We start from the raw sequence: 46,727 nt of genomic DNA, 5'->3' as shown, positions 1-46,727 counted from the left end.
TTGTCTTGTGGCGGGAGGGTCGGTGGCCTCCGGGCTCACCTCCTCACGGACGGCGGAAGTGAGGGTCTTGTCCGGGAGACCCGGTCTTTTCCGCCGTCCGTTGCGGGGGCGACCCTGCACCCCCCGACCACGCGCACTGGACATGCCACTCGGGGCTGGAGCCCGTCCCGGGGAGAGGGGTGGCTGCCACCTGATGTGGTCGATCCACCCGCCCCCCGGTGGCTGGTTGCCCGCGCAGTTCCCCGCGCCCCTGGTAGCCCCCTTCGCCGCCCTCCGAAAGGGCCCTGCCCCTCATCCCGGGGCCGGGACCTATAGGAAGGGGCCCACAGCTCCTTCTCCCGGGGCCGGGACCCTTTTCAGGTCCGGTGCGGGGGAGAGCATTAGGTGGCGCTGGGGGTCCCCCCATTGCCGAAGGCATAGGGGGCGGAACTGCGCGAACGGCCCACGACGGCCCGCAGCCGAAACACTTCCGGAGGAAGCACTATCCCCCGCCCGGAGGGCGCCCCCTTCGCAAGGGCGATGAGGAGGGCAACCAGGGGCGCGGGGAACTGCGCGACCGGCCACGACGGTGGTGCGGACCGCGAACAACATCAGGTCGCCGGGCGCGGCCCGGGTTGTGGGCCTCACCCGGAGGGCCAAGGCGCTGGGGGTCCCCCCATTGCCCAAGGCATAGGGGGCGGAACTGCGCGACCAGCCAGCCACGGTCCGCGGACCGCGAACAACACCAGGCCCCCCGGGCGCGGCCCGGTTAGTGAGGCGGCGACCTGGAAGCCTCCGCCGCCGAAGCCACCCGCGTCGCTGAAGGGACGATCCTGCATTTACTTCGCGTGTTTGGAGGGTGAAAACGTTTGGATCGCGCGGCGCGGCGTGATGGGGTTGCCGGGTGACCCCAACCGCTCCCGCCGCCTCGGCCGCCGAGGAGTACGCCACGCTGCTGAACCGGGTCCGCAGGGACCGCCGGGTGCTCGGCCTCGTTCTGACGGGGTCGCGGGCCGGGGAGGGGCTGGCGACCGAGTATTCGGATTACGACGTCTATCTCGTCGTCGCGGACGGCACGGAGGATCCCGAGCTGGGTGAGGGGCCGCTCGCGGCCCTGATCCGGCGGGATGACCGGCTGGATGTGATGGTGCTGCCGCTGGCCGAGTTCCGGGAGCACGCGCTGCCCGGTTCGGGGACGGAGTGGAACCGGTACGCCTTCACGCACGCCAAGGTGGAGATGGACACGGCCGACGGGCTGATCGGCGATCTCGTCACCGCGAAGGGCACTTTGGGCCGGGCGGAGGGCGCCGTGCTGGCGCCGGAGTATCTGGACGCGTTTCTGAACAGCGCCTACCGCTGTCTGAAGAGCGCGCGGGACGGTCAGCCGCTGGCCGCCGGGCTGGACGCGGCGGAGGCGGTGCCGTACTACCTGACGTATCTCTTCGCCGCCCACAACCGGGTCAGGCCGTACAACAAGTATCTGGCCTGGGAGCTGAGGCACCATCCGCTGAGCCGCCCCGAGTGGTCCCCGGAGCGGCTGCTGCCGCTGCTGGGCCGGGTGCTGGCGGCCGATGGCGCCCCGTCGGCGGTGCGGACCCTTTTCAACGACGTGGAGCCGCATGCCCGCGCCTGGGGCCATGGCCCGGTGCTGGACGCCTGGGGTGACGATCTGCTGCTGCTCCGGGGTGCCGGGGGCTGACCCGGCGGGAAGCCGCGCCGTGTGCCGTCACGCCGGGAATCTGCGGTCCACCACCCGCCACGCGAGCTCCAGCAGTACGCCCGCCGCCGCCGCGATGCCGACCGCCGCCCAGGGCATGGACGTGCCCACCAGCTTCAGTGCGAAGAACTCCTGGAGCCACGGCACCACCAGCACGATCAGGAACCCCAGTCCCATCGTGGCGACCAGGGCGATCCGCCACCAGGTGTAGGGGCGGGCGACGATCGCCAGGACCCAGAGGGCCACCAGGAAGAGCGTCAGGGTCGCGGCGCTGGTCTCCGCGTCGAGGGCGTCCGGTCCCGAGTAGTGGGAGCGGGCCAGCAGATAGCTGGTGAAGGTGGCGGCCGCCGCGATGACCCCGGAGGGGATCGCGTACCGCATCACGCGCCGTACGAAGTGCGGTCTGGCCCGTTCCTTGTTGGGCGCCAGGGCCAGGAAGAACGCGGGGACCCCGATGGTCAGGGTGGCCAGCAGGGTCAGGTGGCGCGGCAGGAACGGGTACTCGACCTGGCTGATGACGACGAGGATCGCCAGCAGTACCGAGTAGACCGTCTTGGTGAGGAAGAGCGTCGCGACCCGGGTGATGTTGCCGATCACCCGGCGGCCCTCGGCGACCACCGACGGCAGGGTGGCGAAGCTGTTGTTCAGCAGCACGATCTGGGCGACCGCGCGGGTCGCCTCGGAGCCGGAGCCCATGGAGACCCCGATGTCCGCGTCCTTGAGGGCGAGGACGTCGTTGACGCCGTCGCCGGTCATGGCGACCGTATGGCCCCGGGACTGGAGCGCGCCGACCATGTCCCGCTTCTGTTGCGGGGTGACCCGGCCGAAGACGGCACCCGCCTCCAGGGCCGCCGCCATCGCGTCGCGGTCGGTGGGGAGTGCGCGGGCGTCGACGGTGCTGCCGGGGCGTTCGGCGCCGGGGAGGCCGAGTTTGGCGGCGACCGCGCCGACGGAGACCGCGTTGTCGCCGGAGATCACCTTCGCGGTGACGTCCTGGTCGGCGAAGTAGGCGAGGGTCTCGGCGGCGTCGGGCCGGAGCCGCTGCTCCAGTACGACGAGGGCGGCCGGGTCGGCGCCCGCCGGGTCCTCCAGCGATGTGGACCGGGCCAGCAGCAGTACCCGCAGCCCCTGCTCGTTGAAGTGGTCGACATCGGTGAGTACCGGGTCACCGGGGGCCAGCAGCACATCGGGCGCGCCCAGCAGCCACGTGGAGGTCTCCCCGCCGCCCTCGTCGAACCGGGCGCCGCTGTACTTGCGGGCCGAGGAGAACGGCCGGGCCTCAGCGACCCGCCACCCGGACTCGTCGGGGTGGGCTTCGGCGATGGCCGCCAGGGACGCGTTGGGCCGGGGGTCCGAGCCGCCGACCGCGCCCAGGACCCGCCGGACGTACGCCGGATCCGCCCCGCCCAGCGGCCGTACCTCGGCGACGTCCATCCCGCCCTCGGTCAGCGTGCCGGTCTTGTCGAGACAGACCACGTCGACCCGGGCCAGGCCCTCGATCGCGGGCAGCTCCTGCACCAGGCACTGCTTACGGCCCAGCCGGATCACGCCGATCGCGAAGGCGACCGAGGTCAGCAGGACGAGGCCCTCCGGGATCATCGGCACGATCCCGCCGACCGTCCGGGCGATGGAGTCCTTCAGATCGGCGTCCTTCACCACGAGCTGGCTGATGATCAGACCGATCGCGGTGGGGACCATCATCCAGGTGACGTACTTCAGGATGGTGCTGATCCCGCTGCGCAGCTCCGAATGGACCAGGGTGAAGCGGGACGCCTCCTCGGCGAGCTGGGCCGCGTACGCCTCCCGGCCGACCTTGGTCGCGGTGAACGCGCCACCGCCCGCGACCACGAAACTGCCCGACATCACCGGGTCGCCGGGCCGCTTGAGCACGGGATCGGCCTCGCCGGTGAGCAGCGACTCGTCGATCTCCAGCGCGTCCGCCTCGGCGACCGTGCCGTCGACCACGACCTTGTCGCCCGGGCCCAGCTCGACCAGGTCCCCGAGGACGATCGCCGAGGTGGAGACCTCGACGGCCGTCCCGTCCCGCCGTACGGTCGGCTTCGCCTCCCCGATCACCGCGAGCCCGTCGAGGGTCTTCTTGGCGCGCAGCTCCTGGATGATCCCGATCCCGGTATTGGCGATGATCACAAAGCCGAAGAGGCTGTCCTGGATCGGGGCGACGACCAGCATGATCGCCCACAGCACGCCGATGATCGCGTTGAACCGGGTGAAGACATTGCCGCGGATGATGTCCGCGGTGGAGCGGGACGAGCGGACGGGAACGTCGTTGATCTCCCCGCGCGCGACGCGCTCGGCGACCTCGGCGGAGGTCAGCCCCCGCGCCCGCCCGGGCGCGGGTGGCGGCACCGGGTGCACGGGGTCCAGCTCGGCCCCCGCGTCGATGACGGGTCTCTCGCGGGGCCGGTCGCGGTTGTGGTCGTCCGGTTCGATCCTGGCCGACTGCGTCATGCTCGTACGGTACGACGCGACTTCCTCCACCGCCCGTGCGCGCGCCAAGTTGTGGATAACCACGCGCCGCGCCCGGTGTCCTCGTCGCGCAGGGGCCCGTCTCCTACGAAGGCGGCGCTGGGGAGAGCATTTAGGGGCGCGGGGAACTGCGCGACCAGCCACGACGTTGGTGCGGACCGCGAACAACAGCAGGCTGCCCGGCGCGGCCCGGTGTTGTGGGCCTCAGCCGGAGGGCCAAGGCGCTGGGGGTCCCCCCATTGCCGAAGGCATAGGGGGCGGAACTGCGCGACAAGCCACGACGGTGGCGCGGACCGCGAACTACACCAGGTTGCCGGGCGAGACCCGGGGTGTGGGCCTCACCCGGAGGGCCAAGGCGCCGGGGGTCCCCCCCCATTGCCGAAGGCACAGGGGGAGGAACTGCGCGACAAGCCACATACGGGCCGCAGGCCGCCGCGCGGCCCGGTAGTGGCGGGTCCTCCCCGGAGGGTCGCCGCGCGCTCCGGGGCGAGGGGCCTCAAGAGTCGCGGGTCTCCGCAGCGGAAGGCGACTCCGCGGAAGGCGACTCCGGCGACGGCGTCTCCGACGCCCTCCGCAGGGCCGCGTCGCGGCCGCGGACGTACCAGATGCCGATCAGGCCCAGACCCCCGCCCGCGAGGCAGGTCCAGACCCACCACATCAGATCGCGGTCGTCGAACCAGCTGTAGAAGGGGATCTGCACCAGGAAGAGGGCGAACCAGATGATCGTGCCGCCGGTGATGGTGGCGACGACCGGACCCTCCAGGGGCTCGGGCGCCTCGTGCCGGGGTGTCCACTTCGCCATGTGATCAGTGTAGGCGCGGGGCGCATGCGCCCGGGTGGGGCCCGGTCGGTGCCGGTCGGTGGGTGTCTACGCGCGGAGATGGCGCTCCCGCTTTTATGTGTTCATACTGAAACGGTTTGCCCATGGCCGGTTCTATTCGTATGAATGCACAAAAACGTCGCAGAGCCGCCACGCTCGACCATGCACCTGACTCCCCGATTCCGCTTGATGAGGACCGCATGACTCCCTCGGCCCCCGCCGTATCCCCCGGGACTCCCGAGTCCCCGTCGAAGGAGCCCTCCGGCGGCCTCGACCGGTACTTCCGGATCTCGGCGCGCGGTTCCACCGTCGCCCGCGAGGTCCGGGGCGGTTTCGCCACCTTCTTCGCGATGGCGTACATCATCGTGCTGAACCCGATCATCCTGGGCAGTGCGAAGGACATCCACCAGAACCAGCTGGACGGCGGTGAGCTGGTCACCGCCACCGTGCTGACGGCGGCGTTCTCCACCCTCCTCATGGGTGTGATCGGCAATGTGCCGATCGCGCTCGCGGCGGGCCTGGGCGTGAATACCGTCGTCGCCCTCCAGCTCGCGCCCAGGATGTCCTGGGCGGACGCGATGGGCATGGTGGTGCTCGCCGGTTTCGTGGTGATGCTGCTGGTCGCGACCGGGCTCCGGGAACGGGTGATGAGCGCGGTGCCACGCAGTCTGCGCAAGGGCATCGCGATCGGTATCGGTCTCTTCATCATGCTGATCGGCCTGGTGGACGCGGGCTTCGTGACCCGGATCCCGGACGTCGCGGACACGACCGTACCGCTGACCCTGGGCAGCGGCGGTCACCTCGCCGGCTGGCCGGTCCTGGTCTTCGTGCTGGGCGCGCTGCTCACCCTGATCCTGATCATCCGCAAGGTGCCGGGCGCGATCCTGCTCTCCATCGTGGTGATGACGATCGTCGCGATGATCATCGAGGCGGTGGCGAAGGTCCCGAGCTGGGGTCTGACCACCCCGGAGTGGCCCGGCAGCCCGGTCGCCACCCCGGACTTCGGCCTGGTCGGCGAGATGAGCCTGTTCGGCGGCTTCGAGAAGGTCGGCATCCTCACCGGCTCCCTCTTCGTCTTCACCGTGCTGCTCTCCTGCTTCTTCGACGCGATGGGCACGATCCTGGGCGTCGGCGACGAGGCCAAGCTGCTCGACAAGGACGGCAATCTGCCGGGGATCAACAAGGTCCTCTTCGTCGACGGCATCGCGGTCGCCTCCGGCGGCGCGACCTCGTCCTCCGCGACGACCTGTTTCGTGGAGTCCACGGCGGGCGTCGGCGAGGGCGCCCGTACCGGCCTGGCGTCGGTGGTCACCGGCGGTCTCTTCACCCTGGCGCTCTTCTTCACCCCGCTGGCCACGATGGTCCCGTCCCAGGCGGCCACTCCCGCCCTGCTGGCGGTGGGCTTCCTGATCCTGGCGGGCTCGATCCGCGACATCGACTGGAGCGACTACACCGTCTCGGTCCCCGCGTTCCTGGCGATGGTGATGATGCCCTTCACCTACTCCATCACCAACGGCATCGGCATCGGCTTCATCGCCTTCAGCGTGCTGCGGCTGGCGGCGGGGCGCGGCCGTGAGGTCCCGGTCGCGATGTACGTGGTCTCGGCGGTCTTCGTCTTCTACTACGCGATGCCCGCCCTCGGCCTCGCCAAGTAGCTGGGACTCCCGCCCGGACATCAGGGGCCGGTTCCGGACACTCCGTCCGGGACCGGCCCTTCGCCGTACCCGGCCGGGGATGGGCCCAAAGGCGCGGGCCCGGGATCCGGAAGCACGGGACCGGGGTACGTCAGCCCGGGGCCGGACCCCCTGCGCGCCGCCCCCCGCCCGTCACATCCGCCCGTAGAACTCGTCCGTCTCCTCGACCGCCGACTTGAACCGTTCGTCGAAGTCGTCGCGGACGAGCGTACGGACCACATAGTCCTGGACGCTCATCCCGCGTTTCGCGGCATGGCCCCTGAGGCGTTCCAGCAGGTCGGCGTCTACCCGGAGGCTGAGGACAGTCGATTTCATGCCGTCAGGGTCGCGCCGGGCGCGCGCCGAGTGGGTGATTTTTCGCCTCCGGATCACTCAAACGGGTGATGGGGGGTTTCGATGAGCGGTGGTAGACCCCTGCCCGGCTCATCGAAGGGCCCCCCGACTGGTATTTAGACAGAGTAATGAGTTATGCTAACGAACATGTCAGACCTGTCCCATGGCGACACCGACGGCCCGCACGGCGACGACGCCGACCAGGCCGCGGTGAACGCGCTGCGCTCGGCCGTGATGCGGCTGGGCCGCCGGCTCAAGCACCAGCGAGTCGACGAGTCGCTGAGCCCCACCGAGATGTCGGTGCTCGGCACCCTCGCCCGGTCCGGCTCGGCCACCCCCGGGGAGCTGGCGCGGCGGGAGCACGTACAGCCGCCGTCGATGACCCGGATCGTGGCGCTGCTGGAGGCGAAGGGACTGGTCCGGCTGGAGCCGCACCCCGACGACCGGAGGCAGAAGGTCGTCAGCCGGACCGAGCAGGCCGAGGCCATGCTCGAGGAGAGCCGCCGCAAGCGGAACGCCTGGCTGACCGAGCTGGCCGAGGGTCTCGACGAAGACGAGTGGGAGAAGCTGCGCGCCGCCGCCCCCGTCCTGGAGAAGCTCGCACACCTGTAACCGACGGCCGAGGAGGCGAACACTTTTGCGTACGGGACCCGGAGCAGACTCCGCACCCGCACCCTCTCCCACCACGATGTTCAGCTCGCTGAAGATCCGGAACTACCGGCTCTTCGCGATGGGGCAGGTCGTCTCCAACACTGGTACCTGGATGCAGCGGATCGCCCAGGACTGGCTGGTGCTCACCCTCACCGGCTCGGCGTCGGCGGTCGGTATCACCGTCGCGCTGCAGTTTCTGCCGATGCTGCTGTTCGGGCTGTACGGCGGAGTGCTCGCCGACCGGCTCCCCAAGCGGCCCCTGCTGCTGTTCACCCAGTCCGCGATGGCTTTCACCGGCCTCGCGCTCGCCGTCCTGACCCTCACCGGTGAGGTCCAGGTCTGGCATGTCTATCTGACCGCCTTCCTGCTCGGTCTGGTCACCGTGGTCGACAACCCGGCCCGGCAGACCTTCGTCTCCGAGATGGTCGGCCCGGACCAGCTCGCCAACGCGGTCAGCCTCAACGGCGCCAACTTCCAGTCCGCCCGGCTGGTCGGCCCGGCCGTCGCCGGTGTGCTGATCACCGCGGTCGGCAGCGGCTACGCCTTCCTCTTCAACGGCCTCTCCTTCCTCGCGACCATCGTCAGCCTGCTGCTGATGCGCCCCGCCGAACTGCACAAGTCCGTCCGCGCCCCGCGCGGCAAGGGCCAGCTCCGCGAGGGGCTGCGTTATGTCTCCGCCCATCCCGAGCTGATCTGGCCGATCGTCCTGGTCGGCTTCATCGGCACCTTCGGCTTCAACTTCCCGATCTGGCTCTCCGCCTTCGTCCACGACGTCTACGGTTCCGGCGCCGAGACCTACGGCCTGCTGAACACCCTGATGGCGGTCGGCTCCCTGGTCGGCGCGCTGCTGGCGGCCCGGCGCGGTACGTCGAGGCTGTCGATACTGGTGGGCGCCGCGGTCCTCTTCGGCGCCCTGGAGATCGTCGCGGCCTTCGCCCCCACCTTCTGGGTCTTCGCCGCGATCCTGGTCCCCATCGGGATGTTCGGCCTCACGGTCAACGTGACCGCGAACACCAGCATCCAGATGGCCACCGACCCGGCCGTCCGGGGCCGGGTGATGTCCCTCTTCATGATGGTCTTCGTCGGCGGTACGCCGGTGGGCGCGCCGATTGTCGGCTGGATCACCGACGTCTACGGCCCCCGGATCGGCTTCGCCGCGGGCGGCGCGGTCTCCCTGCTGGCCGCGATCGGGGTCGGGCTGATGCTCTCCCGCGCGGCGGGCGTCCGGCTCAAGCTCGATCTGCGGCCCGGCCGTCCGCATCTGGCGCTGGTGCCCCGGCAGCGGGACCGCCGGTCCGGCCCGGCCGAGAACGAGGCCGAGGCCGAATCCGGGCGGGTGACCGGTGCCGTCTGACCGGCCCGGTGCGGGCGCGGTCGTACGCCTCTTCACCGCCGTGGTGCCGCCGCCCGACCGGCTCGAAGAGCTGGAGGCGGCCGTACGGCGGCTGCGGGAGCTGCCCGGCTCCGACGGACTGCGCTGGACCGGGCGGGACGTCCGGCACTGCACCCTCGCCTTCTACGGCGATATCGCCGAGGGGCTGCTGCCCGAGCTGACGGAGCGCTGCGGCCGGGCCGCCCGGCGCTCCGTACCGTTCCGGATCGCCGCCGGTGGCGGCGGTCACTTCGGGCAGGGCGTGCTGTGGGCCGGGGTACTGGCCGAACCGGACGATCTCGCGGCCCTGCGCAGGCTCGCCGAACGGGCCGGGGCCGCCGCCCGCAGAACCGGGATCGCGATGGCGGAGCACCGGCGCTACACCCCGCATCTCACCCTCGCCAGGACCCGCCGGGGCATCGCCCCCAACCGGCTCGCGGGCTACGCCGCCGAGCTGGCCGGATTCGCGGGCACGCCCTGGGACGTCACGGAGTACGCCCTGATCCGCAGCCATCCCCCGGCCGGGGGCCGGGACTCCTGGTACGAGACCCTCGCCACCTGGCGGCTGGGCCGCTGAGATACCGGGTTAGTCTCAAGGGGTGAAGACCAAGACCAGGAACCGGATCATGGCCGGTGCGCTCGTACTGATGTTCGTGATTATCGCGATGGCCTCGGTCCTCGGGCTGTAGCCGCGGACGGCGGTACGACTCCGGCGGCGTACGGCTCAGGAGTCGTACCCGAACCGGCCCCGGGGCCGCCGCGCCCCGGTAGCAGCGGGTACGCCTCCGGAACCGGCGGTACGGAATCTTCAGGCGTGCCCGGCGCGCGGGCCCGGCCGCTCCGATCCGTGCCCGGAACAACGGGACGCCGGGAGGAGCGGTGCCGTACCCGGCTCCGGCCGCCGTACGACACCCCCCTCACCGGCCGCGTCCTACCAGGCGTACGCCTCCGGCGCCGGGCCCACCGGCGGGAAGATCTCGTCCAGCGCCGTCAGCAGCTCCTCGTCCAGCCGCAGCTCCGCCGCCCGCAGCGCGCCCGCCAACTGCTCCGCCGTCCGGGGGCCCACGATCGGCCCGGTGATCCCGGGGCGGGTCAGCAGCCAGGCAAGCGCCACCTCGCCCGGGTTCAGACCGTGTTTGTCCAGCAGGTCCTCGTAGGCCGTGATCCGGTCGCGGACGCCCGGCTCGCCGAGCAGCGGCGAACCCATATTGCCCAGCTGCCGCGTCGCCGCGCCCTCGCGCTGCTTGCGGAGCACCCCGCCGAGCAGCCCGCCGTGCAGCGGTGACCAGGGGATCACCCCGAGCCCGTACTCCCGCGCAGCCGGGATCACCTCCAGCTCCGAGCGGCGTTCGAAGAGGTTGTAGAGGCACTGCTCGCTCACCAGCCCGTACGAATTCCGGCGGCGGGCCTCCTCGTTCATCTGGGCGATCTTCCAGCCGGGGAAGTTGGAGCTGCCCGCGTAGAGGATCTTGCCCTGCTGGATCAGGGTGTCGACCGCCTGCCAGATCTCGTCCACGGGGGTCGCCCGGTCGATGTGGTGGAACTGGTAGACGTCGATCCGGTCGGTGCCGAGCCGCTTCAGGCTGGCCTCGACCGCGCGGCGGATGCCGTAGGCGGAGAGCTTGTCGTGGTTGGGCCAGACCGGTCCGTCCTCGTTGTGGACGGCTCCGTACCCCTTGGTCGCGAGGACGATCTTGTCGCGCCGGCCGCCGCCTCGCGCCAGCCAGTTGCCGATGATCGTCTCGGTCGTTCCGCGCTGCCCCGGCCCGCCGTAGGTGTTGGAGGTGTCGAAGAGGTTGACGCCCGCGGCGAGCGCCGTGTCCATGATCGCGTGGCTGTCGGCTTCGGAGGTGTAGGGCCCGAAGTTCATCGTCCCGAGGACGATCCTGCCGACTTTCAGTCCGGTACGTCCCAGCTGCGTGTACTCCATGGCCCTATACATAGACCCCCGTGGGGTGTTCGAAGCAAGAGGGCGCCGGGTGATCGGCCGGACCGGGCGTTGCCTCGTACGAGTGGTCCCCGGTTGACGGAAAAGGGTGGATATCGCCATCCTGGGCGCCCGAACCGTGCGTCTGTGGCCCCCGTCACAGCCGGCCGGGTTCGGGCGCGGCACCGCTGAAACGGTCCGACCGCCGGAAAGCCCACCGGGAAAGCCCACCGGGGAAGTCCACGAGGGAAGCCGTTCTCCCATGCCCAAGATCTCCATCGTCGTTCCGTGTTTCAACGAGAACGAGGTGATCGAGACCTTCCACGCCACGCTCGTCACCACCCTCGACGCCGCCCTCGTCGCGGGCGGCGGCCCGGCCGCCCGGGACGACTACGAGATCTGCTACGTCGACGACGGCAGTACCGACGGCACCCGCGACCGGCTCCGGCGGCTCTCCGACGGCGACCGGCGGGCCCGCTACGCCTCCTTCAGCCGGAACTTCGGCAAGGAGTCCGCGATGCTCGCCGGGCTGCGGATGGCCCGGGGCGAGGCCGTCGTCCTGATGGACGCCGACCTCCAGCACCCGCCGGAACTCGTGCCGCGGATACTGGCGTTGTACGGGCACGGCTACGACCAGGTCGTCGCCCGCCGCGACCGCAGCGGCGACGGAGTGCTCAGAACCCGGCTCAGCCGCCTCTACTACCGGCTGGTCCGCCGGGCGATGGACGTCGAGGTGGTGGACGGCGCCGGGGACTTCCGGCTGCTCTCCCGCCGCGCCGTCGAAGCCCTGCTGACCCTCCCCGAGAACAATCGCTTCTCCAAGGGCCTCTTCTCCTGGATCGGCTTCGACACCGTCACCTTCACCTACGAGAACGTGCAGCGGGCCGCCGGAACGTCCAAGTGGGGCGGGCGGCGGCTGGTCAACTACGGCATCGACGGGCTGCTCTCCTTCAACAGCCGCCCCCTGCGGCTTGCCATCCACACCGGTCTGTGGCTGGTGCTCTCCGCTCTCGGCTACGCCCTCTGGACCGTCGCCGGAGTCCTGGTCAGCGGCGTCGACACCCCCGGCTACGCGACCCTGATCGCGGTCATGGTCGGTCTCGGCGGAATCCAGATCGCCACCCTCGGGGTGATCGGCGAGTACGTGGGCCGGATCTACCACGAGACCAAACGGCGCCCGCACTACGTGATCCGGGAAACCGACGCTTCAGCCCCACCCGCACCCGCACCCGCCGCCACCGCGCCCAGGGCGCTGGCCGCGCCCGGGCCGCGCGAGAGCCGGGGCTGAGCCGTGACCGCACATACCGGCACACCGGCCCCGGCCGCCGCGCCCCGCACCGGGCCGGACTCCCCGCCCGACACCGCGCCCGACACCGGCCCCCCGCCGCCGGGCCGCCGCCCGTTCGCCGCCCGGTGGCCCCTCGCCCTCGCCGCGTTACCCCTCGGACTGCTCGCCCTCGCCTTCTGGTTCGGCCGGTACGTCCGCCCCGGCGCCGACGAGTGGTGCTTCCTGCCCCGGGTCCGCGACGACGGCATGTGGGGCCTGGTCCACACCTTCTGGGCCACCGACAACGGCCGGATCGCCAACGGTCTCCTCGTCGGCGCCTACGCCGAGTTCCCCGTCGCCGGACACCAGTGGTACGGGCCCGTCAGCGGCGCCCTGATCCTGCTGCTGCTGTGGGCGACGGCCGCCGCCGCGATCCGCCGGGCCGGACTCGTGGTCCCGCGCGGCATGCCCCTGCTGATCGCCGCGACGGCCGTCGCCGCCCTCCTGTTCGCCACCCCGAACACGTACAAGACGTTCTACTGGCCCGCCGCCTCCGTCTCGCACACCCTCGCGCCCGCCCTCGCCGCCGGGGCCGCCGTACCCCTGCTGCGGGCCCGCACCCGCCGGGGCCTGGCCGGGGCGCTCGCCGTCGCCGGACTCGCGGGCGCCTTCGTCGGCACGCTCTCCGAGGAGACCTCGGTCGTCGTCCTCGTCGTCCTCGGCGCCACCCTGCTCTGCGCCGGGCCGCTGCTGACGGAGCCGTACCGCCGCCCGGTCCGGCTCTGGGCACTCACCGGCGCCGCCGGGGTCGCCGCCGGAACGCTGATCCTCGTCACCTCGCCCGGCTCCCGCAACCGGCGCGGCCGGTACGACGCCGAGAGCGTGTCGATGCTCGCCCCCGAATCGCTGCTCGGCGCGGCGCGCGGCTTCGCGGAGATCCTCGGTACGACCCTGACGACCTGGCCGTATCTCGGCGTGATCGCCGCCGGGGTGCTGCTGGGCCTGACCGCCCGGCGCGCCGAGGGGGCGGCCCGGGTCTTCCGCCCGGTGCGCCCGGCGGCCGTACCGGGCCTCTGCGCGGGCGCGTTCCTGCTCTCCGGCTACCTCTGTACGGTGATCACGTACCCCGTCTTCGGCGCCGCCGTCACCACCACCGAACGCACCTGGAACGACTATCTGCCGCTCTGGGTCCTGCTGCTGACGGTCACGGGCGCGCTCCTCGGCCACCGGATCCGGACCACGGCGACGGGGTCGGCGCCGGTGCCGGGACGCTCCGGGCGCGCGGCCGTCGCCGCGGCCGTGATCTGCGCGGTCACCACCGGCGCGCTCGCCGCCGATCTGACGGACCTCGGCCACGACATGCGGATCCGGGCGGACCGCTGGGACCGCCAGGACACCTATCTCCGCGCGGGCGCCGCCCGGGGCGAGACGGTCATGCCGTACACCCCGACCCGGGTCTCCCGCATGCTGGAACCCTTCGCCCGCGACGGCCGCCGCCCCTGGCCCGCGACCTGCGTCGCCGACTACTACCACCTGGACCGGGTCACGTACGCGCGCACGTTCCAGGGGCCGTGACGCGGGGCAGAACCCTCCGGACAGGGCGCCCGGGGCGGGGTTCGGCCCGGCGCCGACGGCTGCGACGGCCTGAACGGTTCGGACGGCTCGGACGGAGGTTCCCATGCCCGAGGTCGTACCGCTCGATCTGGGGTACTTCGTCCGCCCGGCGGACGAGGCCGGACTGCCGTACCCCCGGGTCGAAGCCGTGACCGCCTATCTCGTCCGGCACCCGGGCGGGCTGCTCCTCTTCGACACCGGCATCGGTACCGGCGACGCCGCCGCCGACGCCCACTACCGGCCCCGGCGCCGCTCCCTGCCCGCCGCACTGGCCGCGACCGGGGTCCGTACCGGCGACATCGACACCGTCGTCAACTGCCATCTCCACTTCGACCACTGCGGCGGCAACCCCCTCTTCCCCGAGGTGCCGATCGTCGTCCAGCGCACCGAACTCGCCGCCGCCCGCGCGGGCGGCCACACCATCGACGCCCTGATCGACTTCCCCGGCGCGGTCTACGAGCAACTCGACGGCGAACGGCTCCTGGCGCCCGGCGTCCGGATCCTGCCCACCCCGGGCCACACAGCCGGACACCAATCCCTGCTGGTCGAGACGGACCGGGGCGGCCCGGTGCTGCTGGCGGGGCAGGCGTACGACTCGGCGTCCGAGTACGCGGCGGCGGTCCTGGCCGTCCGGGCCGCCGCCGACGGGGTGGAACAGCCGCTGCCGCCGACCCGCCCGTGGCTCGCGCGCGTCACGGCCCTCGCGCCCCGCCGGATCCTCTTCGCCCACGACCACGCGCTCTGGGAACCTCCCGACCACGGCTAGCGCCGGCCCGCGCCGGACAGCCTGACGTTGTTCGCGGCCCGCGCCCCGGTGGTGGGCTGGTCGCGCAGTTCCGCCCCCTATGCCTTCGGCAATGGGGGGACCCCCAGAGCCTCGGCCCTCCGGCTGAGCGCTTTACCCCGGAGCCTGTGGGTGGTCCCCGCCCGTCTTTGCCGACCGCGCGCCTTCGGTGGCTGGTCTCGCAGTTCCCCGAGCCCCTAAATGCTCTCCCGAGCACCGCCTCTGTAGGAGGGACCCGTTCTCTCTGCTGGGGCGGTGAGAAGGGCAACCAGGGGCGCGGGGAACTGCGCGAACAGCCACAGGCGGTCCGCAGATCGCGTACAAACGACTGGTCGCCGGGCGCGGTCCGGCAGTCGGCCGAGGCGGGGGCTTTGGATCACCCGGGCTTTACCCCGGGAATGGCAGGCTTGGGGGATGCGCCCGTCTTTGAAACTTCCCGCCGTCCGCCGCGTCGGCGGCGCCCTTGCCGCGTTGTCGTTGGCGCTGCCGGTGCTCGTGCTCGCGGCCGCTGGTCCGGCCGTCGCCGACGGGCCCGATTCGACGTTCTCGTTCCAGGACGACCGGATCACGGAGTCCAGTGGTCTCGCGGCCAGCCGGAAGCACCCGGGGATCTACTGGACCCACAACGACCAGGACGAGCCGAGGGTCTTCGCGGTCGATTCGCGGACCGGTGAGACGGTGGCGACGATCACGCTGAAGGGTGTCGGCAAGCCGCGCGACATGGAGGCGGTCTCCGTCGGTCCCGACGGCCGGGTCTATGTCGGCGATATCGGTGACAACCTCAACGGGACCTGGCCGCATGTCTGGATCTACGCCTTTCCCGAGCCCGCCGAGCTGCGGGACGCCACGGTGAAGGCGACGCAGTACACGGTGGTGTACGAGGACGGGGCGCGGGACGCGGAGGCGCTGATGGTGCACCCGAAGACCGGCCGGGTGTACATCGCGTCCAAGAGTCAGGACGGCAGCGGGCTCTACGAGGCCCCGAAGACCCTCAGCGCCTCCGGGAAGAACGTCTTCCGGCGGATCGCGGACGATCTGCCGTGGGTCACGGACGGCGCGTTCTCGCCGGACGGCACCCGGCTGGTGCTGCGGACGTATCTCTCCGCCCGGGGGTACGAGTGGAAGCCGGAGGGGCGGCTCGGTGGCGACGACCGGGTCAAGGCGCCCATCCAGCGGCAGTCGGAGGGGGTGTCGTACACCTTGGACGGTTCGGCCCTGATGTTCGGTTCGGAGGGGCAGGGCGCCGAGGTGGAGCGGGTCACCGTCAAGGACGCGGGGAAGGGCGCCCGGTCGGCTGGCGGTTCGTCGAAGGGCGGCGGTACGGCCTCCGGGGACTCCGGCGACTCCGGCGAGGGGTCCGGCGGGGACGGTTCCGTCGATCTGACCACGGCGGTGCTCGTCGGCGCCGGAGCGCTCGGGCTGCTGCTGGTCCTGAAGCGGCTGTTCCGGCGGAACTGACCTCTCGCCGCCGGTCGTTGCGCGGGGCGCAAAGCCATTGGCGTCCGGGCGGGTCCGCCCGGCACGCTGGAGGCGACGGAGCGGACCGATCACGGAGGCGATGGGCCGGTGGCGACCACGACACTGGGCGCGGGCTGGGGGCTGCGGCCGTACGCGGACGGCGACCGGGGGGCCGTACTGGCCCTGGTCAACGCCGACCGGGTACCGGGCCAGCCGGAGGCCACCCCGGCGATGCTGGGGGAGGCGCTGGCCGGGCGGTCGCCGCAGAACGGGGAGTGGTGGGAGGAGCTGTCGCCCCCGGCGACGGACGTCCTGCACGATCCGTCGGGCGCGGTGGCGGGGGTCGTGTCGTATGCCGTACGGCCTGGTGACGGCGAGGGGTTCATCCTCTGGCTGCACTGCGCGGACGACCGGCCGGAGCTGCTGGCCGCGCTGGTGGACCGGGCGCTGGCGGTACTGGAGGCCGAAGGGCCGCGTACGGTCCACGCGTTCGAGATCTCGTCGGCCCTGAACTACGGCCTGGAAGCGCTGCCGGTACGGCACCGGCCCGCGCCCCGCCGGGTGCTGGAGGCCGCCGGGTTCGCGGGCCGGGACGAGTGGCGGTATCTCCACGCGGAGCTGCCGCTGGCCGGGCTGCCGTGCGCGGCGGACGTGGTGGTCGTGCCGTCGGGTGCCCAGATCCGGCTGGAGATCGTGGAGGACGGCCGGGCGGTCGCCGAGGCGCTGGTGGAGCACGGGCCCGGGGTACTGGGCGCGGTCTGGTGGCTCGGGGTGCTGCCGTCGGCCCGCCGCCGGGGGCTCGGGCTGCGGCTGCTGGGGTCGGCGCTGGAGCTGCTGGCGGAGTCCGGCGTACGGGAGGTCGTGCTGTACGTGGACGACGACCGGTCGATGCCGTCCCCGGTGCCGCCGCAGGACGACCGTACGGCGGCCAACCGGCTCTACGACCGGGCGGGGCTGACGGAGCTGGACCGGCTGTACTGCTTCACCCGCCCCGCCTGAGCGGGAACCGCTCGAACCCGGCCGCTCGAACCGGGCCCGTTCGAACCAGTTCCGTCTGAACCGGGCCTGCCCGAGCCGGGCGCTGGTTACGGCACCGACGGCCCGACGGGTTTCCGCGCGTCCGTCCCGGCCGGATCGGTCGTGCCGTCCAGGTCCCCGAGCGCCCTGCCCTCCGACGGCGGTCCGTACGTCCAGCCCGCCACCTCCCGCTCCCGCATCAGCACCTCCAGGCCCGTGACGAGCCGGCGTATCCCGAAGTCGAGATGGGCGAACTCCACCGAGAACGTCTCCTCGGAGAGCTGCGCCGTCAGCGGGAAGTCGCCGCTCTCCATCGCGGCGTGCAGAAACGGCTGCTGCACGCCCCAGAAGTCCTCGTGGCTGAGTCCGGTCGCCTCCACCGCCTCCGCCGAGTCGGCCGTCATCCGGGCGACACCGGTGGCCAGGCTCTGGACGGCGATGATCACCGAGATCTTCTCCGGGTCGGTGAGCCGCAGCCCCCGGAGGACGTAGAGGGCGGCCTCCATGCTGCGGATCGTGCTGGGGCCCAGCACCGTACGCGCCTGGTTGATCCTGAGCAGCCACGGATGCTCGGTGTACAGCTCCACATAGCCGCGGGCCATGCCCTGGAGCGAGTCGATCAGCTCGGGCGGCGGCGTGTCCTCCCCGGGCTGCTCCCAGTCGCCGGGGCCGCTCACCTTGTCGAGCATCAGATCGAGCAGCTCGGCCTTGCCGGGGACGTACCGGTAGAGGGACATCGTGCCGGTGCCGAGTTCGGTGGCGAGCCGCCGCATGGAGACCGCGGCCAGCCCCTCCGCGTCGGCGACCTCGATGGCCTTGGTCACGATCGCGTCGAGGGTCAGCCCCGGCTTGGGACCCCGGGTGGGCCGCTCCCCGGTCCCCCACATGAGTTCCAGGGCGCGGGCGATGTCCCCGCTGCCGGCAGTCTCGGTCGTCATGCCCTTCACCTTATTCCTCCTGTTCCGGCCGGTGTGCCACCCGTAGGTGCGTTGGCTGCCGGACCGTCCCGATCCGTCCGGAACGGGGCGACGGGGGGCATCCGGAACCCCTCGGAAATAAAACTGGGTACGCTGTACCTTGATACGGGTACACTGTACGCGGTTGTGAGGGGCGGGGTCGTGAGGCCCGCTCCGGCAGGGCGGGGCCCGGCCCCGTGACGGTCGCGACCGCGCCGACGGAGGAGAAGTGAGAGAGCGTGAGCGGTGAGCGGGAGAGGTCCGGCGAGTACGCGGTCCGGGCCGAGTCCATCCATAAGAAGTACGGCGAGAAGCGGGCGCTCGACGGGCTGGATCTACGGGTCCGCCGGGGCACGGTCCACGGGGTGCTCGGCCCCAACGGCGCCGGGAAGACCACGGCGGTCCGGGTCCTGGCGACCCTGCTGAAGTTCGACTCGGGGCGGGCCGAGGTCGCCGGGATCGACGTGGTCCGCGATCCGCGCGGGGTGCGCCGCCGGATCGGGCTGACCGGCCAGTACGCGGCCGTGGACGAGATCATGACCGGCCGCCAGAATCTGGAGATGTTCGGCCGGCTCTTCCATCTCGGCGGCCGGCGGGCGGCCCTGCGGGCGACCGAGCTGCTGGAGCAGTTCGATCTCGCGGACGCGGCCGACAAGGGCGCGGGGGAGTACAGCGGCGGCATGCGCCGCAGGCTCGACCTGGCGGCGTCGATGATCCTGCGGCCCGAGGTCCTCTTCCTCGACGAGCCCACCACCGGACTCGACCCGCGCAGCCGGGGCGAGGTGTGGGAGGCGGTCCGCGCCCTGGTCGCCCAGGGCACCACGGTTCTGCTGACCACTCAGTATCTGGAGGAGGCCGACAAGCTGGCGGCCCGGATCACGGTCATCGACGGCGGCAAGGCGATCGCCGACGACACCCCCGACGGGCTGAAGAACACCGTCGGCGGCGACCGGATCGAGGTCGTCGTCGCCGACCGGGCCGATCTGCACGCCGCCGTCCAGGCCGTGGCCCGGGTCTCCTCCGGCGCCCCGGAGGCGGCCGACGACGAACTGCGGGTCCACGGGGCCGTCAGCGACCGGGTGGCGGCCCTCACCGAGGTCGCCCGCACCCTTCAGGACCAGGGCGTCACCGTCGAGGACATCGGACTGCGCAGGCCCAGTCTCGACGATGTGTTCCTCCGGCTGACCGGCCACCGCACCGACACCGCGACCGGCACCGACGGCGCTCACCAGGATGATCAGCACGACGACCGGAAGGCAGAGGTGGCGGCATGAGCGGCACCGCAGTGAAGACCGCGGGCGCCGCGTCCGGCGCCGCGCCGACCGCCCCCGCCCCGGCGGGCGGCGGAGTCGATCTGACCGTGCACGGCGACGGCCGGGAGCGGGTCGTCTACTGGGCCGTCGTGGACTGCTGGAACCTGGTCCGCCGGGGTCTCGTCCACTACCAGCGCCAGCCGGTGAACATCGTCTGGCAGCTCGGCTTCCCGATCCTCTCCGTACTGCTCTACGCCTATGTCTTCGGCGGGGCGATGAAGTCCCCCGGCGGCGACTACCGCGACTATCTGATGCCGGGCATGTTCGTGATGACGATGGCCTTCGGCTTCATGAACACCGCGATGAACGTGGTCGCCGACGCCCAGCACGGGGTGATCGACCGGTTCCGCTCGATGCCGATGGCGCCGTCGGCGGTGGTCTCCGGGCGGGGTGTCACGGACATCATCGTCGCGCTGGCCGAACTGCTGATCCTGGCCCTGACGGCACTGGCCATCGGCTGGCGTTCGGACGGCGGCTTCCTCGCCTCGGCGGGCGCCTTCGGCCTGCTGGTGCTGCTGCGGTTCGCCCTGATCTGGGTCGGCGTCTGGCTGGGGCTGATCGTCCCCAACCAGGAGGCGGCGGGCGGACTCTTCGCGGTGGCGTTCCCGCTGACGATGGTCTCCAGCATCTTCGTCCCCACCTCGTCGATGCCGGGCTGGCTGGGCACCGTAGCGGCCTGGAACCCGATCTCCTCCACGGCCGGGGCGACCCGGGAACTCTTCGGCAACCCGGTCGCGAGCGACGGGAGCTGGATCCAGGAGAACGCGCTGCTGATGGCGGTGGTCTGGCCGATCGTCCTGACGGCGGTCTTCCTGCCGCTGGCGGTCCGCCGCTTCCAGCGCCTCAGCAGGTGACGTACGGACTCGTACGACGGGGCGGCCGGAGTACGGCGAAGGGCCCGGAGGGAGAGATCTCCCGCCGGGCCCGCGCCGTTCCGAGCCGTCCCCCGAAGGGTCAGAGCTGCTCGATCACATAGTCCACACAGGCCGTCAGCGCCTGGACGTCCGCCGGGTCGATCGCCGGGAACATCGCCACCCGCAGCTGGTTGCGCCCCAGCTTCCGGTACGGCTCGGTGTCCACGATCCCGTTGGCCCGCAGCGCCTTGGCGACCGCGGCGGCGTCGATCTCGTCCGCGAAGTCGATGGTGCCGATCACCTGGGAGCGCTGCGCCGGGTCCGCCACGAACGGCTCGGCGTACTTGGACGCCTCCGCCCAGCCGTACAGCGCCCGCGCCGAAGCGGCGGTCCTGCCGGTCGCGAAGTCCAGCCCGCCCTGCCCGTTGAGCCACTTCAGCTGCTCGTTGAGGAGGAAGAGGGTGGAGAGGGCGGGGGTGTTGTACGTCTGGTTCTTCACCGAGTTGTCGATCGCGGTCGGCAGGCTGAAGAACTCCGGGACGTGCCGCCCCGAGGCGTGCACCCGGGCCGCGCGCTCCAGCGCCGCCGGGGAGAAGACCGCGATCCACAGGCCGCCGTCGGCGGCGAAGGACTTCTGCGGGGCGAAGTAGTAGACGTCGGACTCGGTGATGTCGACCGGGAGGCCGCCCGCGCCGGAGGTGGCGTCCACCAGGACCAGCGCGCCCTCGTCGGCGCCCGCGACCCGGCGGATCGGGGCGGCGACACCGGTGGAGGTCTCGTTGTGCGTCAGGGCGTAGACATCGGCACCGGCCTCGGCGACCGGCTCCGGGTGGGTGCCCGGGTCGGAGGCGACGATCGTCGGCTCCGCCAGCCACGGCGCGAGCTTGGCCGCCTTGGCGAACTTGGAGGAGAACTCGCCGAACGACAGGTGCTGGGACTTGTTCTCGATCAGTCCGTGGGTCGCGATGTCCCAGAAGGCGGTGGAGCCGCCGTTGCCCAGGATCACCTCATAGCCCTCGGGGAGCGAGAAGAGGTCGCTTACGCCCTGACGTACCTCGCCGACCAGGTTTTTCACCGGGGCCTGGCGGTGGGAGGTACCGAGCAGCGACGTGCCGGTGGCGGCGAGGGCGGTGACCGCCTCCGTACGCACCTTGGACGGGCCCGCGCCGAAACGGCCGTCGGCGGGCTTGATGTCAGCGGGAATCTGGATCTCAGCCACGTATCGGAGCGTATCGGGTGTCGCGGGGACGCCGTGCTCCGGTCCGGCGCTTGAGACGGCCGTCCCGGGTTCCGGGCGCCGCCGGTCGCGGGCCGCCGGGGCGGGCCCGGCTCAGCCCTGCCGGTGCAGGGAGAGGTCGTAGAGGTGCTCCACCAGGGCGATCAGCACGAACTTGCTGGACGAGTGGTCCCGGGCGTCGAACTCCACCATCGGCACGTCGGCGTCCAGCGCCAGCGCGTGCCGGATCTGGGCGTCGGTGTAGAACGGGCCGCCGAAGTCGTTGACGGCCACGATGTACGGCACCCCGTGGTGCTCCAGCCGGTCCAGCGCGTACCAGGCTTCCGGCAGCCGCCGGGTGTCGACCAGGACGACCGCGCCGATGGTCCCGGAGAGCATCCGCTCCCACAGGAACCAGAACCGTTCCTGGCCCGGGGCGCCGAAGAGATAGAGCACCGCGCGTTCGTCGATGGTGATCCGGCCGAAGTCGAAGGCGACGGTCGTGGCGCTCTTGCGGGACGAGATCCGGCTGGGGTCGTCGAGGGTGAGCCCGGCTGGGCTCATGGTCTCCTCCGTGTGCAGCGGGCGGATCTCGCTCACGGAACGCACCATCGTCGTCTTGCCCACGCCGAAGCCGCCCACGACGACGATCTTCAGCGCGTTCTCGGCGGCCCGCAGGGTGTCCGCCGTGGTCTTCTCCCCGGCCTCGGCGGCGGAGTCCGTGGCGGCGTCGGCGTCGGCCTCGGCCGCTGCCGTCTCCGAAGCCGCTTCCGTGGCGGTCTCCGGCGACTGGGGCCGGACCGTCCGCGTGGCGCGCGTCATCGGCGGTGTTCGGTGCCGGTCATCGAGTGTGCCTTCCGAGGGGTGGCGGGGGCAGAACTGGAGCCGTGGGTTCCTGATCAAGTGGTGGTCACTATAGGAGAGTTGGCGATCACTTTGGGCTCTCCGTCAAGGGTTTGCCAAGAGTCCAAGGGCCCTAATGGCCGTGGTACCGGCGTTTCCGCCGGGTTTTCGGCCGGTGTGACATGTGCGACGTACCCCTGTGACGGGGGCATGCTGAGACACATGGCTGACGATCGACGTACGGCGGGGGACGGCGAGGAGCGTACGGGGAACGAGGGGCGCACGGACGCGGACCGGGGTGCGCGGCGCCCCGTACGAGCGGGGGAGCGCGCGGACCGGCGCCGCCGGGCGCGGGCGGAAAGAGGCGGCGGGTCCGGGTCCGGTCGCGGCGGTCGCGGCGAGGGCCGTGGCGCTCCTCCCGGCGACCCCGGCGACCCCGGCGGCGATCAGGACGGTACGGAGCTGTACGCGGCCCTCCGCGCCGCCCTCCCGCCCGACGCCGTCGACTTCTCCGCCACCGCCCGCGCCCTCACCACCATGGACGCCTCCAACTACCGCCGGGTCCCCCTCGGGACCGTCACCCCCCGGCACGCCGACGACGTCGCTGCGGCCCTGGAGATCTGCCGCGCTCATGGCGTGCCCGTCGTCCCCCGGGGCGCCGGTACGTCCGTCGCCGGTCAGGCCACCGGAACCGGTGTCGTCCTCGACTTCACCCGCCGGATGAACCAGGTCCGCGAGCTGGACCCGGTGACCCGTACCGCCGTCGTCCAGCCCGGCACCGTACTCGACACCCTCCGCGCCGCCGCCCGCCCCCACGGCCTCACCTTCGGCCCCGACCCGTCCACCCACGCCCGCTGCACCCTCGGCGGAATGATCGGCAACAACGCCTGCGGGGCGCACTCGGTGGCCTGGGGCACCACCGCCGACAACGTCCGCGCCCTCTCCGTCCTCCGCTACGACGGCACCCCCCTCCGGCTCGACAAAGGCTGGCCGCCCGACACCCCCGGATCGCCGCTCGCCGCCGTCCGCGCCCTCGTCGACGCCCATCTCGCCCCGCTCAGAACCGGCTACCCCCGGGATCTGCCGCGCCGGATCTCCGGCTACGCCCTCGACGCGCTGCTCCCCGAGAACGGCGCCGATCTCGCCCGCGCCTTCTGCGGCTCCGAAGGCACCCTCGGCGTGATCACGGAAGCCGAGGTACGGCTGGTCGCGCCGCCCCCGGCCCGTGCCCTGGCCGTACTCGGCTACCCCGACGAGTCGGCCGCCGCCGACGCCGCGCCCGGCCTGCTGCCCCACCGGCCGCTCACCGTCGAGGGCATGGCCGACGACCTCGTACCCCCGGACACCCGTGGCGGGCTGCCGCGCGGCCGGGCCTGGCTCTTCGCCGAGACCGGCGGTACCGGCCCCGCCGAGGCCCGCGCCCGCGCCGACGCCCTGGTCCGGGCGGCCGGGGCCGCCGACGCGCTGGTCGTCACCGACCCGGCCGCCATGCGGGCCCTGTGGCGGATCCGGGAGGACGCCGCCGGGACCGCGACCCGGATCCCCGGTGGCGGCGAGGCATGGCCGGGCTGGGAGGACTGCGCCGTACCGCCCGCCCGGCTCGGCGGCTATCTCCGCGACTTCCGGGCCCTGCTGACCTCGTACGGGCTGCGAGGCGCGCCCTTCGGCCACTTCGGCGAGGGCTGCGTCCACATCCGGATCGACTTCGATCTGATCACCGAACCGGGGGTACGGGCGTTCCGCCGGTTCTCCGGCGACCTGGCGGACCTGGTGGTCGCGTACGGCGGATCGCTCTCCGGCGAGCACGGCGACGGCCGGGCCAGGGCCGAACTGCTGCCCAGGATGTACGGCCCCGAACTCGTCGCCCTCTTCGCCCGGTTCAAGGACCTGTGGGACCCGGACGGCGGCCTCAACCCGGGCATCCTCGTCCGGCCCGCGCCCCTCGACACGGACCTCCGGTTCGCCGTACTGCCCCGGGAGCCGGTCGACGTCGCCTTCGGCTACCCCGCCGACGGCGGCGACTTCCGGGCCGCCGTCCGGCGCTGCGTCGGCGTCGCCAAATGCCGCGACACCGAACCCGGCCAGGGCGTCATGTGTCCCTCCTACCGGGCCACCGGCGACGAGACCCACTCCACCCGGGGCCGGGCCCGGCTGCTCCACGAAATGCTCGCGGGCGAAGTGATCCGCGACGGCTGGCGGTCCCGGGAAGTCGCCGACGCGCTCGACCTGTGCCTCTCCTGCAAGGGCTGCCGTAGCGACTGCCCGGTCGGCGTCGACATGGCCACGTACAAGGCGGAATTCCTCCACCACCACTACGCCGGACGGCTCCGGCCCCGCTCCCACTACACGCTCGGCCGCCTCCCCGGCTGGCTGCGGGCCGCCGCCCCGGCCGCGCCCCTGCTCAACGCGCTGGCCCGAATCCGCCCCCTGGCGGCCCTCGCCCGGCACACCGCCGGAATCACCCCGGAACGCCCCCTTCCGGCGCTGGCGACGGAGACCTTCACCCAATGGGCGCGCGGCCGGGAGTCCGGCTTCGGCGGCGGCCCCGGCGACCGGCCGGCGCTGCTGTGGCCGGACACCTTCACCGAACACCTGGCCCCGGAGGTGGGCCGCGCGGCGGTACGCGTCCTGGAGGCCGCCGGATTCGGGCTCTCACTGCCCCCGGGCCGGGTGTGCTGCGGGCTCACGTACCTCAGTACGGGCCAGCTCACCCGCGCCCGTAGCGTCCTGCGCCGAACCCTCGACGTCCTGGACCCACTGCCCGCCGGAACCCCCGTCGTCGTCCTGGAACCGAGCTGCGCGGCGGCCCTCCGTACCGACCTCCCGGAACTCCTCCCCGACGACCCGCGCGCCGCCCGCCTCGCGGCCTCGGTCCGCACCTTCGCGGGCACGCTGGAGGAGTACGCCCCCGACTGGCAGCCGCCCCGCCTCGACCGCCCGGTCACCGGCCAGACCCACTGCCACCACCACGCGGTCCTCGACCCCGCCCCCGACGCCCGCCTCCGCGCCCGCGCCGGACTCACCGGCACCCTCTCCGGCGGCTGCTGCGGCCTGGCGGGCAACTTTGGCTTCGAGAAGGGCCACTACGACATCTCGGTGACCTGCGCGGAGGACCAACTCCTCCCATCGGTCCGCGCGACCCCACCGGACACCCTGCTCCTCGCCGACGGCTACTCCTGCCGCACCCAACTCACCCACCTCACAACCCGCCGCCCCCGCCACCTGGCGGAGATCCTGGCGGAGGGCTTGGACACGGCGGCGGACGGCCCGGCGGGCCGCCCCTGACAGGGGCGGCCCGCCGGGGGTGAGTGTTCAGCGCACCGGCTGGGGCTTGTAGACGGTCTCGCTGCCTATCTGAGGCCCGGTGGAATCGTCCGCGTTGACGCGGTGGAGGGTCACGACGACATGGTTGGCGCCGCCCGGATAATCGGCGGGAAGGGTGAAGCCGAAGTTCTTGCCGGAGTCAGGTCCTCGACCGCAGGCCGTCCGTGCGTCGTTGATGTAGTAGTCGCCGGTCTGGGGGACATGCAGATGGACCCGGACACATCCGGTCGTGTTCGACTTCACATAGCCGCCGGTGAACTGTACGGAACGGTTGTGGAAGACGGCGGTCCCGGTGGTGTAGCCCCCGGTGGCCTGGATATTCCAGTTGTCCGAAGGGGCCCGCTCGCCTGCCGGGGTGGCCGAAGCCGTCCCGGCGAGTCCGAGCGAGAGGGTGACGGCGGCGACGGAACCGGCGAGTGCCTTGGTCAGTGTCTTCATTGCCTTGGTGCCTTTCGACTTGGGAAACGAATCCTTGGCTGCGCTGGTCCTCGAAACTTGTTCGCGATCTTTCAAGCGGAAGCCTAGAAGCCGGGAAAGGCCCGTGGTTGCCTCTGCGTGCGGAGTTGATCGGCCTTCCGCGCGAATGCGGACCACGTCCGCGACAAAAAGGGAACGGGGCCGGGCGCGAGGTTTTCGCGGCCGGCCCCGAGGGGTGCGGGAGGCGGGGCTACACCTCCTTGCGGACCTTGTCCGCCTGCATTCCCTTCTGGCCCTGGACGGCTTCGAAGGAGACCCGGTCGGACTCCGCCAGGGACTTGAAACCGTTCCCCTCGATCGCCCGGAAGTGGACGAACAGGTCCGGCCCGGACTCGGGGGTGATGAACCCGTAGCCCTTCTCGTCGTTGAACCACTTCACGGTGCCGTTCTGGCGCTCGGACATCGTCATTCCCCCAGTTCAGGAGCTGTCGGTCGGGTTTTCGGCATTTTGCCGGAAACGATCATGGCATGGGTGTGCCGGGACGTCGGGGGAACGGCACGGAACCACCCGTGGAGAGTACGGACGGGCCACCGGTGTGACGCCGTCACCCGGATCGCCGCTACGCGCCGCCGCCGCCCGTCACCTCAACCGCCAGCGCCACCAGCGCCGGGACCGCCGGATGGGACGGCGGGTCGTGGTGGGTGAGATGGACCGGGACCGGGGGCAGTCCGGGCAGCGGGCGGTAGACCACGTCCGGATGCGGATGGATCTCCGCCGTGGACGCCGTCGACACCCCCGCGCCCCGGCCCGCCGCGATCGCCGCCAGCCAGTCGTCGGTATTGGTGACCGTGATCGTCGTGGCGGGCCGGGCGTCGGCGGGCCACAGATCGGGGGCCGTCGTACCGGAGACCGTGTTCACCAGCAGGGGCGCCGTCACCAGATCCGCCGGGGTGATCCGGGGCAGCGCCGCCAGCGGGCCGTCCGCCGTCACCGCCGCGACCCGGGGGTCCGAGAACAGCCGGGTCACCACCAGACCCGGTTCGGCGACCGGGCCCCGGACCACCGCCACGTCCACCGCGCCCCGCAGCAGCCCCGCCGTACGGTCGTCGATCCGCAGCAGCTCCAGCGGAGTGTCGGGCTGCTCCCGTTCCCAGCGCCGCAGCAGCCGGGTGGTGTACGGGCCCAGCGCCGACCAGGCGTGGCCGAGCCGCAGCGGCCGGACCGGCCGCCGGGCCGTGTCGACCGCGTCGTCGAACGCGGACACCGCCGACGCCGCCCGCTCCCGGAAGGCCCGGCCCTCCGGGGTGAGCGTCGCGTGGTGCGTCGAACGGTCCACCAGCCGGACGCCGAGCTGCCGCTCCAGCGTGGCCAGGGACCGGGAGACGGCGGGCTGGGTGATCCCCAGCCGGGCCGCCGCCCTGGTCAGGCTCGACTCCTCCGCGATCGCCAGGAAGCAGCGGAGATGACGTAGCTCGATGCTCATGCGTCCGGAGCATAATCGCAGCGCATTATGCATTTCACCGGATGAGCGTCGGCCACTAGCGTGGAAATGTGGACAGGGTCGCGAACGAGGGAGCAGGGGCGGACACCGCCGCCGTTACGACGACGACGGCGACGGCCGCGCCGACGGCCGCCGGGCCGCCCGCCCGCAATCTGGGGCCCGTCGGGCTCGTCGTCGGCGGCGCGCTCTCCGTCCAGTTCGGGGCGGCCGTGGCCGTGATGCTGATGGACGAGGTCGGCCCCACCGGCGTCGTCACCCTGCGACTGGTACTCGCCGCCCTGGTGATGCTGGCCGTCTGCCGCCCCCGGCTGCGCGGCTACTCCCGGGCCGACTGGGGCACCGTGGTCGCCTTCGGACTCGCCATGGGCGGCATGAACATCCTCTTCTACCAGGCCGTCGACCGGATCCCGCTGGGCCCCGCCGTCACCCTGGAAGTCCTCGGACCCCTCGCCCTCTCCGTCTTCGTCTCCCGGCGGCTGGTCAGCCTGCTCTGGGCCGCCGTCGCCCTGGTCGGGGTGTTCCTGCTGAGCGGCATGGTCACCGGCGGCGGCCACGGCGGCGGCATGTCCGGCGGGCTCGACCCCGTCGGCGCCGCGTACGCCCTCGGTGCCGGGGCGATGTGGGCCGCGTACATCGTCTTCAGCGCCCGCACCGGCCGCCGCTTCCCGCAGGCCGACGGGCTCGCCCTGGCCTTCGGCGTCGCCGCCCTGCTCAGCCTGCCGCTGGGCATCGCCGGATCCGGGGAACGAATCGCCGACCCCACGATCATCGGCCTCGGCCTGGCCGTGGCGCTGATGTCGTCCGTACTGCCGTACACCCTCGAACTCCTGGCCCTGCGCCGCCTCCCGGCCTCCACCTTCGCCGTGATGATGACCCTGGAACCGGCGATCGCGTCCCTCGCCGGATTCCTCGTCCTCAGCCAGGCGCTCTCCCTCACCGACGCGGTGGCCATCGCGCTGGTGATCGCCGCGAGTGTGGGGGTGGTCCGCACCCAGACGACGGCGCTGGAGCCTTCGACGCCGCCTCCGCCGAAGCGGCGCCGCCGCTGGGGGTCGCGCAGTTCCCCACGCCCCTGACGACCCGGGCCGCGCCGGGGGCTGGATGTAGTTCGCGGTCTGCGGCCCGCCGGTGGCTTGTCGCGCAGTTCCCCGCGCCCCTGGTTGCTCCTCCTCTCGGCCTTGGAAAGGCCCGGCACCTCATTCGGAGCGGCGCTCGGAAGAGCATTTAGGGGCGCGGGGAACTGCGCGAACGGCCACGGGCGGCGCGCGGTCGGAATGTCTCCGGAGGAGGCACTGAGGCTTTTACATCATCACTGGATCGGTTTGTCGAGAATGATCGCGGCATAACCCGTCTCACGACGCACGGCCGCATAGGCGTCGGCGACGGCCGCGAACCGCTCCCATTGCGTCGCCGTGACCGAGCGCAGGGACGGCCTGAACCGGGCCAGCGCCGCACGAGCCACAGGGCTCCGGGCGCAACCGGCCAAGACGGCCAACCCGCGCAGTGACCGATCCAGCACGGGCCCGGTCCAGTCAAGGGCCGCTCGCGGCACGAATCCGATCTCCAGGGCAAGCCGCCGGTACCGGTGCACAGGTTCGAACTCCTCGAACTTCCAGGTGTCCCTCACGAGACGCGCCGGGTCCACCGCATCGATCTCTCCCGGCGTCTCGGTGCGCCACACGAAGTCGACGAGAACCAGTCGTCCACCAGGAACGAGTACGCGGTACGCCTCCTGGAGAAACGCGCGGCGCCCCCGCGGCCCGAACTGGAAGGCAGCCTCCAGGCAGTGCACCTTGTCGAACGAGGCGTCGCGGGCGCGGAGGAAGTCCTCCTGTCCCCGCGGATTCGTGACATCCCCCGCGAGAAAACGGACGTTGGCATTGGACGCGTACTGCTCACGAGCCCGCTGAATGTGCTGCGGCAGCAGATCCACTCCCGTCACGACGCACCCTCGGCGGCCCATCAGGTCACTGGTGAAACCCATGCCACAGGCGGCGTCCAGGACGCGGTCACCGGGTTGGAGCCGCAGCAGCCGGGTGGAGCGGAGTGCCAGCCGTCGCTGCTGGAGGCCGGGCCGCCCCAGGAGCAGCATCGGCATGGTGGGAATGGTGCAGTAGCCGATGCACAGAATGTCGCTTCCCCAGCCGAAGGCGCTCAGGACTCGCAGGGCCGGATTGCACGATTCGTACGCGTTGGCGACGACGGGGGAATCCGTGCCGGAATCCTCACCCCGCATGTCGATGGCTTCGCCTTGCTCGCTTTGTTCGCTGATGGCTTCTCACCTTTATGAATGCGTCCTGACTCGACGCGGCTCAGGGGAATGGCGCGGGATGCCGGGGCACCGCTACGCCTTCAGTGGTTCACCCGATGTGATCACCGTGCGGTCGTGACCGCCGCTTCCGTCGGGGCGCTGCGCGATCCTCACGGACCTCGCCGAAGCCTTGGCGGGCGGGGCGACCTGTTCCAGGGCCCGGAACAACAGCTCACACTGCTTCGAAGTGTGGGTGGCTGTGACACCGATCCGCAGACGGGACCGATTCCTGGGTACCGCCGGGGGAATGAAGGGAGCGAGGAAGACGCCGTGATCCCTCAGCCGGCGGGCGAGGGAGAGTGTCTCCGCCTCGGCGCCGACAAGGAGAGGAACGACGTGGCTGCGAGTGTCGAGCAGGTCGAAACCCAGGGATCTGAGTGTCCTCGTAATGTGCCGCACGTTCTCGTTCAGGCGTGCGCGCAGCCCTTCGCCCTCGGTCTCGATCAGTTCCAGAGAGGCGAGCGTCGCACCCACCACCGCGGGCGGTGCTCCCCGCGAGTTGCTGTAGAACGGTGCCAGTCCGCGCAGAGCATCGTGAACACCCGCGTCCGACACCACGAAGCCGCCGACGCTGCCGACGGCCTTGCTCATCGTTCCCACCACCACATCCACGCGGTCGAGCACACCGAAGTGATCGGCGACGCCCAGTCCCCGAGGACCCACTACGCCGAAGGAATGAGCCTCATCGACGACGACCAGTGCGTCGTGTTCGTCCGCCAGTTCCACGATCCGGTCCAGCGGGGCGAAGTCCCCGTCGGCGGAGAAGAGCCCGTCGACGGCGATGATGCGACGACGACTGTTCCGGCAGGCGACGAGGAGCCTTTCGAGCCGCTCCATGTCGTTGTGCAGGAAGGTCCGCACCTCGGCGCCGGACAGGCGGCTTCCCATGAGGAGGGAGACGTGGTTCGAGCGATCGTTGATCACGGTATCGCCCGGTCCGGCGAGTGCGGTGATGACGGCGATGTTGGCCGTCATTCCGGACGGGAAGAGCAACGCACGTTCCTTGCGGTGGATCCGTGCCAGGTGCCTTTCCACCGCGTCGTGCAGTACGGTGCGCCCGCACAGGGCCTGGGCACCGTATGTGTTGGTCCCGAAAGCGCCGATGGCGGCCACGGCGCGCTCTTTGACCCGTGGGTCCTGCGACAGCCCCAGGTAGTCGCAGGAGCCGAAGGTGACGACGTCGGTTCCGTCCATACGGACCTGCTGGCCCGAGGTCGCCTGGATCAGCGGGAAGAAGGGGGAGTTCCGGCCGCCCGCGAGCTTGATCAGTTCTTCGAGATCCGAGAACTCCAGATCAGCAGCCACGAAGTTCTACTTTCTCTGCAGGTTGCGGTTCGGGGGGAGGGAAAGGGCGAAGAGGTGCCGCAGAGCGGAAGCCAGTTGAGAGGGAAGGGACGCGGTCGCGTACGGGACGCCGTGCCGTTCGCACACCTCGCGCACCTGTGAAGCCACCTCCCGGTAGCGGGAGGCAGGGAGGCTCGGGAACAGGTGATGCTCGATGTGCTGGGTGTGGTGACCGGAGAGGATGTGGAACAGGCGCCCGCCGGAGATATTGGCAGTACCGCTCACCTGTCGCGCGTACCACTGGCCTCGTGTCTCGTTCTCGAGGACTTCCTCGTCGTACACCGTCAGCCCTTCGGGGTAGTGGCTGATGAGGGCGACGACGAAGATCCAGACGTTGCGCAGGAGGAGCGCGGTGGTGTTCGCGAGCAACGTTCGCCGGGCTCGGCGACCCGAGAGAAGCGGGAACAGCACCAAGTCCTTGGCCGCCTGGCGGGCAGCTTTGCGCACGGCCTCCCTGATCACGTCTTCCCGCGTGGCTCGAAGATCCTCCGGGGCGTTCCCCCGGCAGGATTCGGCCGCTGCCTGGAGGGCGAGGACCCACTCGGACAGCGGGGCCATGATGAGCAGAAGCAGCGGTCCCAGTACGTGATGCCGACGCCAGGGCTGCGGCGTCGAGACCCGGAGGGGGCCGGTGCTGAGGTTCTCGTCCCGGCCGTAGACGTTCGTGTAGGTGTGGTGCACGAAGTTGTGCTGATAGCGCCACAGACGAGCCGACACGGCGACGTCCCACTCGAAGGAGCGCGAGTTGAGGTGCGGGTCCTTGGCCCAGTCGTACTGCCCGTGCAGCACGTTGTGCCCGATCTCGAGATTGTCCAGCGTCTTGGCGGCGGCCAGGGCGACGGCCCCTGTCGCTCCGGTGAGCCGGGACCGCCCGAACTGCAGGAGGCAGCGACCGAGGATCTCCAACGCGCGCTGTGCGCGCACCAGGGATCTCAGGTAGCGGATGTCCGGATCACCCAGGGCCTCCGACGCGCGGCGAAGGATGTCGTCGAGTTCCGCGGCGAAGGCTTCGAGGTCTGCTTCGGCGAGGGGCGTACGGGTCACCGGGGAGGACTGGCTCATCACGACTCCGGATGGGGATCGGCTTCACAGGTCGAGCACGACGTCGTCGTCGGGCACGCTCACGCACAGCCGGATGTCGGATCGCGGTTCACTCACCGTGAGTCCGGTCGTCAGGTCCCGGACCGTCCCGCTGATCAAGGTGTGCACGCATCGGCGGCACACTCCCCGCCGGCAGCCGTGCGCGGGGCTCAGTCCCGCTTCCTCCGCCTGACGCAGCAGGCAGTCCCCACTGTCCCTGACGCGGAACCCACTGCGGGCGAATTCGACGACCGTGTGGTCGCGGGGCCGCCGGCTCCTTCTCGGCCCCACAGACACGAAGTACTCGGAGCGGACCCGGCTGTGGGGGTGATGGACCCGGAAATACCGTGTCACCTCGCGAGTCAGCCCGGCAGGTCCGCAGACGAAGACCTCGCGACTCGCGTAGTCCCGCACCTCGTTCAGGTCGCGCTCGGCGAAGTGGGAGGCGGAAGCCGTTTCCGACTCGCGGGTGTGGACGGTCATCAGTTGCAGGGAGTCGTGCCGACGAGCCAGTTCCCGCGTCTCCAGCCGGTACAGCTGTTCGGCCTGGTTGCGGCTGTAGTGCAGCAGTGCGACCGCCTCTTCCCGTCCCCGCGCGCGCAGCGTACGGATCATCGACATGACGGGGGTGATGCCGCTTCCGCCGCAGATGAACAGCAGGCCGTTCGGCGCGTACTCGGGCAGGACGAAGTCACCTTGTGCGGGGGAAAGCGTGAGCGTCGTACCGATACGCAGCCCCTCGCGAAGATGGGTGGTGACAGGCCCGCCCGTGCACGTGGCGGTGATCTCGAGCAGTCCGTCAGGCCGGTCGGGGCTGGAAGCCAGGGAGAACGGCCGCGTATGGCGCGCGCCCTCGATGGCCACCCCCAACTCGACGTGCTGTCCCGGCAGGTGCCCGCTCCAGGTCGAGTCGGGACGGAGGGTGAGCGTGACGGCGCGCGAGATGGGGTACTCGATGCCGACGACCCTGGCCCGGGTCTCGGTGAGACTCCGAGCGGGGCGGACCAGTTCCAGGTAGCTCGCCACGCTGTGGGGCGAGGTGAGCAGACCGACCGCCGGCCGGAGCACGTCGCCCAGACGTCCGACCGCCCGCGTCCCGGCGCGACCCCGCCCGGCGTGTGCGGAAGCGATCCGGAAGTCCCCCGCGGGCGCGGGCCCGGCAGTCGTCCGATCAACCATTTCGTATGCCCATGACTTCGCAGAGGTTGGACCGTGCCATCCTCGCGGTCCCGCTCTCCGTCGACCCTCATTGGCCCGAATGAAGGCGGGTCGACAGGCAACGCGCCGCTTGTCGGACGCGCCTGTCATTTCTCGGCAATACTGAGATCGGTGACCAGTCCGGGAATCCGAATCAGGCCCCCTGGTACGTGCGCCAGCAGGAAGTTGAGAACCTTGTAACGAACCCCGGGGATATACACGATGGGTGGGCGGCGTCGATGGATCGCCCGGACAGCGGTATCCGCCACGAAGCGGGTAGGCAGAGTGAGCATCCTCGGCGACGGCGGGAGCCCCGCCTTTTCATGGAATTCCGAGACCGCGTGGCCCAGTACCAGGCAGGTCAGGCGCACATTCGATGCGCGGATTTCACGGGAGAGGGCGAGCGACTGCGTCAGCCCGAGGAGGTAGGCCTTGCTGGGACCGTACGTCGAGGCCGCCCAGACCGGCCCGGTTCCGGCCACTGACCCGATGTTGAGGATGCGGCCGAATCCCCGCTCCCGCATCCCCGGCAGCGCGGCATGGATCAGGCGGGTCGGGGCCGTGACATTGAGGGCGAGCATGGAGTTCTCGTTATTCCGGTCCCCATCCCAAGCGGTGCGGCTGAAAGGAGCGCCCAGCGCCGCCCCGGCGTTGTTGACGAGGATATCCGCGGTTGCCGCGGCTTCCGCCACGACAGCCAAGTCGTCCCGCGCCGCGAGGTCGGCCGGCAAGGCCGAGACCTTGACCCCGTAGCGATTCCCGAGTTCGCGGCCCACACGACTCAGGGCGTCGGCGTCCCTGGCGACGAGCACCACGTCGTGCCCGTAGGAGGCAAGCGTCTGAGCGAGGGCACGGCCGATTCCTCGGCTGGCGCCGGTTACCAGTGCCGTCGTCATGAGCCATGAATACAGCAAATGGGTCTTGCCGCAGGCGAGGCCGCCGAGTCGACACGGCATTATCCCGGCACGCGACAATTCTTCTCATGCGTGCTGTGCGGATACGTTGGAGGACGTTGTGCTGGATGCACTGGAAAAGTGCCGGGCCTGGACCCCGGAGCGCCTAAAGATCACTGGACGTGACAGTTACTACCTCCCTTTCGCCGACTGGTACGGCGGCTCCGAGGTGTTCCACAAGGGCCGAAGACTGATCATGACCGCCTCGCACGACTACCTGGGGCTGGCAGCGGATCCCCGAGTGCGAGAGGCGGCGGCCGACGCGGTCCACCGGTTCGGTACATCGCTGGGAGGGTCCCGCGTCGTCAACGGCTCTCTCGAACTGCACGAGGAGCTGGAGAGGCAACTGGCCTTGTTCCTGGGCCATGAAGCCTCGCTCGTCCTTCCCTCCGGATTCCAGGCCAATCTGGCGCTCGCCTCGTTGCTCGACGAACAGACCATGGTCTTCAGCGACCTGTCCAACCATGTGTCGCTGGGCGAGGCCGTACGACTGGGCGGGTCCAGTGAGTACAAGTACGCACACCGGAACATGGGCCAGCTGGAGCGGCGCCTGGCGCGCGCCGGCGATCGGGCAGCCAAGATCATTCTTGTCGACGGACTCTTCTCCGTGGACGGTGATGTCTGCGACTTGCCCGTGGTCACCGAACTCGCCCGCGCGTACGGAGCCCGCGTGATCGTGGACAGCTCACACGATCTGGGTGTGCTGGGGGCGACAGGAGCCGGCGTGACGGAACACTACGGAGTCCCCGTGGACCTGATCACCAGCGCTCTGTCCAAGAGCCTGGCCTCGGTGGGCGGCGTCGTCGCCGGCCCCGCGAACGTGATCCGATTCCTGCGGCATCAGGCGCGCGCCGCCATGTTCACCGCGGCGGCGGCCCCCAGCAGCGTGGCCGCCGCACTGACCGCTCTGGACATCCTCCGCTCCGAACCTCACCGCAGGACTCGCGTCCTCGACCTTGCCGAACGGCTCCACAACGGGCTGCGCGCCCTCGGCTTCGACACCGCGCCTTCGACCACGCCTGTCGTCTCGGTGAAGGTGAGCGGTCAGGAACGCTGCTTCCGCGTCTGGCGGCTCCTGTGCGATGCCGGAGTGTTCACCGGACCCATCGCGTACCCCGGAGTCGCGAAGGGGAGAGAGGTCCTGCGCATGACCCTCACTGCCGCGCACTCGGACGAGCACTTGGAACGGGTCCTGACCGCCCTGGAGACCGTCGGCCGCAAGGAGGGGATCACTCCGGCCCGACCTCCCGAGACCTATGACCGCGTCGTCATGACTCGGCCGCCCTCTGTCGTGGCCGCCGTGTGACACGCGGGTCCGTTTCGCCGTGGGAGCCGGTCCGGACCCCACCGCCCGCACGACCCGCGCCCGGTTTCGACCGTCTGCCCGGGCAACGGCGCGGCGGCGGAACACCGCCGGGGTTTGTCTGTTCTCAAGGGGCGGGCCACACGGTGACCTCGGGTGGGCCCTCGGGGCGTCGGGTGAGGTGGATGCGTAGGTCAGCAGGCGTCACCAGGGCCTTCACATCGGTACGTACACCAGAACCCGGAGCAGGGGCGAGGTGCCATCGCGCAGTGATCGATGCGAGCGCGAGGGTGGCCTCGGTGAGGCCGTACGTGTCGCCGATACAGCGGCGCGGTCCCATGCCGAAGGGTTGCCAGGTATCCGTCTGGTGCACGGCGACATGCGGGTTCATGGCCGTGTCGACCCATCGCTTCGGATCGAAGCGCCCGATACCGCCATCGCGGCCGAGCCGGCAGTGCATCAGGTGAGGGCTGAGTACGACGACTCCGCCCGCGGCCATGCGGTGGCCGCCCAGCAGCGTGTCAGCCGTCGTCACGCGTGTCGTCAGCCACACCGGTGTGCGGTAGCGCAGCGTTTCGTAGACCACCGCACGGGTGTACACGAGACGGGGCAGGTCCTCCCACGTGGGGTCTCTTCCCTGGAGTACGGCGGTGACCTCCTCGTGGACCTGCCGCTGGACGTCCGGGTGCCGCGTCATCAGGTGCAGCGCCCAGCCGATGACGGTGGCGGTCGTTTCGACGCCCGCCAGGAACACGCTGCTGACCTGGTCGCAGATCTCTGTGTCGGTCAATGGGCGGCCATGCCGGTCGCGGCCCGAGAGGAGGTGGGAGAGCACATCGCCGTGGTTGATCCCGGTCTCCCGACAGGAGCGGACAAGCCCTGTGGTGATCTCGCGGAACCGGGCATTGGCCCGGTTGAAGCGGCGCCGGAAGGGCGTCGGCAGCCGGTCCAGGGAGGGCGGGACGAGCATGAGGCGGCAGCCGCTGCGCACGATCTCCTCGACCGTTTCGCGCACCTCTGTGAGGGTGCCCTCGTCGAGGGACGTGGAGAACATGGTCCGGGTGACGATTCTGGTGCTCAGTGCGACCGTTTCCGGGTGGACGTCCAGGATGTCACCGTCCCGCCACTTGGCCGTCATCGTGGTGACCTGCTCGCTCATGACCGCCGCGTAGGCGCGGACGGCCTGGGGACGGAAGGCCGGCTGGAGCATGCGCCGCTGACGGCGGTGCTTGTCTCGTCCGACGGTGGACACGCCGTCGCCCACGACCTCCCGCATGCGGTCCCAGACGAAGCCGCCCTTGTCGAAGGTCCGGTCGTCGAGCATGACGTGGTGGGCGAGGTCCGGATGACAGACAACGGTCACCGTGAGCGGACCGACACCGATCTGTACGAGATCGCCGACCGAAGGCAATGACTCCATGAAGGCCAGCGGGTCTCGTAGCAGTCGTCCGGCGTGTCCCAGTACCGGCCAGGCCCCTGGTGCCTTGGCCAAGGTGTAGCCGCGTCCGCCTGCTGCCGACCGGCCGTCGGCGGGCCCGCGGTCGGCGGAGGCGGCGTCCCCGCGGCCTGTGGCGGCGTAGGGGCACATGCCCGCGTCGAGCGGCTCAGCACCTCCGAGGTCGTCGTCCGGTACCGGACCGCTCATGTCGCTGCCTCTCGGTCGTGAAGCGCCTCGTCGGCCCACCGTTCGTCTGCGGGCCTCCGAGTTCGGTACGTGCCTCTACCGTTTCTTTCCCGGGACGGCGGAGCAGTTGTTCTTCACGCTTCGAGAGGTGTCGACCGGCGTCGCGGTAAGGAACGGCTGCTGAGGGAGAGCGTCACCGCTCCACCGTCCACTGACGCGGCGGCGGGTGTCTTTTCCCACTTTCGTGTCCGGTGTGAGGACTGCCTCCGCACGTGGGGTCAGGGCGCGTCCGGGGCGCGGAGGGCGTCGAAGCCGGAGATATCGCGCGGGTCGCGGACACCCGGGCCGATGTAGCGGGCCGACGGGCGGACCAGCCGCCCCGTGCGCTTCTGCTCCAGGATGTGCGCCGACCAGCCCGCCGTACGGGCGCAGGTGAACATCGAGGTGAACATGTGCGCGGGGACCTCCGCGAAGTCGAGCACGATCGCGGCCCAGAATTCGACATTGGTCTCCAGCACCCGGTCGGGGCGGCGGCTGCGCAGTTCCTCCAGCGCCGCTTTCTCCAGCGCCTCGGCGACCTCGTAGCGCGGCGCCGCCAGTTCTTTCGCGGTCCGCCGCAGGACCCGGGCCCGGGGGTCCTCGGCCCGGTAGACCCGGTGTCCGAAGCCCATCAGCCGTTCGCCCTTGTCGAGGGCCCGCCGTACGAAGGCGGTGGCGTCGCCGGTGCGCTCGATCTCCTCGATCATTCCGAGTACCCGCGACGGCGCGCCCCCGTGCAGCGGCCCGGACATCGCGCCTACGGCGCCGGAGAGCGCGGCGGCGACATCGGCGCCGGTGGAGGCGATGACCCGGGCGGTGAACGTGGACGCGTTCATGCCGTGCTCCGCCGCCGAGGTCCAGTACGCGTCGACCGCCCGGACATGGCGGGGGTCGGGCTCGCCGCGCCAGCGGATCATGAAGCGCTCGACCACGGACCGCGCCTTGTCGATCTCGCGTTGCGGCACCATCGGCAGCCCCTGGCCCCGGGCGCTCTGCGCCACGTACGACAGGGCCATCACGGCCGCCCGGGCCAGATCGTCCCTGGCCCGGGCCTCGTCGATGTCCAGCAGCGGCTTGAGCCCCCAGACGGGTGCCAGCATCGCCAGCGCCGACTGGACGTCGACCCGGATGTCCCCGGAGTGCACCGGGATGGGGAAGGGTTCGGCGGACGGCAGGCCGGGATCGAAGGCGCCGTCGACCAGCAGACCCCAGACGTTGCCGAAGGAGACCTGGCCGACGAGGTCCTCGATGTCGACGCCCCGGTAGCGGAGCGCGCCGCCTTCCTTGTCGGGTTCGGCGATCTCCGTTTCGAAGGCGACGACTCCTTCGAGCCCGGGTACGAAGTCGGACATCAGGCGGCTCCTCACGCTCGTGACGCGTCGGCTCGGGCGGGACGCGTACGACGGGTTCGTCGTTCATCCCGTTCATCCCGGTTGATGCCCCGTACGAACGCTGCTCATCCGTTCGATACTGGTGCGACGGGGGAGCCGACACGATAGTCGCAGGTGGGAGCGGTGGTCAGCGTGATGACCGGCACCCCGGCCGAAGGATTGCCGCTCATCGGCCGCGGGCAAACTCTCCCCCGCACCGTTGCGCGCTACACAGGATTTCTTCCGCCCGGTACGGGCTTCCGCGCCGCCCCCACGAGCCCCGGCGGCGGACTCCACGGCAGGATTGATCCCGTGACCGAACCCCGCCCCGAGCCCGACCCGGCCGCCGCCGCCGTCCCCGACGCCTCCGCCGCCGTAACCCCGGATCCCGCGGTGATGCGTGAGCAGTACCGCTCCACACCCCTGCTGGAGAAGGATCTGGCGGCGACGCCGATGGACCAGTTCGCCCGCTGGTTCCACGACGCCGTCGCCGCCGGTCTCCGGGAGCCGAACGCCGTCGTCGTGGCCACATCGACGACCGCCGGACGGCCGTCGACCCGGACGGTCCTGCTGAAGGAGTACGACGCCAGGGGCTTCGTCTTCTTCACCAACTACGGCTCCCGCAAGGGCCGGGAGATCGCGGCGAACCCGTATGTGTCCCTGCTCTTCCCCTGGCATCCGATCGCCCGCCAGGTGATCGTGACGGGCACCGCCGCCCGGATCGGCCGGGAGGAGACGGCCGCGTACTTCCGTACCCGCCCGCACGGCTCCCGGCTGGGCGCCTGGGCGAGCCCGCAGTCATCGGTGATCGGCTCCCGGGACGAGCTGCACCACGCCTTCGAGGAGCTGGCGGAACGCTATCCGGCGGGGGAACCGGTCCCGGTGCCGCCGGAGTGGGGCGGGATCCGCGTCGTACCGGACGCCGTCGAGTTCTGGCAGGGCCACGAGAACCGGCTCCACGACCGGCTGCGGTACGCCTACGAGAAGGAACGCCCGGCGGACGCGGCGGGCGGCGCGGCGGAGGGCCACTGGCGGGTCGAGCGCCTGGCGCCCTGAGCGGCGGGGCCGGTCCGGGCCGGCCGGGCACTACGGGGCCGGGCGGGCACCACAACGCAGAAACCCGCGAGCTCGGGTTCCTCCTCGCGGAGGAGCCGGCCGGACGTACCGGCGAGCTCGCGGGTCGGTGACTGCTTGGGATTGCGGCAGGTGGCCTGTCGAGAGGCACTGCCAAGAGGCACAAGTGCGACAGCAGGCCGTCTAGCCCGCAGTCACCTCACGCGTCCGGTATGCATACATTCTCCGAACCACCTCCTCTCTCGTGTACGCCTCACCCTAGGAACGCCCCGCGGCGCGCACAACCGATTAATCGCGCGCCCCCGGCCTCAGCCGTGGCGGTAGAAGATCCGCTCCCGGTTCTCGGTCATCACCCGGCCGTTCCACTCGTGACCGCCGTCCACGTTCCCCGAACGCAGCAGCGGCGGCTCCACCCCGCGCTCGGCCAGGTTCTCGGCGGCGGCGGCCATCATGGCCTGCATCAGGGCGCTGGTGACCACGGTCGACGCGGGCGAGAAGGGAGCCTCGATCGCGTCATGGGTGAGGACCGTGTCCCCGATGGCGATCTTCGAGTCGAGTACGACATCGCAGTGGTCCTTCAGGAACGAGCCCGACACATGCCGGGACCTGGTCTCCTCCGCGTACGCCACCGAGGTCACCCCGATCACCTTCATCCCCAGCGCGCGGGCGTTCATCGCCATCTCCACGGGCAGCGCGTTCCGCCCCGAGAGGGAGATGATCACCAGGACGTCGCCGGACTTCGCCGGGGACGTGTCCAGCACGGCCCCGGCCAGACCCTCGACCCGCTCCAGCGCCGAACCGAGCGTCGCCGGGATCACATCCACCCCGACCACCCCCGGCACGGCCAGCAGATTCATCACCGCGAAGCCACCGGCCCGGTAGACGACGTCCTGCGCGGCGAGGGAGGAATGCCCGGCGCCGAACGCGAAGAGCCGGCCACCGGCCGCGACGGTGTCGGCGATCGCCGCACCCGCCGCGGTGATGTTCTCCGACTCCTCGTTCCGTACGCGTGCCAGCAGATCGATCGCCGCGTCGAAGAACCGACCGGCCAGCTTGCTCTCGCTCATCGCCGAGCCCTTTCGGGAGAAAGTCCGGGAAATTCGGCGGCCGGGACCGGACGCGACATGCCGCGCCGGGGAACCGGCCACCTGGGAAAGCACCGGGAAATACCCCGGGCCGCGGATCACGGTGCGGTCTAAACCATTCCGCTGTCAATACGCTCTCACCGGCGCGGTGCGCGGGTTGTGAGGCGGTTCCGCACGGGTCCTGTGTCCCCGGCGGCCCCGCGCGCGGCATCCTCCCGTACCCTTCCCCCAACCTTCCCGCGGCCCGTCCGCCCCCCTCCCGGGAGCGGGCGCGCCCGTATCACGCCTGGTGGTGCGCCCGTACCCCGGTATCCCGGGCAGTGGCTTTCACGGGTGCGGCACGGTTGTCAGCGGGATGCGTAAGAATTGAGTCCGGGGCCGCACCGCACGATTCTTCGAGGGGCACGTATGTCCGGTTTGATCGACACAACGGAGATGTACCTCCGCACCATCCTCGAGCTGGAAGAGGAAGGTGTGGTTCCTATGCGCGCCCGCATCGCCGAGCGGCTCGACCAGAGCGGCCCGACGGTCAGCCAGACCGTCGCGCGAATGGAGCGCGACGGACTGGTGACGGTCGCCGGTGACCGCCATCTCGAACTGACCGAGGAAGGCCGGCGGCTCGCGACCCGGGTCATGCGCAAGCACCGGCTCGCGGAATGCCTCCTCGTCGACGTCATCGGCCTGGAATGGGAACAGGTCCACGCCGAGGCGTGCCGCTGGGAACACGTGATGAGCGAGGCGGTGGAACGCCGCGTCCTGGAGCTGCTGCGCCACCCCACGGAATCCCCCTACGGCAACCCCATCCCCGGCCTGGAAGAACTCGGCGAGAAGACCGAAGCCGACCCCTTCCTCGACGCGGGCATGGTCTCCCTCGCCGACCTCGACCCGGGCGCCGAGGGCAAGACCGTCGTCGTCCGCCGCATCGGCGAACCCATCCAGACCGACGCCCAGCTCATGTACACCCTCCGCCGCGCGGGCGTCCAGCCCGGCTCGGTCGTCAGCGTCACGGAGTCGGCGGGCGGAGTCCTGGTCGGCAGCGGCGGCGAGGCGGCGGAACTGGAATCGGACGTCGCGTCCCACGTCTTCGTCGCCAAGCGCTGACCCCGCGCCTGCGGGGGCGCCTCCCGCTGTGGGGTGCCTGGTCCTCAGGCGCCTGGCGCCGGGGCGCCTCCCTCTGTGGGGCTCCTGGTGCCGCGGGCCCTTTGTTCCCGGGTTGCCTGTGCCAGGCGGGTTGCTTGCGCCTTGCGCCTCGGGCGCCTGGTGTGGGGTTTCCCGCCTGGTGCGGGGCGGTTCGCGCCTCAGTCGCCGGCGGGGCTGTTGAAGATGTGACCGTCACTCCGGCGGTATGCGGGCGGTCTTGTTCGGCGTCGGGAGGGTCGGTGGCCTCCGGGCTCACCTCCTCACGGACGGCGGAAGTGAGGGTCTTGAGAGGCAGACCCGTCTCTTTTCCGCCATCCGTTGCGGGGGCGACCCTGCACCCCCCGACCACGCCGACCGAACATGCGTCATGGGGCCGGAGCCCGTCCCGGGGAGGGGAAGGGTGCGACCTGGTGTTTGTGGTCCACCCGCGCCTGGGTGGCTGGCTTGTCGCGCAGTTCCCCGCGCCCCTGGTCGCCCCCTTCGCCGCCCTCCGAAAGCGCCCCGCCCCTCACCCCGGGGCCGGGACCTATTCCAGGCCCGGTGCAGGGGAGAGCATTTAGGGGCGCGGGGAACTGCGCGACCAGCCACAGCCGGGCCGCGGATGAAACACCTCCGGAGGAAGCACTACCCATCCCCCCGGAGGGCGCCCCCTTCGCCAGGGCGATGAGGAGGGCAACCAGGGGCGCGGGGAACTGCGCGACCAGCCACGATGGTGGGGCGGACCGCGAACAACATCAGGGCGCCGGGCGCGGCCCGGGGTTGTGGGCCTCACCCGGAGGGCCAAGGCGCTGGGGGTCCCCCCAAAGGCAGCTTTGGGGGAGGTTGAGGCGCGAACACCTCGCACGCCGCGAGGAACCCCGGCACCAGGCGCCTGAGGACCAGGCACCCCACAGGGGGAGGCGACCTGTCGTAGGTTGACGGGTATGTCGACACCGCCGCCTCCGCATCCGCAGGATCCGCAGCCCGAGCCGCAGGACGGCTACGGGCAGTACGGCCAAGGTCAGGGCCAGGGTCACGGCCAGTACGGCGACCCGTACGGCCAGCAGCAGCCCGCGCCGCCGCCCGCCCAGCCGCCCTACCAGGATCCCTACGCCGCTCCTTACCCCCCGCAGGGCCCGCCCGCCCAGGGCTACGGCGCCCCGGGGTACGGTGCCCCGCAAGGCCAGCCCGGCCAGGGCTACGGCGCTCCGCAGGGCCCGCCCGGCCAGGGGTACGGCACTCCGCCGTCGTACGGCTATCCGCCGCAGCCCGATCAGACGCATCCGATACCCCAGGCGCCCTCGTTCGGGGCGCCGCAGGGCGGCCCGGGGGCCGGGCCGGGAGGCTGGGGCGCGCCTCAGCATCCGGCGTCGCCTCCGCCCCCGCCCCAGAAGGGTCGGCGGACCGCCAAGACGGTCCTGATCGCCACCGGGGTGATCGCCGGTCTGCTGGTGCTCTCCTGGCTCGGCAACGACTTCTTCAGCGATGACGACAAGGGTTCGAAGAAGGACTCGAAGTCGAACACCTCGGCCGGTTCCGACGGCGGCTCGTCCTCCGGTTCGGACGGCGGTTCCGGCGGCGGTTCGGAGCCGGAGGTGGAGAGCGACGGTTTCCCGAAGGCCGAGTTCAGGCTGACCATGCCGCCGACGCTGGTGGACGGGAAGTACAAGTTCACCAATGACATGTCCGAGCTGGGCCGGAAGGCCATCGAGGCCGAGGATCCGCTGATCCAGAACGCCAAGGCCGTCGTCGCGGAGTACAGCGCCGTGGGCGGTCCGCAGAACGGCGCGCTGATCGTGTCGGGGCTCTACGGTCAGATCAAGCAGCCCGATCTGGCCCGCCAGGCGATGCTCCGGGGCAGCGCTTCGGAGAAGAACTCCCGGCTCGCGGTGCCTCCGAAGGACTTCAAGCCGGCCGGTTCGGATGTGACGGTCAGCTGCCAGGTCATCGTGGCGACCTCCGCCAACATCAAGATCACCACTCCGGCGTGCGCCTGGGCGGACGGCAATACGGGCGCGACGGTCGCGATCGTGGACCCGAAGGCGATCACGTTGGCGCCGACGGCCGTCGACCTGGCACAGGCGGCGGAGACGACGGCGAAGATCCGTAAGGAGATGCGGAAGCCGATCGCACCGTAACGCGCGTCGTGCCGCCCGGCCCCTGCCCGGCGGCGCGGTTCACGCGGCGGCGTCGAACAGCGCTCCCCGGTCCGCACCGGGGCGGCGGTTTCTCGTCGAAGCGGCTTGGCTGAAGGAACGTACCGCCTGAGCGTCACCGCAGGTGGGGCGGTTGCTCCAGGACGGACAAGTCAAGATCGTCCGAATGCTGGAACGTGTCCGCGCGCCCGTCGCACCCCCCGCGAGCTGCCCGAACGACCATTCGGTCACCACTTTCGGGGGACGCCCGACCGGAAACGGGCGGCGCACATGCGATTACCGTACGCATACGCAAGACTCCCGTCCGCAGTCGCGTCCCGCACCACACCCTCGGCGCGACCTCGATGCGAAGGAGTCCTCCCGTCATGCGTCAACTGCCTCTGCGGAGTACGTTCGTCACGGCCACCGCGCTGCTGCTGGGCGTCGGTGGCACCGTGCTGAGTACGGCGGTCGCCCAGCCCGTCGCGCGGCCGGGTGCCCAGCCGGTCGCCCAGCCCGCCGATCGGCCCGTCGACCGGCTCGCCGACAGCCGGGGGCTGTACGCGCCCTCGGCCCTCGTCCTCACCGTCGGCGAGGGCGAGCGCCCCGCGGCCACGGTCGCCGAACGCGCCGTCACCCTCTCCTGCGCCCCGCGCGCCACCGGAACCCACCCCGCGCCCGAGGACGCCTGCCGCGAGCTGGCGGCGGCCGGGGGCGACCCCGGCGCCCTGCCGTCGGCGCTGCCGCAGACGCTCTGCACCCGGGAGTACGCCCCCGTGACGGTGACCGCCGACGGCGTCTGGCGGGGCGAGCGGGTCACCTGGTCCGGTACGTACAACAACGGCTGCGAGATGGCGGCGACGCTGGGCGTGGTGTTCTCGTTCTGACCCCATGAGGTCGGGGAGGGGGCGCGGGCGCGGCCGCGAAAGGCGCCGCGCTACGCCTCCTCGTCCAACTCCTCCAGGAACGGCCCGATCGCCGCGTGCCAGCGGGCCGGGTGGTCGTAGTGCGCGAGATGGCCCGCGTCGGGGACCTCCGCGTAGGCGCCCCGGGGCAGGACCCGGACCATCTCCTGCGCCTCCGCCCGGCCCAGCTCGCCGTCCGGGCCGCGGACGACGAGCGTCGGACAGCGGACCCGGGCCAGCTCGTCCCAGTGCGCGTCGTGGACGAAGGACTCCCGGATCCTCAGCATCTGGCGGCGGGAGAACGCCGGGCGCCAGCCGTCGGCGCGTTCCGCCATCACCTCGGCGAAGAAGTCGCCGCGGGCGGGGCTGGGGCGCTCCACCCACGGATCGTCCTCGCCGAACCACTTCCGTACGTCCGCGAGCGTCGCGAACGGCACCGGCCAGGCGCGGAACCACTCCGCCCACTCCCGCTGGGAAGCGGCGCCCGGCGGCGCGGCCCGCATATCGCAGACGATCAGCGCCCGCACCAGGTCCGGGCGCTCGGCGGCCAGCCGCCAGGCCGTGAGCGCGCCCATGGCGTGACCGATCACGATCGCCGGACCCAGCTCCAGGCTCTCCACGGCGGCCTCGGCGTCGGCGGCGAACGCCTCCCGGGTGAACGGGCCGTCGGCCGGTTTGTCGCTGCGGCCGTGGCCGCGCTGGTCGAGGGCGACGGCGCGGTAGCGGTCGGAGAGCCAGCGCGCGGTGGCCGCCCAGTGGGAGGCGCGGCCCATCAGGCCGTGAAGCAGGAGTACGCCGGGGGCGGCGGCGCCCTGGGGCTTGGGCGGATCCGCGTACTCCCAGGCGGCCAGGCGAGTGCCGGCCGTTCCGGTCACGTCGATACGGCGCACCATGTGCGCACCCCCTTCTGTCGCCCGTCGCCGACTGCCCGCTGCCCGCTCTCGGCGGCCCGTCGTGTCACCCGTACGCGATACGCTCAGCCTATCGGAGTTATCGAACTCCTATTCGAATACGGCGCCCTGCCCGGCTGACGGCGGACAACACCCCACCATCGAGTGACCGCACCCCAGGATTGGCGGCGTCCGGCTCGGGGAGATCTTTTGCGGGAGGCGGGCCGCTCGGGGAAGACGGTCCGACGGGAATGACCCTGAGAGCTCGGGGCTCCGGGTCAGCACAGGGGAGGAAGGGCCCCGGCATCCACGGATGCCGGGGCCCGATCTTCGCTCCCGCCGCCCTCCGCCGGTGCCGTTCGCGGGGGCCGAAACGGTGAACGGACCCCCGGTGGCGCGGGGCGCATCGAAGGGCGAACGGCGCACGGGGAGCGTGCTGGGCGTGCGAGGGGCGCATCGGCCTGTTCCCTCCACGGCGGCGGTGAGTCATATGCCTCAAGCACAGCGTGACACGCGGAAGCGCCTCCCGCTGCGGGTTCCTGGTCCCGGGGGCCCTTTGTTCCCGGGTTGCCTGTGCCAGGCGGGTTGCTTGCGCCTCGCGCCCTGGGGCGCCGGGTGTGGGGTTTCCCGTCTTGTGCGGGGCCGTTCGCGCCTCAGCCTCCCCCAAAGCTGCCTTTGGGGGGACCCCCAAGGGGCTGTTGAAGATGTGACCGTCACTCCGGCGGTATGCGGGCGGTCTTGTCCGGCGTCGGG

The 46,727-nt window shown here is 71.3% G+C and carries 38 protein-coding genes; 19 read left to right on the top strand and 19 right to left on the bottom strand.

The window, feature by feature from the left end; translation table 11 throughout:
- Nucleotides 1-883: 883 nt before the first annotated feature.
- On the top strand, nucleotides 884-1,678 hold the full coding sequence (locus tag AB0G74_RS29530) for a hypothetical protein (RefSeq protein ID WP_361152320.1): 795 nt from the start codon (nucleotides 884-886) through the stop codon (nucleotides 1,676-1,678).
- A gap of 27 nt (nucleotides 1,679-1,705) precedes the next feature.
- On the opposite strand, the gene AB0G74_RS29525 is transcribed toward AB0G74_RS29530, so the two are convergent.
- Complete coding sequence (locus AB0G74_RS29525; protein ID WP_361152317.1) at nucleotides 1,706-4,165, bottom strand: HAD-IC family P-type ATPase; 2,460 nt, start codon at nucleotides 4,163-4,165, stop codon at nucleotides 1,706-1,708.
- A 514-nt stretch (nucleotides 4,166-4,679) separates the two neighbouring features.
- A complete protein-coding gene (locus tag AB0G74_RS29520; RefSeq protein WP_361152314.1) occupies nucleotides 4,680-4,985 on the bottom strand; it encodes a DUF2530 domain-containing protein in 306 nt (101 codons plus the stop codon).
- Nucleotides 4,986-5,203: 218 nt separating this feature from the next.
- On the opposite strand from AB0G74_RS29520, the gene AB0G74_RS29515 reads away from it, so the two are divergent.
- Complete coding sequence (locus tag AB0G74_RS29515) at nucleotides 5,204-6,658, top strand: NCS2 family permease (RefSeq protein ID WP_361152311.1); 1,455 nt, start codon at nucleotides 5,204-5,206, stop codon at nucleotides 6,656-6,658.
- A gap of 171 nt (nucleotides 6,659-6,829) precedes the next feature.
- Here AB0G74_RS29515 and AB0G74_RS29510 read toward each other — a convergent pair whose 3' ends face one another.
- Nucleotides 6,830-7,012: a ribbon-helix-helix protein, CopG family gene (locus AB0G74_RS29510; protein WP_358829088.1), complete on the bottom strand. Its 183-nt coding sequence runs from the start codon at nucleotides 7,010-7,012 to the stop codon at nucleotides 6,830-6,832.
- Between the two features lie 165 nt (nucleotides 7,013-7,177).
- Between AB0G74_RS29510 and AB0G74_RS29505 the strand changes: the two genes are divergently transcribed.
- Genes AB0G74_RS29505 through thpR form a run of 3 tightly spaced genes read left to right on the top strand, consistent with a single transcriptional unit; the run spans nucleotide 7,178 to nucleotide 9,630 of the window.
- Nucleotides 7,178-7,642 carry a MarR family transcriptional regulator gene (locus AB0G74_RS29505; RefSeq protein WP_361152308.1) on the top strand — a complete coding sequence of 155 codons (465 nt, stop codon included), beginning with the start codon at nucleotides 7,178-7,180 and terminating at the stop codon, nucleotides 7,640-7,642.
- 25 nt (nucleotides 7,643-7,667) lie between these two features.
- Nucleotides 7,668-9,035 (top strand): MFS transporter, encoded by a 1,368-nt coding sequence (locus AB0G74_RS29500; RefSeq protein WP_361152305.1) that lies wholly within the window; start codon nucleotides 7,668-7,670, stop codon nucleotides 9,033-9,035.
- Nucleotides 9,025-9,630: an RNA 2',3'-cyclic phosphodiesterase gene (gene thpR, locus AB0G74_RS29495; RefSeq protein ID WP_361152302.1), complete on the top strand. Its 606-nt coding sequence runs from the start codon at nucleotides 9,025-9,027 to the stop codon at nucleotides 9,628-9,630. Before AB0G74_RS29500 ends, thpR begins: the two co-directional genes overlap by 11 nt.
- Nucleotides 9,631-9,984: 354 nt before the next feature.
- Here the strand turns inward: thpR and AB0G74_RS29490 are convergent, their stop codons facing one another.
- Entirely contained in the window at nucleotides 9,985-10,983 is a 999-nt protein-coding gene (locus tag AB0G74_RS29490; protein ID WP_361152298.1) for an aldo/keto reductase, read from the bottom strand.
- A 259-nt stretch (nucleotides 10,984-11,242) separates the two neighbouring features.
- Here AB0G74_RS29490 and AB0G74_RS29485 point away from each other — a divergent pair, with 259 nt between their 5' ends.
- From AB0G74_RS29485 to AB0G74_RS29465, 5 genes are all read left to right on the top strand, one after another.
- Nucleotides 11,243-12,268 carry a glycosyltransferase family 2 protein gene (locus AB0G74_RS29485; protein WP_361152295.1) on the top strand — a complete coding sequence of 342 codons (1,026 nt, stop codon included), beginning with the start codon at nucleotides 11,243-11,245 and terminating at the stop codon, nucleotides 12,266-12,268.
- A gap of 3 nt (nucleotides 12,269-12,271) precedes the next feature.
- The gene (locus AB0G74_RS29480) at nucleotides 12,272-13,822 is read left to right on the top strand and encodes a DUF6056 family protein (protein WP_361152292.1); all 1,551 of its coding nucleotides are present in this window, start codon (nucleotides 12,272-12,274) and stop codon (nucleotides 13,820-13,822) included.
- A 103-nt stretch (nucleotides 13,823-13,925) separates the two neighbouring features.
- The gene (locus AB0G74_RS29475; RefSeq protein ID WP_361152289.1) at nucleotides 13,926-14,627 is read left to right on the top strand and encodes an N-acyl homoserine lactonase family protein; all 702 of its coding nucleotides are present in this window, start codon (nucleotides 13,926-13,928) and stop codon (nucleotides 14,625-14,627) included.
- Nucleotides 14,628-15,059: 432 nt separating this feature from the next.
- Entirely contained in the window at nucleotides 15,060-16,103 is a 1,044-nt protein-coding gene (locus AB0G74_RS29470; protein WP_361152286.1) for a WD40 repeat domain-containing protein, read from the top strand.
- 108 nt (nucleotides 16,104-16,211) lie between these two features.
- Nucleotides 16,212-17,102: a GNAT family N-acetyltransferase gene (locus AB0G74_RS29465; protein WP_361152283.1), complete on the top strand. Its 891-nt coding sequence runs from the start codon at nucleotides 16,212-16,214 to the stop codon at nucleotides 17,100-17,102.
- An 86-nt stretch (nucleotides 17,103-17,188) separates the two neighbouring features.
- Here the strand turns inward: AB0G74_RS29465 and AB0G74_RS29460 are convergent, their stop codons facing one another.
- On the bottom strand, nucleotides 17,189-18,058 hold the full coding sequence (locus tag AB0G74_RS29460) for a TetR/AcrR family transcriptional regulator (RefSeq protein ID WP_361152280.1): 870 nt from the start codon (nucleotides 18,056-18,058) through the stop codon (nucleotides 17,189-17,191).
- A gap of 257 nt (nucleotides 18,059-18,315) precedes the next feature.
- On the opposite strand from AB0G74_RS29460, the gene AB0G74_RS29455 reads away from it, so the two are divergent.
- A complete protein-coding gene (locus tag AB0G74_RS29455; protein WP_361152277.1) occupies nucleotides 18,316-19,350 on the top strand; it encodes an ATP-binding cassette domain-containing protein in 1,035 nt (344 codons plus the stop codon).
- A complete protein-coding gene (locus AB0G74_RS29450) occupies nucleotides 19,347-20,243 on the top strand; it encodes an ABC transporter permease (RefSeq protein ID WP_361152274.1) in 897 nt (298 codons plus the stop codon). The genes AB0G74_RS29455 and AB0G74_RS29450 overlap by 4 nt, the downstream gene beginning before the upstream one ends.
- Nucleotides 20,244-20,343: 100 nt before the next feature.
- Here AB0G74_RS29450 and serC read toward each other — a convergent pair whose 3' ends face one another.
- Nucleotides 20,344-21,462 (bottom strand): phosphoserine transaminase, encoded by a 1,119-nt coding sequence (serC, locus tag AB0G74_RS29445; RefSeq protein ID WP_361152271.1) that lies wholly within the window; start codon nucleotides 21,460-21,462, stop codon nucleotides 20,344-20,346.
- Between the two features lie 111 nt (nucleotides 21,463-21,573).
- Nucleotides 21,574-22,281: an ATP/GTP-binding protein gene (locus AB0G74_RS29440; RefSeq protein ID WP_361152268.1), complete on the bottom strand. Its 708-nt coding sequence runs from the start codon at nucleotides 22,279-22,281 to the stop codon at nucleotides 21,574-21,576.
- A gap of 243 nt (nucleotides 22,282-22,524) precedes the next feature.
- On the opposite strand from AB0G74_RS29440, the gene AB0G74_RS29435 reads away from it, so the two are divergent.
- A complete protein-coding gene (locus AB0G74_RS29435; protein WP_361152265.1) occupies nucleotides 22,525-25,587 on the top strand; it encodes an FAD-binding and (Fe-S)-binding domain-containing protein in 3,063 nt (1,020 codons plus the stop codon).
- Nucleotides 25,588-25,614: 27 nt separating this feature from the next.
- Here the strand turns inward: AB0G74_RS29435 and AB0G74_RS29430 are convergent, their stop codons facing one another.
- The 3 genes from AB0G74_RS29430 to AB0G74_RS29420 all read right to left on the bottom strand — a co-directional run bounded on the left by AB0G74_RS29430 (nucleotide 25,615) and on the right by AB0G74_RS29420 (nucleotide 27,527).
- Nucleotides 25,615-26,064, bottom strand: a complete 450-nt coding sequence (locus AB0G74_RS29430; RefSeq protein WP_361152262.1) for a hypothetical protein — start codon at nucleotides 26,062-26,064, stop codon at nucleotides 25,615-25,617.
- A gap of 229 nt (nucleotides 26,065-26,293) precedes the next feature.
- Entirely contained in the window at nucleotides 26,294-26,506 is a 213-nt protein-coding gene (locus AB0G74_RS29425) for a cold-shock protein (protein WP_358829150.1), read from the bottom strand.
- 157 nt (nucleotides 26,507-26,663) lie between these two features.
- On the bottom strand, nucleotides 26,664-27,527 hold the full coding sequence (locus tag AB0G74_RS29420; RefSeq protein ID WP_361152259.1) for a LysR substrate-binding domain-containing protein: 864 nt from the start codon (nucleotides 27,525-27,527) through the stop codon (nucleotides 26,664-26,666).
- A 170-nt stretch (nucleotides 27,528-27,697) separates the two neighbouring features.
- On the opposite strand from AB0G74_RS29420, the gene AB0G74_RS29415 reads away from it, so the two are divergent.
- Entirely contained in the window at nucleotides 27,698-28,621 is a 924-nt protein-coding gene (locus AB0G74_RS29415; RefSeq protein ID WP_361152326.1) for an EamA family transporter, read from the top strand.
- 233 nt (nucleotides 28,622-28,854) lie between these two features.
- On the opposite strand, the gene AB0G74_RS29410 is transcribed toward AB0G74_RS29415, so the two are convergent.
- From AB0G74_RS29410 to AB0G74_RS29390, 5 genes are all read right to left on the bottom strand, one after another.
- A complete protein-coding gene (locus AB0G74_RS29410) occupies nucleotides 28,855-29,781 on the bottom strand; it encodes a class I SAM-dependent methyltransferase (protein ID WP_361152256.1) in 927 nt (308 codons plus the stop codon).
- Between the two features lie 108 nt (nucleotides 29,782-29,889).
- Entirely contained in the window at nucleotides 29,890-31,161 is a 1,272-nt protein-coding gene (locus AB0G74_RS29405) for an aminotransferase class I/II-fold pyridoxal phosphate-dependent enzyme (RefSeq protein ID WP_361152253.1), read from the bottom strand.
- A 6-nt stretch (nucleotides 31,162-31,167) separates the two neighbouring features.
- Entirely contained in the window at nucleotides 31,168-32,262 is a 1,095-nt protein-coding gene (locus AB0G74_RS29400) for an acyl-CoA desaturase (RefSeq protein ID WP_361152250.1), read from the bottom strand.
- A gap of 24 nt (nucleotides 32,263-32,286) precedes the next feature.
- Nucleotides 32,287-33,306: an iron-sulfur cluster-binding domain-containing protein gene (locus AB0G74_RS29395; protein ID WP_361152247.1), complete on the bottom strand. Its 1,020-nt coding sequence runs from the start codon at nucleotides 33,304-33,306 to the stop codon at nucleotides 32,287-32,289.
- A gap of 278 nt (nucleotides 33,307-33,584) precedes the next feature.
- On the bottom strand, nucleotides 33,585-34,373 hold the full coding sequence (locus AB0G74_RS29390; protein WP_361152244.1) for an SDR family NAD(P)-dependent oxidoreductase: 789 nt from the start codon (nucleotides 34,371-34,373) through the stop codon (nucleotides 33,585-33,587).
- Nucleotides 34,374-34,491: 118 nt separating this feature from the next.
- Here AB0G74_RS29390 and AB0G74_RS29385 point away from each other — a divergent pair, with 118 nt between their 5' ends.
- Nucleotides 34,492-35,736: a pyridoxal phosphate-dependent aminotransferase family protein gene (locus AB0G74_RS29385; protein ID WP_361152241.1), complete on the top strand. Its 1,245-nt coding sequence runs from the start codon at nucleotides 34,492-34,494 to the stop codon at nucleotides 35,734-35,736.
- Between the two features lie 124 nt (nucleotides 35,737-35,860).
- Here the strand turns inward: AB0G74_RS29385 and AB0G74_RS29380 are convergent, their stop codons facing one another.
- Both AB0G74_RS29380 and AB0G74_RS29375 read right to left on the bottom strand, forming a co-directional pair.
- A complete protein-coding gene (locus AB0G74_RS29380; RefSeq protein WP_361152238.1) occupies nucleotides 35,861-37,378 on the bottom strand; it encodes a cytochrome P450 in 1,518 nt (505 codons plus the stop codon).
- A gap of 257 nt (nucleotides 37,379-37,635) precedes the next feature.
- Complete coding sequence (locus tag AB0G74_RS29375) at nucleotides 37,636-38,748, bottom strand: citrate synthase 2 (RefSeq protein ID WP_361152235.1); 1,113 nt, start codon at nucleotides 38,746-38,748, stop codon at nucleotides 37,636-37,638.
- Between the two features lie 414 nt (nucleotides 38,749-39,162).
- Between AB0G74_RS29375 and pdxH the strand changes: the two genes are divergently transcribed.
- Nucleotides 39,163-39,822, top strand: coding sequence for a pyridoxamine 5'-phosphate oxidase (gene pdxH, locus AB0G74_RS29370; RefSeq protein WP_361152323.1), 660 nt, complete (start codon nucleotides 39,163-39,165; stop codon nucleotides 39,820-39,822).
- Nucleotides 39,823-40,148: 326 nt separating this feature from the next.
- On the opposite strand, the gene AB0G74_RS29365 is transcribed toward pdxH, so the two are convergent.
- Complete coding sequence (locus AB0G74_RS29365; RefSeq protein ID WP_361152232.1) at nucleotides 40,149-40,907, bottom strand: SIS domain-containing protein; 759 nt, start codon at nucleotides 40,905-40,907, stop codon at nucleotides 40,149-40,151.
- 426 nt (nucleotides 40,908-41,333) lie between these two features.
- On the opposite strand from AB0G74_RS29365, the gene AB0G74_RS29360 reads away from it, so the two are divergent.
- The 3 genes from AB0G74_RS29360 (at nucleotide 41,334) to AB0G74_RS29350 (ending at nucleotide 45,066) form a co-directional block, all read left to right on the top strand.
- On the top strand, nucleotides 41,334-42,026 hold the full coding sequence (locus tag AB0G74_RS29360; protein ID WP_358829146.1) for a metal-dependent transcriptional regulator: 693 nt from the start codon (nucleotides 41,334-41,336) through the stop codon (nucleotides 42,024-42,026).
- Between the two features lie 962 nt (nucleotides 42,027-42,988).
- A complete protein-coding gene (locus AB0G74_RS29355; protein ID WP_361152229.1) occupies nucleotides 42,989-44,182 on the top strand; it encodes a hypothetical protein in 1,194 nt (397 codons plus the stop codon).
- Between the two features lie 383 nt (nucleotides 44,183-44,565).
- Nucleotides 44,566-45,066: a subtilase-type protease inhibitor gene (locus AB0G74_RS29350; RefSeq protein ID WP_361152226.1), complete on the top strand. Its 501-nt coding sequence runs from the start codon at nucleotides 44,566-44,568 to the stop codon at nucleotides 45,064-45,066.
- 50 nt (nucleotides 45,067-45,116) lie between these two features.
- On the opposite strand, the gene AB0G74_RS29345 is transcribed toward AB0G74_RS29350, so the two are convergent.
- Entirely contained in the window at nucleotides 45,117-45,977 is an 861-nt protein-coding gene (locus tag AB0G74_RS29345; RefSeq protein ID WP_361152223.1) for an alpha/beta hydrolase, read from the bottom strand.
- Nucleotides 45,978-46,727 lie beyond the last annotated feature (750 nt).

Source organism: Streptomyces sp. NPDC020875, from assembly GCF_040641415.1.
Classification (GTDB): domain Bacteria; phylum Actinomycetota; class Actinomycetes; order Streptomycetales; family Streptomycetaceae; genus Streptomyces.
Note: the sequence above shows the minus strand (reverse complement) of the source record. Positions and strands in the feature narration are given on the sequence as shown.

Excerpts from the sequence above, each read along its gene's own strand:
- AB0G74_RS29525 (WP_361152317.1), bottom strand. The coding sequence starts at position 4,165 with ATGACGCAGTCGGCCAGGATCGAACCGGACGACCACAACCGCGACCGG.
- AB0G74_RS29520 (WP_361152314.1), bottom strand. The coding sequence starts at position 4,985 with ATGGCGAAGTGGACACCCCGGCACGAGGCGCCCGAGCCCCTGGAGGGT.
- AB0G74_RS29515 (WP_361152311.1), top strand. The coding sequence starts at position 5,204 with ATGACTCCCTCGGCCCCCGCCGTATCCCCCGGGACTCCCGAGTCCCCG.
- AB0G74_RS29510 (WP_358829088.1), bottom strand. The coding sequence starts at position 7,012 with ATGAAATCGACTGTCCTCAGCCTCCGGGTAGACGCCGACCTGCTGGAA.
- AB0G74_RS29505 (WP_361152308.1), top strand. The coding sequence starts at position 7,178 with ATGTCAGACCTGTCCCATGGCGACACCGACGGCCCGCACGGCGACGAC.
- AB0G74_RS29490 (WP_361152298.1), bottom strand. The coding sequence starts at position 10,983 with ATGGAGTACACGCAGCTGGGACGTACCGGACTGAAAGTCGGCAGGATC.
- AB0G74_RS29485 (WP_361152295.1), top strand. The coding sequence starts at position 11,243 with ATGCCCAAGATCTCCATCGTCGTTCCGTGTTTCAACGAGAACGAGGTG.
- AB0G74_RS29475 (WP_361152289.1), top strand. The coding sequence starts at position 13,926 with ATGCCCGAGGTCGTACCGCTCGATCTGGGGTACTTCGTCCGCCCGGCG.
- AB0G74_RS29470 (WP_361152286.1), top strand. The coding sequence starts at position 15,060 with ATGCGCCCGTCTTTGAAACTTCCCGCCGTCCGCCGCGTCGGCGGCGCC.
- AB0G74_RS29460 (WP_361152280.1), bottom strand. The coding sequence starts at position 18,058 with ATGACGACCGAGACTGCCGGCAGCGGGGACATCGCCCGCGCCCTGGAA.
- AB0G74_RS29450 (WP_361152274.1), top strand. The coding sequence starts at position 19,347 with ATGAGCGGCACCGCAGTGAAGACCGCGGGCGCCGCGTCCGGCGCCGCG.
- AB0G74_RS29440 (WP_361152268.1), bottom strand. The coding sequence starts at position 22,281 with ATGACGCGCGCCACGCGGACGGTCCGGCCCCAGTCGCCGGAGACCGCC.
- AB0G74_RS29435 (WP_361152265.1), top strand. The coding sequence starts at position 22,525 with ATGGCTGACGATCGACGTACGGCGGGGGACGGCGAGGAGCGTACGGGG.
- AB0G74_RS29430 (WP_361152262.1), bottom strand. The coding sequence starts at position 26,064 with ATGAAGACACTGACCAAGGCACTCGCCGGTTCCGTCGCCGCCGTCACC.
- AB0G74_RS29425 (WP_358829150.1), bottom strand. The coding sequence starts at position 26,506 with ATGTCCGAGCGCCAGAACGGCACCGTGAAGTGGTTCAACGACGAGAAG.
- AB0G74_RS29420 (WP_361152259.1), bottom strand. The coding sequence starts at position 27,527 with ATGAGCATCGAGCTACGTCATCTCCGCTGCTTCCTGGCGATCGCGGAG.
- AB0G74_RS29410 (WP_361152256.1), bottom strand. The coding sequence starts at position 29,781 with ATGCGGGGTGAGGATTCCGGCACGGATTCCCCCGTCGTCGCCAACGCG.
- AB0G74_RS29400 (WP_361152250.1), bottom strand. The coding sequence starts at position 32,262 with ATGAGCCAGTCCTCCCCGGTGACCCGTACGCCCCTCGCCGAAGCAGAC.
- AB0G74_RS29390 (WP_361152244.1), bottom strand. The coding sequence starts at position 34,373 with ATGACGACGGCACTGGTAACCGGCGCCAGCCGAGGAATCGGCCGTGCC.
- AB0G74_RS29380 (WP_361152238.1), bottom strand. The coding sequence starts at position 37,378 with ATGAGCGGTCCGGTACCGGACGACGACCTCGGAGGTGCTGAGCCGCTC.
- AB0G74_RS29375 (WP_361152235.1), bottom strand. The coding sequence starts at position 38,748 with ATGTCCGACTTCGTACCCGGGCTCGAAGGAGTCGTCGCCTTCGAAACG.
- pdxH (WP_361152323.1), top strand. The coding sequence starts at position 39,163 with ATGCGTGAGCAGTACCGCTCCACACCCCTGCTGGAGAAGGATCTGGCG.
- AB0G74_RS29365 (WP_361152232.1), bottom strand. The coding sequence starts at position 40,907 with ATGAGCGAGAGCAAGCTGGCCGGTCGGTTCTTCGACGCGGCGATCGAT.
- AB0G74_RS29360 (WP_358829146.1), top strand. The coding sequence starts at position 41,334 with ATGTCCGGTTTGATCGACACAACGGAGATGTACCTCCGCACCATCCTC.
- AB0G74_RS29355 (WP_361152229.1), top strand. The coding sequence starts at position 42,989 with ATGTCGACACCGCCGCCTCCGCATCCGCAGGATCCGCAGCCCGAGCCG.
- AB0G74_RS29350 (WP_361152226.1), top strand. The coding sequence starts at position 44,566 with ATGCGTCAACTGCCTCTGCGGAGTACGTTCGTCACGGCCACCGCGCTG.
- AB0G74_RS29345 (WP_361152223.1), bottom strand. The coding sequence starts at position 45,977 with ATGGTGCGCCGTATCGACGTGACCGGAACGGCCGGCACTCGCCTGGCC.